This window comes from Roseivivax jejudonensis, assembly GCF_900172265.1.
In the GTDB taxonomy this organism is placed as follows: Bacteria; Pseudomonadota; Alphaproteobacteria; order Rhodobacterales; family Rhodobacteraceae; genus Roseivivax; species Roseivivax jejudonensis.
On record NZ_FWFK01000004.1, the window covers coordinates 329,104 to 384,716 of the forward strand.

A 55,613-nucleotide genomic window follows, 5' to 3' on the forward strand; every position below is an offset into this window, starting at 1 on the left:
GAGCACCGCCGCGATCTCGACCGGATGGTGGCCGTAGTCGTCGATGACCGTGACGCCGTCGATCTCGCCCACGCGGGTGAACCGGCGATTGACGCCGCCGAAGTTGGCCAGCGCCTCGCGGATCTCCGCGCGCTTCATGCCCAGATGACGCGCGACCGCCACGGCCGACAGCGCGTTCGACACGTTGTGATCGCCCGGCATCGGCAAGGTGCAGCCCTCGATCATCGTGCCCTCGGATTGCAGGGCGACGTCGAAATGCGCGATCCCGCGCTCGTAACGCAGGTTGACCGCGCGCACGTCGGCCTGCGTGTTGAAGCCGTAGGTCAGGACCCGGCGGTCGGTGATCCGCCCGACCAGCCGCTGCACCTCTTCGTGGTCGGTGCAGCACACGGCGAGACCGTAGAAGGGGATGTTCGACACGAAGTCGAGAAAGCCCTGCTTCAGCCGCTCGAAATCGCCCCAGTGATCCATATGCTCGGGGTCGATGTTGGTGACGATCGCCACCGTCGCCGGCAGCCGGTTGAAGGTGCCGTCGCTTTCGTCGGCCTCGACCACCATCCATTCGCCCTGCCCCATCCGCGCGTTCGAGCCGTAGGCGTGGATGATGCCGCCGTTCACGACCGTCGGATCGTATTCGCCGGCCACGAGAAGGGTCGCCACCATCGTCGTCGTCGTGGTCTTTCCGTGGGTGCCCGCCACCGCGATGTTCGACTTGAGCCGCATCAGCTCGGCCAGCATCTCGGCCCGCCGCACGACCGGAAGCCCGCGCGCGCGCGCCGCGTCGAGTTCGGCATTGCCCGGCTTGATCGCCGAGGAGATCACGATCACCTCCGCGCCCTCGAGGTTCTCGGCCGACTGCCCGATGAAGATCCGCGCGCCCAGCCCCTCGAGGCGCTCGGTGATCTTCGACGCCTTCAGATCCGAGCCCTGCACGGTGTAGCCGAGGTTCAGCAGCACCTCCGCGATGCCCGACATGCCGATCCCGCCGATGCCGACGAAATGGATGGGGCCCACGTCGGTGGGCAGCTTGGTGGCGGCATTCATGTGCTCTTGTCCTTCTCTGCCAGGTGTTCGACCAGCGCGGCGAGGTCGTCGGCGGCGTCGGGCCGGCCGACCGACAGGGCCGCCTGGTGCATCCGGAGCGCGCCGTCGGGATCCTCGAGGATCGCACGGATCGCGTCGGTCATCGACTCGACGGTCAGGCGGCTCTCGGGCATTCGGATCGCCGCCCCCGCCTCCGTCAGCTGTTTGGCGTTCGCGGTCTGGTGGTCGCCGGCGGCGGCGGCGAACGGCACGAGGATCGCCGGGCGCCCGATGACGCTGAGGTCAGCCACGCTCGACGCGCCCGAGCGCGAGATCACCAGCTGCGCCTCGCTCATCCGGGCCGGGATGTCGTGAAAGAACGGCTGCACGTCCGCGTCGACGCCGTTTTCCGCGTAATAGGTGGCGACGCGCTCTGCATCCTCGTCGCGGGCCTGGTGACTGACCCTCAGATGGTGAAGCGTCTCCATCGGCAGGGCGGCGATGGCCGGCGGCACGACGTCCGACAGGATGCGCGCGCCCTGGCTGCCGCCGATCACGAGGATCGACATCGGGTAGTCGCCGGGAACGATGTAGCCCGCGCCGGCCCGCTCGCGCACCGCGGCGCGCACCGGGTTGCCGACGAAGGTGCCCTCCACCCCGTCCGGCAGCGCCGTCGGCCACGTGCCGCAAGCCACCGCGTCGACCCGTTTGGCGAAGATCTCGTTCACCCGGCCGAGGATGCCGTTCTGTTCGTGGATCATCCGTGGCAGACCCAGAATCGTCGCGGCACCGAGCGCCGGGATCGACGGGTAGCCGCCGAAGCCGACGACCACATCGGGCCGGTCGCTGCGCATCCGCGACGCCATCGACATCACACCGCCGGCGACCTTGAAGGGCACGCCGGCCTTTGCCAGCAGTCCGCCGCGCGCGAACGTGGCGGAGGCGACCTCCTCGATCTCGACCGCGTGGGAAAAGCCGCCGGTATAGCGCGCGCCGCGCGCGTCGGTCGACAGCTTCACCCGCCAGCCGCGCGCCAGGAGCGCCTCTGCGAGCGCCTGCGCCGGGAACATGTGGCCGCCGGTGCCCCCGGCAGCCATCACGATCAGCTTCTGTCGTCCGGTCTCGGCCATCTCGTCCGGGCGGGGCCCTGCCCCGCCGCTCTCCTCGCTCGGCTAGCGGATCCTGCCCCGCAGGATGTCGCCAATCTCGCCCTGCGGGCGCGTGCGTGTAAAGGCCAGCAGCATGCCGACGGCGAGCCCCCCCGCGATCAGCGAGGAGCCGCCGTAGCTCACGAAGGGCAGCGTCATGCCCTTGGCCGGCAGCAGCCGCACCGCCACGCCCATGTTGATCATCGCCTGCACCCCGAACATGCAGGCCAGCCCGGTCCCGGCCAGGCGGATAAAGGGGTCGCGCTCGCGCATCAGGCGCATCAGCGACCGGATCACGATCGCCGCGTACAGACCGAGGATGACGAGCACGAGGATCAGGCCGTATTCCTCGGCCGCGACGGCGATGATGAAATCGGTGTGCGCGTCAGGCAGCGACCACTTCACCTGACCCTCGCCGACCCCGACGCCGAAGAAGCCGCCTTCCTGGATCGCGTTCGTCGCGAAGCCCAGCTGCGTGTTCGGATCGACCTCGGGGCTGAGGAAGCCGTCGATCCGGCGCGCGAAGTGTTCCGAATTGTCGTAGGCCACCGTCCCGGCGAGCACCACCGCCCCGGCCATGCCGATCAGCAGCAAGAGCGGCGCGCCGGCCACGAAGTACATGACGCCCCAGCCGAACAGCACGAGGCAGGCCTGGCCGAAATCGGGCTGCAGCGCCAGCATCAGCACGATCGCGATGGCCAGCGCGAAGGACCAAAGGCGCCCCGGCGGTCCGCCGATTTCGAGGCTCGCCGCCATCAGCCACGCGCAGACGATGACGAAGGCGGGCTTCAGGAACTCTGACGGCTGCACCGACGCGAAACCGAGCGAGTACCAGCGCACCGCGCCCTTGCCGAAATCGGTCCCGAAGACCGGAAGGAACGCGAGCGCCACGAACGCGCCCAGAAATCCGATCACCGCGACGCGCCGCACGAGAACGGGCGACGCGAGCGACGTGAGGAACATCGCAACGAGAGCGAGCCCGCCGAAGGCGATCTGGCGCTGGACATAGTGGAAGGGGTCGAGACCGTTGCGTTCCGCCAGCGGCGGAGAGGCGGCCAGCCCGAGCAGCAGCCCGATGCCGAAAAGCACGAGAATGCAACTGAGCGACCACTTGTCGACCGTGCGCCACCATTTGGGAAGCACCGGCTCACCCGTCGCCACGGGCGCCGTGCCGTACACCATCTCGGTCATCGGAAAACTGCCTCGGTTCCGCTCGAATTTTCGTTAGTGCTGCCTGCGTCGCCCGGTTGTCCGGGTCTGATTGCAGGAGTCTAGCGAAATATTCGCACTGCCGCCAGCACAAACGAAGGCCTTTCGCGCATACCGTGCAATGGACCGGCCCGGAACCGCATCGGGAGTCCGCAGGCCCGGTCCCGACCGCGTCGGCCAGGCGACCTCATTGCGCAGCGCGCCCCAGCCGCCGTGCTTTCCGGTCAGCGACCAGCGCAGCGCGACGCGCGGGCACATGCCCGGCGCCTCCAGCCCCGCGCGGTGATGGACCTCGAACCGCCCGTCGGGGATCGCCGCGCGCAGCCCCAGCCAGAAGGCACGCGCGGCGTTCGGGCCGTACTCCCGGCGGCCGCCGGGTAGAGCGAGCTCCGCGCCGGGCGCGTACCGCCCCTCGAAGAGCGCGAAGGCGCCCTCCATCGCACGCTCGACGAGATCGGCAAATTCCGCGCCCGGCCCGTCGCGCGCGCCCTGGCCGGCATAGGCGGACGGCACGTCGAGCGCCGGCGTGAACGGCGCGGCATCCGCATCCTCGGCGAGCGCGGCAGCGGCCCATCGCTCCGGCGACAGGTCGAGGGCGTCGAGGATGGCCGCCCTGTCGGTGACCCGCCAGATGTCGGTGATCCGCCCGTCCCGCTCGGCCACTTCGGACAGCACCCGGTACCGGAGGCGTCGCCCGGTCGCCGCCCCGAAGGCGCCGTCGCCGTCATGGGCGGCCTCGACCGTGCGGCGCAACGCGGTCACGCGCACTGTGCCGCGGACAGGCAAGGCGACCGTGTCTTCCGCGAACCACTCCTGCCTCGGCAAGGCGGACAACCACCCGAGGGCATCGGTCGCGATCCCGATCCGCCCCTGCACGATGGCTTCGGGCGCGCGCAGGACGATCGTCCGCGACAGATTGGCGTCGACCGGCGCCGCGAAATCCGCGCGCCGCCAGATCGCCTCGGTCGCGCGCGCGGCGACAGAGGCCGCTCCGTCGATGATGCCGTCCTTCACGAGTGACCTCCGACCAACGCACGGGGTCGCGACCCGCCGAAGCCGGCTTAGCCCGTGCAGATTAATCGGTGATTAACGTTAATCGCCGTCAGGCGCGTCCAGCGCTTGCGCCCAGGCCACGATCCGCGCGGTCAGCGGCTCGGTCAGGTTCGGCGACAGGATGTCGCCAGCGAGCACGTGCGCGTAGGGGTCGGCGTCCGGCCCCGGCGTCACCTCGTGCATGGCCGAGGGCCCGCCCCAGGCCGCGGCCACCGTCCGTGTCGCGTCTGCGTCGACGACCTGGTCCTCGTCGGCGAACAGGAACAGCGCGGGCACCTCGATCGTCGCGTGGTCGAGGCCCCGCGCCGCCGCGACGCTCCGCGCCATCGGAAGGACGGCGACGGTCGGGTAGCGTTCGGTCCAGTAGCGGGCCTGCCGATCGTTCACTGGGGTGAAGCCACGCTTCTCTCCGGCCACCAGCGGCCCCCACCAGCGCACGCCGGGCCATGTCAGGATCCGGGCCGCGGGGTTGTTGACGCGGTAGTTGGGCGAAATCAGCGCGAGCCCGGCCATGTCGCGCGACAGGTCCGGATCCGCCGCCGCCAACGTGGCGAGCGTGCCGCCGGTGGACGTCCCGATGACCAGCACACGGTCGCCGATGCGCCGGCCGATGGCCATCGCTTCGGCCACGTCAGCCATCCAGTCCGACACCCGCGGCCCGGCCATCGCCGCGCCATCGCGGCCGTGTCCGGCCAGCCGGGTGAAGAACAGATTGGCACCCAGCGCCTCCGCCACCCGGTCCGGCAGCGGCCGGACCTCCTCGGACGTGGCGGAGAACCCGTGCAGATAGATTACCGCCCACTCGGTCCGCGCTTCAGGCTCGCCGGCCCACAGGATCCGCTTTTCGGTGCCCGGCACGATGTCGTCGAACGCCGCTTCGCGCTCCGCGAGGTAGGCGTCGAGATCCGCGCCCAGCGTCTCGGCGTCGAATTCCACGGGGTCCACGCGCGGGGTCCGGGTGCCGAGGACCGCCATCAGCGACACGATGAGCACGAGCGCCAGCGCGATGCGGGCGATCCATCTCAGCACCAGCAGCATGGCGTCCTCGCCCGCGCGCCGGCGGCCGCATCTGCAGCGCGCCGGAGGATCATCCGCCGACCTCCTCCACGGCCCGTTCGACGAGCGCGAGGCATTCGGGCGTGGAGAAGCGGTGATCGGCGCCTTTCACCAGGGTCAGCCGCACGTCGTCGCCCGCGATATGATCGAGCAGCCGCAGCGGCACGTCGCCGGCCACGGCCTCGTCTTCCGTGCCCTGCAGCAGCCGCACCGGGAACGGCATCGGCAGCGGCGTGCGCATCACGAGGTGCGTGCGACCGTCCTCGATCAGCCGGCGGGTGACGATATAGGGCTCGCCGTAATCCGATGGCAGGGCGACATGCCCGTCCTCCATCACCTGCCGGCGCTGCACCTCCGAGAACCCGGCCCAAAAGCTGTCTTCGGTGAAGTCCGGCGCCGCGGCGATGCCCACGAACCCCGCCACCCGAGAGAGGCGTCGGGTCAGCAGGCAGCCGACCCAGCCGCCCATCGACGAACCGACCAGCACCACCGGACCCTCGGTGGCGGCGGTGATGACGGCCTCGGCATCGGCGACCCAGTCGCCGATCGCGCCGTCCTCGAACCGTCCGCCCGACCGGCCGTGCCCGGAATAGTCGAGCCGCAGGAACGCGCGACCGCGATCGCGCGCCCAGGCTTCGAGGTGCACCGCCTTTGTGCCGTCCATGTCGGACTTGTAGCCCGGCAGGAACACCGTGCAGGGGCCCGTTCCGTCGGTCTTCGCGTAGGCCAGCCGGCGCCCGTCCGGGCCGTCGATGTGCTGGATGTCGGTCATCTGTCCTCCGTTTGCCGGGCAGCCTGCCCCGGCCTGCGCGCGGTTTCCAGCCCCGAGGCACGCGAATTGCCCTGCGCGCCCCGCCCGCTACCGTCGTGGGGTCCGAACCGCGCCGGGCCCCCGGCGCACACCTCAAGACACCAACGGACACGACCGCTCATGCACCGCAGAACACTCCTTCTTTCGCTCGGCGCCGCCGGCCTTGCCGCCTGCGCGCCGATCCCTTCCGACACGGCCTTGTCCCCGGCCGAGCGACGGGCCTTGCGGCTGTCGACGATCCAGGTGGTCCCGTCCGGCGCGACGTTCCTCAATTCCGGGGCGCAGGAGGTCCGCAACGTGATCGCGCCGGATCTGCAGGGCGTGCTGCGGCGCGAGTTTTCGGATCGCATCGTGGCGCAGGGCGGATGGACGATGCAGGTGGAACTGGCGCGCGTCGCCGTGGCCTCGGCCACGAGCACGGCGCTCGGACGCGACCAGTCGCAGCTCGACGGCACCGTCCGGCTGGTCGATCCCTCCGGCGCGTTGCGGGCCTCGGTGCCGATCACGGTCACCGCCGGCGAGGCCGCCGACAGCGTGCTCGGCGGCGCGGCGGCGGCGATCACCGGGAGCCGGTCGCGCTTCTACCGCCAGCTGCTCGGCACGTTCGCGCGCGATGCGCGCACGACCATCCTCGGGCGCGACCTTCCGGGAGAGCGGATCATCCGCCGCACGCAATCATCGCTGTGATGCACCGCACGGCGGCCGGTCAGTCGTCCTGCCCGGCCGTCGTTTCGACCTCGTCGAGGCCGAACGCGATCAGCGCGCCGATCGCCGACAACGCCGCGAAACCGCACAGAGCCCAGATCGCGCCACCGGTGCTCAGCGCGCCCCCGAACGCGCCCGCCGCCAGAAGCAAGAGCCCGATCGAGGTGTTCGCGATCGCCGTGTAGTTCGACCGGCTCTCTTTCGGCGCCATGTCGACAAGGTAGGTGGAGCGGCTTTCGCGGACGCCCCGATAGGCGATCTGCATCACGAAAAGCACCAGCGGCGCCACGATCATGCCCTCGGTCCAGCCCGCGGCGCCAGCCAGAGCCGCGGCGGCCATCGACACCGCGCCGGCCAGCCCCGACAGGATGAGCACGGTGCGCGACGACCGGTCGGACAGCCGTCCCCAGACATAGGACGACACGAACGCCGCCGCCGCGGAGGCCAGAATAAGCGCGCCCAGGCGCTGCAGCGCGCCGTCGCCCCCCGACAGGATGACGAGGTATGGCGGCGCCAGCGCCGTCGCCGTGAGCGCGCCGCGCGCGGCGATGAAGCGGCGGAACTGCGGATCCTCGCGGAGCGGGCTCAGGTCGACGGCCGCGCGCGCCTGCGGCTCCGACCGCCCCTCCTCCAGCGTCGCGAACACAGCCGCCGCCGCGAGCCAGAGTCCCGCGGCGAGGCAGATCGCGGCGATGAGCGGCTCGCGATCCTGCAGGAGCCCGGAGATCAGCAAGAGCGCGAAGACGAGCACCGCCGCGGAGGCGGCGGATCCCGCGACTCCCTTGACCGCGCCGCGCCGCGTCTTGGCGACGGTCTTGCCGAGAATGTCCTTGTAGCTGACCGAACAGGCGGCGCGCGCGAGCGCCAGCACCGTCAGGGACACGCAGATCGCGAGGCCCGCCGCCCAGCCCTCGAGCAGGGCCGCGGCGGCGGCAATCCCGAGGGCGGCAAAGCCCTGCACCGCGCAGCCGGCCACCCAGACCCACTTGCGGTGCTCGCGCGCCTGGACGACCCCGGCCAGCAGGATCTGCGGCAGCAGCGCGCCGGCCTCGCGGATCGGCACAAGGAGCGACACCAGAACGGCCGGGGCGCCGACCGCGTTCATCAGCCATGCGAGCACGAGCTTTGGATCGATGAGCCCGTCGGCTACCTTCTGAACCGACAACGACACCATGTGGCGGATCCCGTTGCGCGCCTCGCGGGCGTTCGCCGCACCGTCATCGTCGGTCAGGGTGCCGTAGACCTCGCGCACCTCCTCGTCGCTCACATCGACCATTCACGTCTCCTGGGCTGTCGGCCTGGGTCGCCGCGCGGCTTGACACCTCCGCGACCCGTCGGCAGATAGCCCGCGACACATAACCCGCAACCGGGCGTTCCGTGGGCGCCGAACCGACGAGGAGCATGGCCGATGAGCCAGATTTCCCTGACCTTTCCCGATGGCAACGCGCGCGAGTTTCCCGCCGGCATCACGCCGGCCGAGGTCGCGCAGGCCATTTCCACGTCGCTCGGCAAGAAGGCGATCTCGGCCTCCGTCGACGGCGCGCACTGGGATCTCGCCTGGCCCATCGACACCGACGCCGCCATCGCGATCCACACGATGCAGGACGATGCGCCGGCGCTCGAGCTCATCCGCCACGACTTCGCCCACGTCATGGCCCGCGCGGTGCAGGAGATCTGGCCCGACACCAAGGTCACCATCGGCCCCGTGACCGAAAAGGGCTGGTTCTACGACTTCGACCGCGCGGAGCCGTTCACGCCCGAGGATCTCGGCGCGATCGAGGCCAAGATGAAGGAGATCGTCGCGGCCCGGGATCCGGTCACCACCGAGGTCTGGGATCGCGACCGCGCCATCGCGCACTACCGGGACACGAACGAGCCCTACAAGGTCGAGCTGATCGACCGGATCCCCGAGGGCGCGCCGATCCGCATGTACTGGCACGGCGACTGGCAGGACCTGTGCCGCGGCCCGCACCTCCAGCACACCGGCCAGCTCCCGGCGGACGCGTTCAAGCTGATGGGCGTCTCGGGCGCCTACTGGTTCGGCGACACGTCGCGGCCGATGCTGCAACGGATCCAGGGTGTCGCGTTCAAGAACCGCAACGACCTGAAGGCGCATCTGACCTTTCTCGAGGAGGCGGCGAAGCGCGACCACCGCCGCCTCGGACGCGAGATGGATCTCTTTCACATGCAGGAAGAGGCCCCGGGCCAGGTATTCTGGCATCCGAACGGCTGGACCATCTACACCACGCTGCAGGACTACATGCGCCGCAAGCAGCGCGCCGGCGGCTACCAGGAAATCAACACGCCCCAGGTCGTCGATCGCAAGCTGTGGGAGGCCTCGGGCCACTGGGAGAAGTACCAGCACCACATGTTCATCGTCGAGGTGGACGAGTCCCGCGATGGCGAAACCGACGATGCCGCGGTGAAGGACAAGGCGCAGACGCGGATCAACGCGCTCAAGCCGATGAACTGTCCGTGTCACGTACAGGTGTTCAACCAGGGCCTGAAGTCCTACCGCGACCTGCCGCTCCGTCTGGCCGAGTTCGGCTCGTGCGCGCGCTTCGAACCCTCGGGCGCGCTGCACGGGATCATGCGCGTGCGCGGCTTTACCCAGGACGACGCGCACATCTTCTGCACCGAGGACCAGATCCAGGAGGAATGCGCGCGCTTCATCGAATTCCTCGCCGGCGTCTACCGCGAGCTCGGCTTCCCGGACTTCGAGATCCGCTTTGCCACCCGTCCCGAAAAGCGGGTGGGCAGCGACGAGAGCTGGGACCACGTGGAGGGCGCGCTCGAGAACGCGATCAAGGCCGTGGGCCGCGACTACGTGCTGGAGCCGGGCGATGGCGCGTTCTACGGTCCCAAGCTCGATTTCTACCTGACCGACGCGATCGGCCGGGTCTGGCAATGCGGCACCTTCCAGGTCGATCCCAACCTGCCGGAACGGCTCGGCGCGAGCTACGTCGCCCCAGACGGCGACAAGAAGCGTCCGTTCATGCTCCACCGCGCGGCGCTCGGGTCTTTCGAGCGGTTCATCGGCATCCTGATCGAGGAGCATTCGGGCAAGCTGCCGTTCTGGCTGGCCCCGCGCCAGGTCGTGGTCGCGTCCATCGTGTCCGAGGCCGACGACTACATCCACGAGATCGTGGCCGCGCTCCGCGCCGCCGGCGTGCGCGCCGAGGCGGACCTGCGCAACGAGAAGATCAACTACAAGGTTCGCGAACACTCGGTCGGCAAGGTGCCCGCCATCCTCGCCATCGGCCATCGCGAGGTCGAGGAGCGGACCGTCACGCTGCGCCGGCTCGGCGAGAAGGCGACCTCGGTTCTGAGCCTCGACGAGGCGGTGGCGACCCTCGCCCGCGAGGCAACGCCGCCCGATCTTCTGTAACATTCGGCGCGCGGCAGGTTTCAGCTGCCGCGCGCCCCGGGCCCGCTCCGCCCCGTAACCCACTGAAAATTTGGATATCTCCTGGCTGCCGCATGTCCTCGATGGCGGTGGCGTTCTGAACCGTGCGTGAGGCACGTCGCTGTGTGTGGCGCGGATTTGTCGCAGGCGGCATCATTCTCGTGCCGCCCCCCCCCGGCGGCACGAGACCTGAACAGGGAGAGATCGATGTCCACCACAGTGAAGACCGCAGCCCTCGTGGGCGCCGTCGCCGCTGCCTTCGCCACGGCCGAGAAGGCCGAGGCGCAGGCCAAGGAGAAGTGCTTCGGCGTGTCGCTCGCCGGCGAAAACGACTGCGCCGCCGGCCCCGGCACGACGTGCGCGGGAACTTCGACCGTCGACTACCAGGGCAATGCCTGGACTCTGGTCGATGCGGGCACCTGCAGCGAGATCGACCTGCCCGACGGGCGCGAGGGCGCGACGGCCGCGGCGCTTGAGGAAGAAGGCTTCGAGGGCCTCGCGCGCGACCTGCCCGATGGCACCGACACATCCGTGTTGAAGCCGGTCTGACGCCGGAGACCAGGCGTCCGGGGCCGCGCGCGCCGGACGCCCTGCAGGTAGAGCGAGAGACCGCGGGACCGACGGACAGAGAGGGTCGCGATGTTCGATCACAGGCAAGCGGATCTGCCCCCCGCGGTCGGCGTGGGCTTCAAGGCCAAGCACTTCGCGGCGCTGATGGACGACCCGGGTGCCGTGCGCTGGATCGAGATTCACGCAGAGAACTACATGGGCGACGGCGGCCGCCCGCTCGCGCAGCTTGGCGCGCTAGCCGAACGCTTTCCCGTCTCGGTGCATGGCGTCGGCCTGTCCATCGGCGGCGCGGGGCCGCTCGACCCCGACCACCTGTCGCGGCTCCGCACGCTCTGCGACCGGATCGGCCCGGCCAGCTTTTCCGAGCATCTCGCATGGTCGACGCATGACACCGAATACCTGAACGACCTGCTGCCCCTGCCCTACACGACCGACACGCTCGCCCGTGTCGCCGCGCATATCGATGCGGTGCAGGACACGCTCGGCCGCCGCATGTTGCTGGAGAATCCGTCGAGCTACCTCGCATTCGCCGAAAGCACGTGGTCCGAACCCGATTTCCTGGCCGAACTCGTGCGCCGCACCGGCTGCGGGCTCCTGCTCGACGTCAACAACGTCTTCGTCTCGGCCACCAATCTCGGCTACGCGCCGGAGGCCTATCTCGACGCTTTCCCCACCGATGCGGTCGGAGAGATCCACCTGGGCGGGCACGAGACCGATGCCGACGACCACGGCGGGCCGCTCCTGATCGACAGTCACGGCCGCGAAGTGGCCGATCCGGTCTGGACACTCCTGGACCGCCTGCTGGCCGCGACCGGACCGCGCCCCGTGCTCGTCGAATGGGATACCGACGTGCCGGACTGGCCGGTCCTCGCCGCGGAAGCTGCGCGCGCGGCGCAGGCGCTGGAGGCGGTTCGATGACCCGCGAGGCCGCCTTTCGCGGCGCGCTGCTCGATCCGCGCGCGCCCGTTCCGGCGGGCCTCGTCGACGGAGCCGGCCGGCCGGCCGGGCGCCGGTATGCCGTCTATCGCAACAACGTCGCCGTATCGCTACGCGACGCGCTCGCGGCCGGGTTCCCGGCTGTCGCGGCGCGGCTCGGCCCGGCGCTCTTTTCCGATGTCGCGCTGGACTACCTGCGCGCGTCGCCGCCCGACACGCCGGTGCTGCAGCACTGGGGGACGGGCTTTCCCGACTACCTCGCCGCGCACCCGCACCTGGCCGACCGACCGGACCTTCCGGATCTCGCGCGGCTCGACCTTCTGATCCGTCAATCCTACCACGCCGCCGATCACGAGGCGGCCGATCCGGCACCCCTCGCCACGATGGACGAGGCGACGTTGATGACCGTTCGACTGCGGCTGGCGCCGTCGCTGCGGCTCTTGTCATCGCCGTGGCCGGTCCTGTCGCTGCGCCGCGTCGTCCTCGACGGCGGGCCGGAGCCGTCCATGGCCCCGGAAGAGATCGTCGTGCTGCGCCCCGACTTCGACCCGGAGCCGCGCGCCCTGCCGGCCGGCGGCGTCGCCATCCTGTCGGCGCTGCGGGCCGGCGCCCCGCTCGGCGCCGCCTGGCAAACCGCCCCCGACACCGACCTCGGGCAGGTTCTCGCGCCCCTTCTCGAAACCCGCGCCATCGTCGCGATCGACGCTTGAAAGGCCCCCCGATGCTGCACCGCCTGCTGTTCCAGCCCGCCGACCGGCACGACGCCCTCCTGCCGCTCCTCGCACGTCTCGTCTTTGCCGCGACGCTTCTGAGCTATTTCTGGGCGGCGGGCCTGACCAAGCTCGGCGATGGCGCGCTCGGCCTCTTCTCACCGTCGACCGGGGCCTATGCGCAGATCTTTCCCCGCCAGTTCGAGGCAGTCGGCTACGATGCGAGCCAGTTCGGCCTGTGGCACTGGGCGGTGACAGTGGCCGGCACCTGGGCGGAATTCCTGCTGCCCCTGGCGATCGTCATCGGATTGCTGACCCGCCTCGCCGCGCTCGGCATGATCGGGTTCATCGTCGTGCAGTCGCTGACGGACCTCTACGGCCACGGCGGCATCGAACACGCCGAGACGCTCGGCGCGTGGTTCGACCGGATCCCGGATGCCGCGATCCTCGACCAGCGCGCGCTCTGGGTCTTCCTGCTGCTGGTGCTCGTGGTGAAAGGCGGCGGGCTTCTCTCGGCGGACGCGCTGATCGCGCGCGGACGCCCCGGCGCCACCGCGCCACGCCCGGCCTAGAGTCCGAGGCGCGATCTCACCTCCGCGTCCCAGCCGAGCAGAAGGGTGCTCTCGTCCAGAGCAATGAGCGGCCGCTTCATCAGCGTCGGATGGTCCGACAGCAGCGCCTCCGGCGCGGCGTCACGTTCGGCCGCGGACAGGCCCCGCCATGTGGTCGAGCGGGTATTGACCAGCGCATCGCCGAACGTCGCGAGCGCGGCGGCGCGAGTCTCGGCCGGCAGGCCCTCGTCGCGCACGTCGACGAACGTCGCCTCCGGCAGCGCCTTGCGCGCCTTTCGGCAGGTATCGCAGGTTTTCAGGCCATAAATGATCATTTTCGCCCCGTTGCCACATGCACAATCACATATCCTTGCGGCGTTGCGCACGCGAGGCTGTTTCTCTTGCTTTTTACAAACTGCATGTAATCGTGTCGGGGTGACTTTCGAAGATACCGGGCCGGACAGGGTCCGTGGCGCTGCCCCGATCTCCTTCCGCCAATCGATTGTGACGCAACGTCCCGCGTATGGAACGCGCGGGCAGGAATGACGACGACAAAGGAGACACGGGACATGCCGAACGGCACCGTGAAATGGTTCAATACCACCAAGGGCTATGGCTTCATCGCGCCCGAGGACGGCGGCAAGGACGTCTTCGTGCACATCTCCGCGGTGGAGCGGTCGGGCCTTACCGGCCTCGCCGACAATCAGAAGATCAGCTACGAGCTTAAGGAGGGCCGGGACGGCCGTATGATGGCCTCGGACCTCAAAACCCTCTGATCGACGCGTCCTGACGATCCGGCGCAGGTTCCTGGCCGGCGCGCGGCTCCCGTGTCGCGGGCGCGTCAGGCGGCTTGCAGCCGCTCGGCCTCGGCCTGCGCGAGCGCGATCAGGTCGCCGACATAGCGCTTGCCGGCGTCGGCCGTGCGCGTCGCCGCGTAGAGCCGGCGGGTGATCCCCGTCTGCGTCAGCGGGCGTGTCACGTAGTCGGAGTTGTATTTCACCTCGCGGACCACCCAGTCCGGCAGGACCGCGACCCCGCGGTTCGATGCGACGAGCAGCAGGATCACCGCGGTCAACTCCGCCTGCCGCACGGCGCCGGGTTCGACCTTGGCCGGCGTCAGAAGCTGGCTGAACACGTCGAGGCGCGTGCGCTCCACCGGGTAGGTGATGAGCGTCTGTCCGCGGAAATCTTCCGCGTCGATCCATTGCCGCTGCGCCAGCGGATGCTGGGAGGCCGCGACGAAGACCGGCGCGTAGTCGAAGAGCGGCGTGAAGGTCACGCCCGGCAGATCCTCGGGATCCGACGACACCACGAGATCGACCTCTTCCTTGAGAAGCGCCGGCAGCGCGTCGAAGGCGAGGCCCGGGCGGATGTCCACGTCCACGTCCGGCCACGACTTTCGGAAGCCCTCGAGCACCGGGAACAGCCATTCGAAACAGGCGTGGCACTCGATCGCGATATGCATGCGCCCCGAAACGCCGGAGCGCAGTCCCTCGAACTCGGCCGCGAGCGCCTCGACCTGCGGCAGCACCTGGTCGGCCAGCCGCAACAGCCGCAGGCCCGCCGGGGACAGCCGCATCGGCTTCGACCGGCGCACGAAGAGCTCGACCCCGGCCTGGTCCTCCAGTCCCTTGATCTGGTGGCTCAGCGCGCTCTGGGTGATGTTCAGGCTTTCGGCCGCGCGGGCCACGCCGCCCATCTCGTGGATGGCCTTGATGGTGCGCAGATGGCGGAACTCGATATGCATGCCAGCGTCCGGCTCATGATCGTCTTGAGATTTATGAGTTTGTCTCACGACAGCCCGCATGGCACAAGCGACGAAAGCCAAAGGAAGGACCCTGTCCGATGCAGCGCCCGGAAATCTCGCTGGAATTCTTTCCGCCGAAATCGCTCGAGGCCTCGTTCCGCCTGTGGGACACCGTGCAGACGCTGGCCCCGCTGGGACCGCGCTTCGTCTCCGTGACGTATGGCGCCGGCGGAACGACGCGCGAATTGACGCGCGACGCCGTCAAGACGATCCACAAGCACTCGGGCCTGCGCACCGCGGCGCACCTGACCTGCGTGAACGCCACGCGGGAAGAGACACTCGATATCGCACGCGACTTCTGGGACGTGGGCGTGCACGACATCGTGGCGCTTCGCGGCGATCCGCCGAAAGGCGAGGATCGCTTCACGCCGACCGACGGGGGCTTTCGCAATTCGTGCGAGCTCATCGAGGCGCTGAAGGCGGAGCGCGACTTCACGATCCGGGTCGGCGCCTATCCGGACGTGCACCCGAACGCCGGGTCGATGCAGGACGACGTCGATTATCTCAAGCGAAAGTTCGACGCGGGCGCGGACGAGGCGATCACCCAGTTCTTCTTCGAGGCGGACACGTTCTTCCGCTTCCGCGACGCCTGCGCGAAGGCCGGCATCGACAAGCCGATCGTGCCCGGCATCTTCCCGGTCGAGAACTGGAAGGGCGCGCGGCGTTTTGCCGAGGGCTGTGGCACCCGGATCCCCGACTGGGTGATCGACGCCTTCGAGGCCGCCGAGCGCGACGGCCGCACCGAGCTTCTGGCGACTGCGCTCTGCACCGAGATGTGCGAGGCGCTGATCGAGGGCGGTGTGGACAAACTGCACTTCTACACGCTGAACAAGCCCGAGCTGACGCGCGACGTCTGCCACGCGGTCGGCGTGACCCCGGAGACTCGCCTGGAAAACGTCGCCTGAGGCGACCCTCCGGCATACCGCCGCAAACGGCGGCTTGCACCTCCCCGCGAAACGCAGGACCGTCCGCGCGATCGAAATCGGCGGAGGGTCCTCATGCGTATCGCGATCAACGGCTTCGGGCGGATCGGGCGGACGGTGTTGCGGCAGGTTCTGACCGGCCGCGGCACGGACGACATCGAGATCGCCTTCGTCAACGACATCGCCCCGCGCGACACCTGTGCCTACCTCTTCCGCTACGATTCCGTCTTCGGCCCCTTCCCCGGCACGGTCGAGACCACGCAGGACGGTCTTCGCATCGACGGCCGCGACATCCCCCTTCTGTCGGAGCGGGACCTCGGGCGCCTGCCGCTCGCGGGCGTGGATGTGGTCATGGATTGCACCGGCACCATAAAGACCCGCGATCAGGCCCGCCGCGGGCTCGAGGCCGGCGCCACCAACGTCCTGATCTCGGGCCCCTGCGACGAGGCCGAGGAAACGCTGGTGATCGGTGCGAACGAGGACCGGCTGGGCGAGGCGCGCATCGTGTCGAACGCCTCCTGCACGACGAACGCGCTGGCGCCGCTCCTGAAATCACTACACGCCGCCGCACCGATCGCCCGCGGTCACATGACGACGATCCACTGCTACACCGGCTCTCAGCCCACGGTCGACGCGCCGCGCGGCGACCTCGCCCGCAGCCGCGCCGCCGCGGTGTCGATGGTGCCCACCACGTCGAGCGCCACCCGCCTCGTCGGGCGCATCGTGCCGGAACTGGCCGGCCGCATCACCGGCGCCGCGGTCCGTGTCCCGACGCTGAGCGTGTCGGCGATCGACGCGGTGCTGACTTTCGAATCTCCCCTCGGCGAAGACCCACGCGCGCTCCTGGCTCGGATCGCCGGCGAGAGCCCGGTTCTCGGGGTGACCGATGATCCCTGCGTCTCGACCGATCTGCGCGCGCGGCCCGAAAGCCTGGTCATCGCACTGCCGGAAACGCTCGCGCCCGATGCGGCTCAGATCCGCGTGTTCGGCTGGTACGACAACGAATGGGGCTTTTCGGCGCGGATGATCGACATGGCGCGGCGGATGGCGGTGCGTCAGGTGGCGACCGCGGCGAGCTGACCCGCCGCCCGCCGCGCCGACGCGACCTCTCCGGCATCGAGAAGCGCCGACACCGCGCGCAGGCCATCGCCAAGGCTCGCCCGGTCCAACGGGCCGCCCGCCGTCGCCTCCTCACGCCGGATGTGCAGCGCCGGCGCGGTGCGCGACCGTGCGCCGAACGCAGTCTTGTAGGGCGCGGCGCCGGGCCCGAAATCGTAGCTGGTGAAGCCGTGCGCAATGGCCCAGCGGATCGCTTCGGCATGCAACAGAACGCCGACCGATGCCGTCGCGCCATCGGGCGCGGCGCCGCCCTCGGTCACGTGTACGCGGTCCATGTCGTGGTCGAGGATGTGGGCAAGCGCACCGAGCGCGGTGTCGCCCTCCCACAGCACCATCATCATCAGCGCATCGGTCCCGAGCGCGTTGGCCAGGACCGCGCGGCCGTTTGCGGCCGCGCGCTCCGCCGCCGCCGGGCCCAGCGCCGCGGCGAGGGCGGCGCGGCGCGGCGCGAGCGCGATGGCGGCGTCACGCTCGAAGCTGTCGGCGGTGGTGATCGTGACGCAGCGCCGGCCCGTGCCGAGATAGCGCCGTTCGAACCGGCGGATGCGCTGCGCGAACGGGCGGCGCGGCGCGGTCTGAAGCCAGGTCTCGTAGCTCTCGGGGAGCGCGAGCACCGGGCGGACCGAGGCCGCACGGGCGGCCGCGTCCGCGTCTTCGACGACCGTGACGGCGCTGGCGTCGAAGCAGGCCGCGAACCGCCGCGCGCGCTCCGGCGCGATCTCGGCCGCGAGCGACAGCGTGGTCCAGGGCCGCGCGGACAGCGCCGCGGCCAGCGCCGCGAGCGCGCCGTCCTCGTGCTCCGGCGCGACGAGCATCCCGGTATAGTCGCTCAGGATCAGCCGCCCGGCGGAGACGAGCACGGTCTCCAGCCGCCCGTCCCCGGCGTTCCAGCGGGCGCGCAGCATCAGCGGCAGGATCGCGACCGCCGCCCCGCCCTCGGCGCGGGCGCGCACGACGTAGACCCGCCAGCGGCCGGGATTGTCCCGGAAAGCACGGTCGAGCCACGCCCACGACAGGAACACGCTCATCTGCGGATCCCGCGCCGCGAGCGCCTGCCAGTCGGGCTTCAGACGGCGGAACGCGTCGTGGGTGTCCACGGTCTCGACGACGAAACTGCCGGAGTGGATCCGGTGAGAGACGTCACCGTCGGAAGATGCGGCGAGGGGCGCGGCGTCAAGCATGGGCGAAGTGTCCGGAACAATCACGAGTTGCGCTGTCTTTCGGTCGGTTCACCCTGCGCTATTGTCCGATTCGGGCAATTTTAGGGATCGCGCTCAGGCGGCGAGACCCCGGTCCATGGCTGTGTCGAGTTTGTCGACAAGCTCGTCGATCTGGGCATCATCGATGATGAACGGCGGCGCCAGCAGCACGTGATCGCCAAGCCGGCCGTCGATCGTGCCGGACATCGGGTAGCAGATCAGCCCCGCCTCGAAGGCCGCGCTCTTGATCCGTGCGGCGAGCTTGCGCGCCGGATCGAACGGCGCCTTCGTCGCGCGATCCGACACCAGTTCGAGCCCCAGGAACAGCCCCCGCCCGCGGATGTCGCCCACATGCGCATGCTGGCCGAACCGCGCCTCCAGCGCGTCGCGCAGCCGGTCGCCCTGCGCGGCGGACCGGGCGACCAGATCCCGCTCCAGGAGCGCCGAGACCACGGCATGCCCCGCCGCCGCCGCGGCCGGATGGCCGATATAGGTATGGCCGTGCTGGAAGAAGCCGGAACCGTCGCGGATCGCGTCGTAGATCTGACCCGAGCACATCATCGCGCCGATCGGCTGGTAGCCGGCCCCGAGCCCCTTGGCGATGCACAGGATGTCCGGGCTTACGCCGTCCTGTTCGCAGGCGAAGAGCGTGCCGGTCCGCCCCATCCCGCACATCACCTCGTCGAGGATCAGCAGAATCCCGTAACGGTCGCAGATCTCGCGGATCCGGCGGAAATATCCCGGCGCCGGCGGCACCGCGCCCGCGGTCGCGCCGACGACCGGCTCGGCCATGAAGGCCATCACGGTCTCGGGCCCGACGCGCAGCAGTTCCTCTTCCAGAGCGTCGGCGGCGCGGCGGCCGTAGGCCTCAGGGCTCTCGCCGTCCTCGCGGTGCCGGTACGCGTAGCAGGGCGCGATGTGACTGACATCGAGCAGGAGCGGCCCGAACTGTTCTCGCCGCCACGCGTTGCCGCCCGCCGACAACGCGCCCAGGGTGTTGCCGTGATAGCTCTGGCGCCGCGCGATCAGCCGGCTGCGCCCGGGCTGGCCGCTCTCCACCATGTATTGCCGCGCGAGCTTGATTGCGGCCTCGGCCGCCTCCGATCCGCCGGAGACGAGATAGACGCGGTCGAGCCCCTCGGGCGCCTGCGCGACCAACAGGTCGGCCAGCGCCTCGGCGGGCTCGGAGGTGAAGAAACCGGTATGGGCGAAGGCGACGCGGTCGAGCTGCGCCTTGATCGCGTCGATCACCGCACGGTCGCCATGGCCGAGACACGAGACCGCCGCCCCGCCGGAGGCATCGAGATAGCGCTTGCCGGCTGCATCGATCAGATAGCAGCCCTCGCCCCCGACGGCGACGGGCGGCGCGAGCGCGGTGTGGCGGGGAAAGACGTGAGACATCGAAGGGCATCCGGTGCGGTTGACGACGCACAGTCTAGGCGAAGCGCCGCGCGGGGTGAATGGGGCGCTGAGAGCGACACGTGCGGCACGCGGGTGCGGCAGGAGCGAGGGGCGTGGGTGGCAGGAGCGAGGGGCGCTGCCCCTCGCGCTCCCCGGAGTACTTGGACCAAGAAGAAGGAGGGAGGGCGGGCCGCGCCGGCCGGGTTGGGCGTCGGGTGTCGGCCGGGTTGGGCGTCGGGTGTCGGCCGGGACCGGGACGGCGGTGGGGCGGATTGGGGACGGGCGGTCGCCGGACGCGAGGGCCTACGGCCGGCGGGCTAGACGGCGACGCCGGGCACCTCGACATGGCGCACGCCCTCCTCGAAGCCGCCCAGCGACTGGCGCCACGTCGTGCCGGGCCAGCGCACCTCCATCTGGCCCCGCCGCGGGCGGTAGACGGCGGTGTAGAGCGTGCCGAAGCCGTGCGCGAAGGCCGTCGAGTAGAGCGGCGGCTTGAGGAAGGCGGAGACGAACTTCTCTTCGGGATCGCGGTGCAACGTCAGGCGCTGCAGCAGGTAGCGCTCGCGCTCCACCGTGGCGGTGAACCGCGCGTGGCTGACCCATTCGACGTTTTCCTGATGGTTCGTCGCCACCGCGGCATGGGTCAGGATCGCCGGGCGGTCGGGCGAGAGCATCGCAGTCACGAATTTCCGTCTCCGGTCAAGCGCGGTCACGTTGTAACTCATGTGCGTGGGGATCCGCGCGAGCGCCGCGCCGGCCTCTTCGGCGGTGGAGCAGGTCTGCAGAACGTAGCGCAGGATGATCGGCACGCCGAACCCCTCGCCGACGATGCGCCGTCCGCCGAAGGTCAGCGACACCGCGAGGCCGGCATCGTTCACGCCGTCGACGAGCCCCCAGAGCCCGTCCGACACGCCCATCACCGTGCGGCCCTGCCACCGCGTGCGCAGGATAAGGCTGTCGAAGGCGTTGGGCGCGTAGTCGTAATTGCGCACCATCACCGGCTCGCGCCCTGGCCAGATCGCCTGGCTGCAGCCCGACAGGTAGGGCGGCGGCGTGTGGAACGACAGGAACCGCGCCGCCTGGTCGCCGCCTCCGGCGAGCTCGCAGAGCCGGTCGTAGAGCGGCACGATCTCGGGCATGTGGGCCTCGAGCGCGCGGCGGCTCTCGAGATAGGTGGGGCGCGCGGCGTCGCCCTCGCGCAGCCACCAGCGGCGGTAGTCGGGCCAGTATTCGTGAAAGAGCGCGGCCCATTTCGGGCCGGGCTCATCCTCGGATATGGCGCGCCAGAGGGGCATGGGAGCCGTGTCTACAGCGGGACGCGGGACCGCGGCAAGAGCGGCCGGTCGCGGCCCGGCCGCGCTAAAGGATCTTGAAGGCCGGATCGGCGAGCGCGGGTCCGGCCTGCGCCACCGGCAGGGGCTTGCCCGCCACCTGGCTCTTGATGCCGTGGATCCACTTCTTGGCCCGGTCGTTCAGCCGGAACGACTTGGTCATCGAGCGGCCGCGGGTGACGAGGATGCCGAGATCGGCGCCTTCGTAGCGGTAGTCGCCGGGGCGGATGATGCGCAGGAAGAACGCCTCGTTCTCGCTCTCCACCGCGCGGCGGTGATAGTCGAAGCGGTCGAAGACCACGCGGCCGTCCTCGAGCATCCGGTAGATCCCGGTTTCCGGCGCCGCGGTGCAGATGTCGACCGTGTCGTCGGTGTGCTTGATGACCATCTGGCTCCAGCTGTCGATATTGTCGGGATCGGCCCAGCGGGCGTTGAGCTCGTCCACGTCCAGCTTGAACTTCTTCTTGGAGAACTCCAGCAGGTGGAACAGGAACAGCGGCGCGTCGGCATGGGCGAAGGCGGCGTGGTTGGTCATCGACGAGGCGCCGGTGATCCGTGGGTTGAGCTCGCCCAGCCAGAGATCGCCGGATTTCTTGTCGATCAGGAAATCGAGTTCGAAATAGCCGCGGTAGCCTTCCTTGCGCAGCTGCTCGCCGAACTTGAAGGTCAGGTCGCGCGCCTCTTCGCGCACCTTGGGCGGGAAAGCCGAGGCGAGGATCTCGTTTCCGCACCAGCCGCCGCGATAGGGCGTGAGTTCCTTGAAGCCAACGAGCTCGGTCATCAGGGGGCCGACGATCGTGCCCTGGTCGGTCGCGCAGGCCTCGATCGCGGAGCCGCGGCAATCGATGCGCCGCATCACCTTGATCTCGCCCTGCCCCACGATTTCGTGCTCGTGGCGACGGAAGTCCGCTTCGGACTTGATGAAGAACGTCGTGTGGCCGCTGTCGCCGAAGGCCGATTGCAGGACGAGGTCGTCGCCGATCCCGGCCTTCTCGGTCACCTTCTTGAGATGCGCGTAGTCCTTGATCTCGCTCAGCGTGTTGGGCACCGACGGCACGCCCGCCTTGTTGCCGACGCGCACCGTTTCGATCTTGTTGTCCATCTTGGTGCGAAGCTTGGCCTTCGGGAACCAGACCTCGCCGCCGAGTTCCTTGACCAGTTCCTCGGTCTTGTCGTCGAACATCAGAAAGACGAAGCGCGGCTTGCCGCCGCGGCGCTTCACGAGATCGATGACCTCCTTGTGGGACAACAGGTAGTTGTTGATGTCCTCGATCGACTGGAATTCCGCGTGCGGCTGTTCGGACGGGCAGAAGACGTTCGGATGGCGGCCGTCATAGCAGTCTATGTAATTGATGTACTTGAAATTCTTCGCCCACTCGTCGATCCCGAGAAGATTGAAGTTGGTCGCCGAGACAAAGTAGATCGGATCCTCGTTGCGGTGAAAGAACCGCCGGATCTCGGAGATGTTTCTAAGTTCCTTGGCCATGGCCGGTCCCTCTTCCTGCTGGCTTATTCGGCCGCGTGGGACAGGTTCGCCCCCGCATGCGTGTCGAGCGCGGCCTTGGTAAAGACGCGCAGGCCCAGATCGGGCCGGTATCCGTGGATCTCGTTGACGTCGAGCGCGCGCATGAAGTCGAGGATCTCGTTCGAGATCACCTGACCGGGCACGAGGATCGGGAAGCCGGGCGGATAGGGAATGATGAAGGACGCGGAGACAAGCTCCTCGCCGCGCTCCATCGCCGCCTTCAGGCTGCCGTCGAGTTCCAGATAATCGCAGTTGTCCTCGTCGTAGGCGAGGAAGAACGCGGCGCGGATGTCGCCCTCGGGCGTTTCGCCGTCCGCGCGGAACGCGTCGTGGAAGCGCGAGAAGTCCGGCAGCGGCGGAAGCTCTTCCATCAGGTGCTTGACCCGGCGCTCGAAGCCCATCTTCTCCATGCGGCTCGCGTCATCGATCAGGTCGTCGAGCTCCTTGGCGATCTCCACCAGAACCTCGATCAGGTAGGCGACCGAGGACCGCGTCGTGCCGATATTCGTCATGAACAGGACGGTGTTGCGCGAGGTCTTGTTGATCTGGATCCCGTACTTGTCCATCAGGATCTGCGTCTTGAACGTGTCGCCGTCCCACCCCGTGCCGCCGACCGACAGCGTCACCCGCGTGGCGTCGAGCACGAATTCGTCGCGATCCCATGCATCCCAGATCTCGGCCCAGCCCTGATCGGTCGAGTAGTAGGCGGTGACGCCGCTTTCGCGGTGCGCCTCGGGGATCATGTCGGCGACGGTCAGCACCTTGAAGTACTTCTGCAGAAGCGGGTGCGTGCCGATCGCGCGGCGCATGGCCATGGCGGCCTCGATCTGGCGCTGGACGAACTCGAACCCCTCCAGCTCGACCTGCCGGCGCCCGACATCGAGCGAGGCGATGATCTGGTAGTTCGGCGAGGTCGAGGTGTGGGTCATGTAGGCTTCGTGGAAGCTCTGCTCGACCTCGCCTTTGAAGTCCTGGTCGTTGACGTGGATCATCGAGCCCTGGCGCAGCGACGTCAGCGTCTTGTGGGTCGACTGCGTGGCGTAGACCCGGACCCGGGCCTTCGGCGGCGGGATCAGGCGCGTGGCCAGCAGGGTCTCTTCGTCGGCCTCCCCGAGCGCGGCCTGCTGTGCCTCGTAGGCGCGGGCGTGCTCTTCGGTGCGCAGGCGGGCGCGCATGTCGTTCGCGGTGTTCATCGCGGTGCGGTGGCGATAGGTCGGGTTGAAGCGGGCGAAGGCGAACCATGCCTCGTCCCAGAGAAAGATGAGGTCCGGCTTGATCGCCAGGCACTCTTCCATGATGCGCTCGACGTTGTAGACGATGCCGTCGAAGGTGCAGTTCGTCAGCAAGAGCATCCGCACGCGGTCGAGCTTGCCCGCCGCCTTGAGCTTCAGGAGCTGGTGCTTGATCTCGCGCAGGGGGACAGCGCCGTACATCGAGTATTCGTTGAGCGGGTAGCTGTCGAGGTAGTTCACCTGCGCGCCCGCCAGCACCATGCCGTAATGGTGCGACTTGTGGCAGTCGCGGTCGACCAGAACGATATCGCCCGGCCGGATCAGCGCCTGCACCACGATCTTGTTGCAGGTCGACGTGCCGTTGGTGGCGAAGAACGTCTGCTTCGCGCCGAAGGCGCGCGCCGCGAGTTCCTGCGACTCCTTGATGGGCCCGTGCGGCTCCAGCAGAGAGTCGAGGCCGCCGGACGTCGCGGAGGTTTCGGCCAGGAAGATGTTCGGCCCGTAGAAGGCCGCCATGTCCTGGATCCAGTGCGAGCGCGTCACCGACTTGCCGCGGCTGATCGGCATGGCGTGAAAGACGCCGGTGGGCTGCTTGGAATAGTTGGTGAGCGCGGTAAAGAACGGTGTCTTGTAGCGCGCCTGCACCCCCCGGATGATGTTGAGGTGCAGCTCCATGAAGTCTTCCTGATTGTAGAAGACGCGGCGGCAGATGCCGAGGTCGAGCCCGGCGATATCCTCGACCGAACGGTCGGTGACGAGATAGGCGTCAAGCTCCGGGCGCACGTCGGCCACGAGGCGGCAGAGTTCGGCGCCGTAATTGTGCGGGTCGACATCCTGCAGGTCGTCGCGTCCCCCCGCCCCGGCGAGGTAGCGCTTCAGCAGCGGCATGTTGTACTTGGACCGCAGCGTGAGACCGGGCCGCACGACGATGGCCTGGATGTTGTGGTTGAAGAGGATCGCCATGAGCGCGTCCTCGAGGCTCGGCACCACCACGCTTTCGTAAAGGAACGGGTCCTCGGGCCTGCGCATCCGCGCCACGTTCGACTTGAGCCAGCGCTCCTGATGCTCGTTGACCTGATCGACGATCAGGACCTCGAAATAGGGCTTCGTCAGCGCGCGCGCCTCGGGCGACAGCATCGCCTCGTCGTCGTTCTCGTCGGGCTCCATCGAGTCCCGGTCGAGCGGGATGTGCCGGCGCCGGTAGGCGCCGGTGGTGAGCGCACGCAGCACCCGGTGGACCGAGTAGGACAGGTCGTCGTAGGCCTTGTGCTCGAACTGCCGGCGCATGTGATCGAAGGCCGCCATGCCCGGGAACGCCCAGTAGGGTTCGATCACCGCGAGCGAGTCGAACAGCGCCTGCACGCGGTCGCGCAGCCTCAGCATCTGACGGTCGTCGGCCCCGCGCGTCAGCGCCTCGGTCGCCTCGCGCAGCGCCGACCAGCGGTCGCTGCGCAACTGGATCGCCGAGTAGTATTCGTTCACGGACTCCATCGCGGCATCCTCCCTGTCATCGGGCGGCCGGTACCGGATCGGACTCCGTGCCGCCGCCTCATCTCGTTCCGGTCAGTCCCTCCGCGTGCTGCGGCGGATACACATCCTTCGGCTGCGGCGCCTCGGCTTCGCTTTCGACATCGACCCGGATCCCCGTCCGCGATCCCTTCTGCGGCATCTCGAGCGGGCCGAGCGTGTGCAGGTAGGCGTCGGCCCCCGCCGCGCGGTCGTAGACCGGGAAATCGTTGGATCGGTCGCGGAAGGACTTGAGCACCTGGCCCAGCCCCTTGAGGCCGGTTTCGCGCTGGCGGCGCACCATGTCGAAATCGACCTCGATCGGGAACATGTCCTCCTGCCCGCCGGACTGGTGCAGCACCATCGACGACGGATCGACGACGCAGGACTTGCCGACACCGCCGGCCCCGAGGCCGTTGACGTCGATCACGTAGCATTGGAACTGCGCCGCGGTGGCCCGCGCGATGGCCAGCTCCGCGTCGCGGTCGGTCGTGCCGGTGAGGACCGGGTGCAGCAGCACCTCGGCGCCCATCGAGGTCAGCTGCCGCGTCGTTTCCGGAAACCAGATGTCGTAGCAGATCGACAGGCCGAAGCGGCCGACCTCCGGCACGTCGAAAACGCAGAAATCGGTGCCCGCGGTGATGCCCTGCTCGTAGGGCCGGAACGGGAACATCTTGGAATAGCGCGCGACGATCTCGCCGTCGGGGTCGATGACGAACGAGGTGTTGCGGATTTCGCCTGCCTCGTTCTTGATGAACATCGATCCCGGAACGAGCCAGATACCGTTGCGGCGCGCCGCCTCGCGGAACTTGTCGAGCGCCTCGTTCTCGTCGGGGAGCGCGAACTTGTTGAGCGGACCGAACGGCGCGAGCTCCGAGAACAGGACCATCTGGGTCCAGGGGAACCTGGCGAGGCAGACGTCCAGACGGTGGATCATCCCGTCGACGTTGGATTGAAGCGGGTTCACGTATTGCTGGATCCCAGCGATGGCGAACGGGGTCATATAAGAAAATCTCCGATGGCGTCGTCCGTCAGGCCAGTGAGCCTGGATGGGACGTGTGCGTCCGGCATTCCTTACGCCCTTACGACCAGGACCGAAACCGGAGACCTGCGGACAACCTTGCCCGCATGACTGCCAACGAGGAAATTCTGGGCAAAGTCGGGATCATGGCTCGCCATCACGACAAGGTCCGCCCCGGTCTCTTCGACCGCCTCGATCACGCGCTGGGTGATGTTGCCCAGCGCGATATGCTGTTCGTGGGGCGTATCCGCGGGCAGACGCTCGCGCGCGAGCGAATCGAGCTTCTTCTTGGCCGCGTCGAGCGCCTGCTCCTCGTAGCCCGCGGGAAAGAACCCCTCGACCAGCGGCATCCCCATGTCGGGCACGACCGTCAGCAGGTGCAGTTCGCCAGCCGAGGCCTTGGCAAGCTCGATCGCCTGCGGGAGGGCCAGCTCGTAGGACGCGGGGTCGTTCAGATCGACCGTCACGAGGATCTTGTGATACATCGCCCCCCCTCCTCACTCGGCCGCTTGCGGACGACGTCCCGCCGATGCCTGCGCGGCGCGCCCGCGCTGCATCCAGACGATCAGGCCCAGGACAAGGAAGGCCGGGATGAACATCAGGTACTTCGACGGCTGCCATTGCGGCTGCAGCACGCGCAGCACCTCCTGATCCCAGTCGAGGCCGGCATCCTGCGCCGCGCTGTCGAACATGACGTCGTCGATGATGAGGCTGTCGCCCTCCTCGCGGAAGATCAGGCCGGCGTTCTCGAGCCGTTCGGCCCCCGTCTCGCCCTCGGGCATGTCGAGAAGCGCGGTGAACTCGAGCGGTTCGCCGATCTCGTTCACGCCCGCGATCCGCAGCCGGAGGGGTTCGCCCACGGGCGTGCCCTCGGCCGCGGCCTCGATGTTCGTCGGCGGCACCGGTTCGTAGGGCGGATAGACCATGTCCATCCAGAAGCCCGGCCGGAACAGCGTGAACGCAATCAGCAGCAGCGCGATGGTCTCGTAGATCCGGTTCTTGGCGAGGAACCAGCCCTGCGTCGCCGCCGCGAAGAGCAGCATGGCTATGGTGGCGATCACGAAGACGAAGATCCCCTGTATCCACGTCACGTCGATCAGCAGAAGCTGCGTGTTGAAGATGAACAGGAACGGCAGCGCCGCGGTCCGGAGCGAGTAGAAGAACGCCACCGCCCCGGTCCGGATCGGATCGCCGCCGGACACCGCCGCGGCGGCAAACGACGCGAGGCCCACGGGCGGCGTCACGTCCGCCATGATCCCGAAGTAGAACACGAAGAGGTGCACCGCGATCAGCGGCACGATCAGCCCGTTCTGCTGGCCGAGCGTGACGATCACCGGCGCCAGCAGCGCCGATACGACGATGTAGTTGGCCGTCGTCGGCAGGCCCATGCCGAGGATCAGCGACAGGATCGCCGTCAGGAACAGGATCGCGAGGATGTTGCCGCCCGACAGCACCTCGACCACGTCGGCCAGCGCCGAGCCGACGCCGGTCTGGCTGACCGCGCCGACGATGATGCCCGCCGTCGCCGTCGCGATGCCGATGCCGATCATGTTCCGCGCGCCGGTCACGAGGCCGTCGATCAGGTCGACCACGCCGTTGCGCGCCGCGGTGGCGTACTGCCCCTGCCCGCGGAACAGCGCCATGAGCGGCCGCTGCGTGAGCAGGATGAAGATCATGTAGGCCGCCGCGTAGAACGCCGAGAGGCCGGGCGACAGGCGGTCCACCATCAGCGCCCAGACCAGCACCACGACCGGCAGGATGAAGTGCAGGCCAGAGCGCACCGTCGGCCCCGGCAGCGGCAGCGTCTTGGCGTCGTCCGACATTTCGGGGATCGTCTCTTTCGAGGCGATGTAGACGAGCCCGACATAGATTGCCGTCAGCAGCACGAAGAGGATCCAGCCCGCGGTGTCGGGAAAGACCGTTCGGATCCAGCCCATGCCGTAGTAGACGATGAACGACAGCGCGCAGATCGCGGCGATGATGAAGGCCATGCCGATCAGCCGCTGGACGATGGGCTTTGGCGTGTACGCGCGCGGCAGCCCCTCCATGCCGGCCTTCAGCGCCTCGAGGTGCACGATGTAGACGAGCGCGATGTAGGAGATCACGGCCGGCAGGAAGGCGTGCTTGACCACGTCGAAATAGGGGATGCCCACGTACTCGACCATCAGGAAGGCCGCGGCGCCCATCACCGGCGGCATGATCTGGCCGTTGACGGAGGAGGCGACCTCGACCGCACCGGCCTTGGACGAGTTGAAGCCGACCTTCTTCATCAGCGGGATCGTGAAGGTGCCGGTGGTCACCACGTTGGCGATCGACGAGCCGGAGATCAGGCCCGTCATGGCCGACGACACCACGGCCGCCTTGGCCGGGCCGCCCTTCATGTGGCCCATCAGCGAAAAGGCGACCTGAATGAAGTAGTTGCCAGCCCCCGCCTTATCCAGAAGCGAGCCGAACAGCACGAAGAGGAACACGAAGGACGTAGAGACCCCGAGCGCAATGCCGAAGACGCCCTGCGTCGTGATCCACTGATGGTTCATCACCACGCCCAACGACTTCGCCGAGTGCGCGATGAGCTGCGGCATGTAGGGCCCGAGGAACGTGTAGCCGAGGAAGACCGTCGCCACGATCATCAGCGCCGGCCCGAGCGACCGGCGCGTCGCCTCGAGCAGCAGCAGAAGCCCGATGACGCCGACGACGAGATCCTGCGTGATCGGCGCCCCGACCCGGTTCGAGATTCCTTCGTAGGCCAGGTAGATATAAAGGGCGGACCCCGCGCCGAAGAGCGCCAGCGCCCATTCCCATGGCGGCACCCGGTCCTTGGGCGAGCCGAGCAGAACGCAGACGATCACCGCCGCGCCGATCAGAAGCGTCCACCATGCCGTTCCGCCCGAACCGATGAAGAAGAGGATCGACAGGATCAGCGGCACTGCCACGCCGAGACCGAGCTGGAACGGCGTACGCGCCGCCGGGAAGGCCATGAAGCCGAGGAACAGCGCGAAGGCGAGGTGGAACGAGCGCGCCTCGGTGGCACCGAAAACGCCGACGCCGATCATGTAGGGCAAGGGCGAGGCGATCCAGAGCTGGAACAGCGACCACGCGAGCGCCACGACCACGATCAGCTTGCCGACCGGTCCGGAGGGAGAGCGGCCTCCCGCGTCGGTCGAGGCGACAAGCTGGTCCAGTTCGTCCTGGCTCATCCCGGCGCGTCCGGAGGCTTCGTTCTCCACGGCCGAGGCCTGGAACTGATCCTTGTCCTTGTCGCTCATCGTCGTGTTCCCTGTCCGTGTCGGCCCGTTGTTCTTGGCGTTGCACAGGCCCGATCGGTACGAGACTGCCCGGGTCCGGAATCATTCACCAGAAAAACATTTTAGTGGACGACCCCGCCGCGAGAAGCGGGGCCGCCAATGCTCAGACAGAGATCAGGAGCCGCCGTCCATCCAGCCCTGCTCCTGGTAGTATCTCTCGGCGCCCGGGTGCAGCGGCGCGGAGAGACCGGCCTGGATCATCTGCTCCTGCTCGAGGTTGCCGAAGGCCGGATGCAGGCGCTTGAAGCGGTCGAAGTTGTCGAAGACGGCCTTCACCACCTCGTAGACGGTGTCCTCGGCCACGTCGGCGGAGCTGACGAAGGTCGCGCGCACACCGAAGGTCGTCGTGTCGTCTTCGACGCCCTCGTAGAGCGACGCGGGAATCGTCGCTTCGGCATAGAACGCGTTGTCCGCGATCAGCTGGTCGATGTAGTCGCCGGTCACGTCCACGAAGACCGCGTCGCAGCTCGAGAACGCTTCCTGGATCGACCCGTTCGGGTGACCGACCTGGTAGACGAAGGCGTCGATGTTGTTGTCGCAGAGCGCCTGCGCCTGCTCCGTCGCCTGAAGCTCGGATGCGAGCGAGAACTGGTCGGTGGTCCAGCCGGCGGCTTCCATCACCACGTCCATCGTCGCCCGCTGGCCGGAGCCCGGGTTGCCGATGTTCACGCGCTTGCCCTCGAGGTCATCGAAGGTCTCGATGCCGGCATCGGCCCGCGCGACCACGGTGAACGGCTCGGGGTGGACGGAGAACACCGCGCGGAGCGCCTCGTAGGGCTCTTCGAACGATGCCTCGCCGTTGTAGCCGTAGTACTGCTGGTCGGACTGCGCGACGCCCATCGTCTGGTCGCCCGACTTGATCGCGTTGATGTTCGCGACCGAACCACCGGTCGACGGCGCGGTGCACTGAAGGCCATGCTCTTCGGTTCCGCGGTTCACGAGACGGCAGATCGACTGCCCCACCACGTAGTAGACGCCGGTCTGGCCGCCGGTTCCGATGGTGATGAACTCGTTCTGCGCGATGGCGCCGGTGCCGGCAAAGAGCGCGGCGACGGCAACGAGTGTTCCGGTGTGCTTCATCTCATTCTCCCTGGATGTCGTCATGGCTGGGGGCGTTCATACCGAGGGGCTGCGCCAAGCGGCCCGAAGGGTCCGGCCGGTCGGCGACGCGACGCCCGCGGCGACCCGGCATGATGATGATACGCTCCCCCATCGCTTTCGACGTTAACAGGGAGCCAAAGGTAATCAAGCGCCGGAAATCAGGCACTTAGAGACGGAAAATCAAGGCGCGGGGCAAGATCCCGCTGTCGCGGAACCGCGACGGCGCCGCAAAAGTGCGAAAGTTATCAAATCATTAATCGGTCATTCTGAAACAATTGACCGTGGCGGGACGATCAGCGGTGTCGGCCTGCCGGATTCCCGCAAGCCCGCCTTTGCGCACACTCAGATCCGCGCCAGCGCCCACTCGGCGAACGCAACGAACAGCCTGTCGGACGCCGCGTCGAAGGCCGCGACGAGGCTCGGCGTCGCGGTGTCGGCGGCCCGCGCCGACGACTCGAACGTGCGGCTGGCGATGATGCGCACGCCCTCCTCGCGCACGAGCTGCACCCGCATCCGAAGACGCACCTCCGCGCCCTCGCCGCTCTCGTCCGCTTCGGCCTGGAAATCGATGATGTCGGTGACGATGGCGATGTCGCCCGACAGCCCCAGCGGCGTGCGCCCGGCATAGCGGAACGCCTCGGTCTCCTGCAGCGTGCGCAGCATCAGCGACTGCACCATCACCGGCACCTCCTCGCCCCAGCGGGCGTCGGGAAGGTACTGCGCCTGCAGCGCCGAAGGCCGGATCATGATCCGGTCGGTGGCGAGCGCGCCGGTCGTCGTCGGCTCTTCCACGATCACGTCGAGCGCGCGGGCGCCGCCCTGCGGCACCGCCTCGGGCGCGCGCAGCTCGTAGACGTCGAGAACGCTCGTCGCCTCGCCCAGCGCCGACAGGGCGGAGCAGCCGGGCAGCAGGACAAGACACAGAAGGGCGGCGGATAGGCGCATCGGGATCACCGTCGGAACGTGGGCGTGTCGCGGTCGAGCAGGAACCGCGCGGGGTCGCGGCTGATCTGCTCGGTCAACCGGTCGAGATTGCGGATCAGCGCGCGTGTCTCGCTGGCGAGCTGGGTGTATTGCGGCAAGCCGTCGCCGGCAAAGCTCGACAGCGGCGCGCCGGTCTCGGCCACCAGCGTGCGGATGTCGCGGAACAGCTGCTCGGCCTCCGCGGCGGCGTCCCGCACATCGCCGGTGACGGCGGGAATGTCCTCGGACACCTGCGCCACGGCGCCCTCCAGAGAGGTGATGGCCCGTCTGAGGTCAGCGGTGATGGTGCCGATGTCCTCGTTCAGGATCCGCTCCGCCCCGTCGATCACCGGCAGCGCCCGGCTGAAGGCATCCTCGACAACCGCGAGCGTCTGCTCGCCCGAGGCCAGCGCCGAATTCACCGCGTCGAGGGTGGTGTTCGCCCGCGCGAAGGTCGTAGTCGCCGCCGACATCGCCGCCTCGGCCTCTTCGGAGAGCCCGTCGATCCGTCCGGTCGCCGCCGACAGGTCGGCGCCCACGGTCTCGATCATCTCACGGGCCCGGCGGGTCGCGCCGCGCACGTCCTCGACGATCACCGGAAGATCCTGCTCGGCCGCCTGCGACACCGTGCGGATCGCCGCCGCCGCATCGGCGGTCACCGCGCGTGCCTCCGCGACCAGCGCCGCGCCGTCGCCGGTCACGAGCGCATCCACGGAGGCCACCGCCCGGTCGACGCTTTCCGCCGTGGTTTCGAGCTGGCCGACGAGCGCGCGCGCCTCGGCGATCACCGGCGCCGCCTCGTCGAGCCGCGCCGTGGCCGACTCGCCCGCGCCCTCGATCGCGCCCAGCGCGCCCTCGGCCCGCGCGCTCAGCGTGTCGAGATCGCCGCGCAGGTCGTCGACCGCCGCGCGCAGCGTATCCGCCAGCGCCGGCAGGTCATCGGACAGCAGCGCATCGGCGCTCTCGAGCGTGCCGGTCGCCGCGGCGACCGTGCTCTCCGACGTGGCAAGGAATCCGCGGCCCTGCTCGGCCAGCGCCGACACCTCGTCGACTGCCGCGACCACGTCCTCGAGCGCCGCCCGGCTCTCGACCAGGACCGCGGTGAACTCACCTTCCATCAGGTCGTCGAAATAGGTCGCTGCCTCGTCGATGTTGGCCGTCGCGATCTCCAGGTCCGCGACGAGGTCGAGGGTGTCGTCGATCAGCGGTTCGGCCTCGGCGAACCGCGCCAGCGCCTCGCCCGCCGCCCGATCGAGATTGGCCAGCATCCCGTCCGCGCGCCGCGCCACGTCCAGCGTCTCGCGGCGCAGGTCCGCCACCCCCGCCTGCAGCTCGATCGTCAGCGCCGGAAGGTCGTTCGAGAGATAGCCGTTCGCGCTTTCGATGGTGCGCGTGGCCGCGTCCAGCGTCACCTCGCCGCGGCCCAGCAGGCTCTGACCCTCGACGGCCAGGTCGCCGATATCCGCGAGCGTGCGGTCCGCCGTCTCCAGCACCACGGACACGTCCCCCGACAGGTTCTCGAGCGTGGTGTTGAAGCGGTCGACCTCTCGCGCGAAGTCCGAGATCTCGTCGGTGACGTTCGAGAAATCCTCCAGCACGGCCGAGAAATCGTCCGACGCGGCCTCGACGTTGATGAGGATGTTGTCGATCCGGTTCTGGTTGTCCGGCGACAGGATCGTGTTGATGTTGCGTACCGTCGCCAGTGCCTCCTCGAGCAGTTCCGGCGCGTCGCGGGTGAGCGACTGGAACACCGAGCTGCCCGCCGGAATTGTCGGAATGTCCTCCTCGGCGGCCTGGTCCAGGAGCGGCGTATCGCGCGCGCCGGCGCTGATGCCGACATAGGACACGCCGGTCACGCCCTGGCTTTCGACCGTCGCCTCCGACGTCGTGCGCACTGGCGTCGCGGCATCGACCTCCAGCCGGACGAGCACCGTCCCGTCGCGGTCGGGCGAGAGGCGGATGTCTGCCACCTGGCCCACCGGCAGACCGGCGAAGCGCACGTCGGCGGCCTCCGACAGGCCCGCGACGCTCTCGAAGCGGACGTCGTAATAGGCGAACTGGCGGTCGAGCTCGATGCGCGCGAACCACAGGAAGCCCAGCACGATCGCCGCCGCGCCAAGGAGCGTGAACGCCCCGATGAGGATGTAGTTGGCCCGCGTTTCCATCGCCTAGCCCTGTCCGCCCGCCGGACGCGCTGCGCGCGCGCGCGGCCCCTGGAAGTAATCGCGCACCCAGGGATGATCGACGTCCAGCATCTCGCGCATCGTCCCGGTCACCAGTACCCGCCGCTCGGCGAGCACCGCCACCCGGTCGCACACCGCGTGCAGCGTGTCGAGATCGTGCGTCACCAGAAAGACCGTTAGACCGAGGCTGTCGCCGAGTCCACGGATCAGCCGGTCGAACTCCGCCGCCCCGATCGGGTCGAGCCCGGCGGTCGGCTCGTCGAGGAACACGATCTCGGGATCGTGCGCCAGCGCCCGCGCGAGCCCCGCCCGCTTGCGCATGCCCCCCGAGAGCTCCGACGGGTACTTGCCGCCTGCGTCCCACGGCAGGCCGGCCATCGAGATCTTCAGGTCGGCAAGCTCGCGCCGCAGCCGCGGCGCCAACCCCGTCACCCGGCGCAGCGGCACCTCGACGTTCTCGCGCACCGTCAGCGACGAAAACAGCGCCCCGTCCTGGAACATCACCCCGATCCGGCCCTCGAGCGCCGCCCGCTCGGCTTCGGTCCGCGGCGGCACCCGCCGGCCCAGAACCTCGATCTCGCCCGCCTGCGGCCGGTTGAGCCCGACGATGGTGCGCAGGAGCACCGACTTGCCCGTGCCCGAGCCGCCCACCACGCCGAGGATCTCGCCGCGCGTCACCTCGAGGTCGAGCCCGTCGTGCACCACCTGTCGGCCGAACGCCGTCACCAGCCCCCGGACCGAGATCACCGTCTCCGCCATCAGATCCCGATCTCCGCGAACAGCACCGAGAACACGGCGTCGGCGACGATCACCGCGAAGATCGCGGTGACGACCGCCGCCGAGGTCTGCCGCCCGAGGCTTTCGGCATTGCCACGCACGCGCATGCCGGCGTGGCAGCCGACCACGCCGATGATCAGCGCGAAGACCGGCGCCTTGATCAGCCCGATGACGTAATTGGCCACGTCCGTGCCCTCGACGAGCCGTGTCAGGAACATCGGCGGCGAGATGTCGAGCACCAGCCACGCCATGATTCCCCCGCCGACAAGGCCCGCGGCATTGGCGATCAGCGCGAGGATCGGCAGCATCAGCAGAAGCGCCAGCACCCGCGGCACGAACAGCATCGTGCCGGGATCGAGCCCCAGCGTGCGCATCGCGTCGATCTCCTCGCGCATCTTCATCGACCCGATCGCGGCCGTGAAGGCCGAGGCGGTGCGCCCGGCGACGATGATCGAGGTCAGAAGCACGCCCAGTTCGCGCAGGATCGAGATCGCGATCAGGTCGACGACGAAGACCTCGGCACCGAACTGGCGCAGCTGCGTCGCACCCTGAAAGGCCAGCACGATCCCGATCAGAAACGCCATCAGCGCCACGATCGGCACCGCCTGGACGCCGACCGCCTCGCAATGGTGGACGAGCGCGGTCAGCCGGAACTCGCGCGGCCGCACGATCCCGCGCGCCAGGCGCGCGAGGATCAGGCCCAGCATGTCGAGAAGCTCGGCGCCGAACCGGCCCGCACCGGCGACGCGCCGCCCGACACCGGCCAGCCGCTCGGCCGCGCCCCGCCGCGCCGCGGGGGCCGGCGCCGCCGCCGGCTCCGCCGCCGCGACGGTTTCCAGAAGCGCCGCGTGCGCCGGCGACGCGCCCGCGATCCGGGCGCCCTTTCCCTCGGCGGCCAGCCGCGCCTCGAGCCGGGTCACCACGTGCGCGCCGGCGGTGTCCATCCGCTCGACCCGCGACAGGTCGATCGTCACTGGCCGCTCGGCCCCGACCCGGCTCAATGCCCGGTCGAGCGCCGGCACTTCGGCGAGCGTCAGCCGCCCCGACAGGCAAAGCCGGGTCGCGGCGTCCTCTGCGACGGTCTCGATCTGGGCGGCGGTCTCGGTCATGCTGCGGCAGCAAACGTCCCGTCGCCCGGAAAGGCAAGCACCCGCAACGCCGCGCGTGCAGGTTCCGCCCGCGGCGCACCGGCGGATGCCTCTGAAGCCACCCCGCCGGTCCCGTCCCGCGCCCGGATCCGCCCGGTCCGACGCGCCGCCCCCGTCGTCGTATCCGTCCAACTGCGCCGGGGCCCGCGCCCCGCGGCGCGTCTCGCACCCACCTCCCGCTCGCCGCAACCGGCCCGGACGACACCGGACCGATGCCCCTGTCTTCTTCTTGGCCGAAATACTCCGGGGAGCGCGAGGGGCAGCGCCCCTCGCTCCGCCACGCCCTCGGGGCCGGACGCCGGTCGCGCGGCGTGCCGCTCAGCCCCGCCAGAACCGCAGGGTGAACAGCACCAGCACCGCCATCAGTTCGAGCCGTCCCATCAGCATCGCGCCGATCAGGATCCATTTCGCGGTATCGTTGAGCCCCTGGAAGTTTCCCGCCGGGCCGATCTCAGGGCCGAGCCCGGGGCCGATATTGCCCAGCGCCGTCGCCGCGCCCGACACCGAGGTGACGAAATCGAGCCCGGTGAGGCTGAGCGCGACGGAGACGAGCCCGAGGATCACCACGAAGAACATGAAGAACGACATCACCGAGGACAGCACGTCGTCGCTGACCGGCCGGCCGTCGTAGCGCGGCGTGAAGACGCCGTGCGGCGCGCGGATCTTGCGCAGCTGCGTGCGAATCGACGCGAAAAGAAGCTGGTAGCGGAAGACCTTCACCGAGCAGGCGGTAGAGCCCGCGCAGCCCCCGATCAGCCCGATGAAGAAGAACATCGCAGCGAGGAACGGCCCCCAGCCCATGTAGTCGACGCTCGCGTAGCCGGTGCCGGTGATGATCGAGCTGATGTTGAACAGGGCCTCGCGCAGCGCCTGTTCGGGGTGGTGCGGAAACACCGTGACCAGCACCGAGGCGGCGATGACCACCAGCACCGCGATGATCGACAGGAAGGTCCGCACCTGGCTGTCGCCGAAAATCGCGACGCGGTTGCCGTTCACGATCTGCACGTAGCGCACGAAGGGCAGCGCCGCGAGGATCATGAACACCGTCGCGATGTATTCCGGCGCGCCCTGGAACACGCCGAAGGAGGCGTCGTAGTTGGCGAAGCCGCCGGTCGACACCGTCGTCAGCGCGTGCACGGAGGCGTCGAAGGCACCCATGCCGGCGACGAGGTAGGCGACCGCACAGGCCAGCGTCAGCGAGATGTAGATTGTGGAGATCTGGGCCGAGATCTGTGTCGCGCGGGGCAGGATCTTGCCCATCGTGTCGAAGGCCTCGGTGCGAAAGATCTGCATCCCGCCGACGCGCAGTTCCGGCAGGAAAACCATCGCCACCACGATGATGCCGATGCCGCCCAGCCATTGCAGCAGTCCGCGCCACAAGAGGATCCCCTTGGGCAGCGCATCGAGCCCCGTGATGACGGTCGAGCCGGTGGTCGTCAGGCCGGACATGGCCTCGAAATAGGCGTCGACGAAACGCGCCTCGGTGGCGCCGAGGACGAAGGGGATCGCGCCGAAGAGCGGCAGCACCGCCCAGACCGAGGTGGTCAGCAGAAAGGTCTGCTGAAGCGACAACCGGCCCTTCGCCGAGTTCGACGAGGCGATTGCCATCAGTCCGCCCGCGAGCGTGGTCACCAGCGCGCTTTCGAGGAAGACCGGCCATTCACCACGCCCCTCGGCGATGTCCACGAGCATCGGCAGCACCATCGTCGCCCCCAGACAGGCGACGAGCAGGCCGATGACGTGGGCGACGGGGCGCAGATCGAACATGCGCGCGAGCGTTGGCGGCGCCCGCACAGGCTGTCAACCGCGCCCACGCGTCGCCCTGTCCCCGGCGGCGCGGGTTGATGCAAGAGGGCCGCCGGCCGCCCTGGACAGCCGGCCGGGGCCGCTTGCGGGCCGGCTCAGCCGGCGTGGATGAGGGTCGCGAAGAGCTTGGGGTCGAGGCTCTCGGCCGCGAAGAGGTCGCCCTCGGTCAGGACCGACACCGCGTCGTGGCTGTGCAGGCTCTCCTGGTGGCTCGCGACGACGCGGAAGTCGCCGATGCGCGCGTCGTCCTGCAGTTCGGCCGCGAACAGCCGTGCAGCGTCCTCCACGAAGATGGGGTTGGCGGCGTTCAGCTCCGCGAAGGCCTGCTCGTCCTCGCGCTTGACCATCACCTGCGTCTCGGTCGGCACGGCGCGGCGGCAGAGCTCGACAAGGTCCTCGAACCACAGGCAGTCGTCGCCGGTCACCTCGACCGAGATCCGGGCGACCGACCGCTGCGAGTGGGGCGTCGCGAGCACGCCGCGTTCGCGCCGCGCATGCTCGGACAGCTCCAGCGAGCACGGGCACGTCGAGGAGTAGACGTAGTCGAGATGCATGATCTTGCGCCGGGCGCCGTCGCGATCGACGAGTTCGAGCGTGATGTCGTAGTACTGGTAGCCCGTCAGTCCCGAGCGCAGGCTCTCGACCGCCATCGGGAAGCGCAGCGCCATCGCGATGCGCGCGTCGAAGCTTTCGAGGTCGCTCTTGTAGTCGTCGAGCGCCGCCTCGATCGTCTCGAAGCTGAAGGTCTTTTCCGCGTGCACGTAGAAGGACCGCATGATGCGGCTCATGTTGATGCCCTTCTTGTCGGCGTCGAGGCTCACCGAGCCGGTCACGCTCGTCTCGAGCACCAAGTTACCGTTGTCGCGGGTGCGGAACTGAACCGGCAGACGGAAGTTGGAAATTCCGACATGCTGGATGGCGCGACGCGCGCCCCGGATGAGGGAGGCCGGGCCGTTCTGCAGGTCGGGAAGCGTGAGCTTGTAGTCGGCATCGGCCTCGAAGCCGGTGTCGTAGTGCCGGGCCAGCGCCGGATAGGGCGCACCGCCGTCGACGCCGGGAACGAGCCGCGCCAGCGCCGGATCGAGATCGGCGATCTCGCTGTCATGGGCGCGGCCGGCCCAGTGCCGCAACGTCTCGAGGGCTGCCTCTGCTTCTTCTCGCGAGGGCCCGCGATCGATATCGGGCGTGTGAACGTTCATGGCATCCGCCTCCTGCCAATTGCGCTCAACAGGTAAGACGTTGCGCGCGCTTGTCCATTTGTCGAAAGGGATACGCGCGCAACCGTGATGCGGATGTCGCGCCCGCGCCGGCTGCGGCGCGGGGTCGCAGGCCGGCCTCCGCGTCGCGCGGCTCGGCGCGCGTTCCGAGCGGTCAGAGCCCCGACAATGCGCCGAGCAGATCCTCGGCCAGGTCCTCGACGTCCTCGAGCCCGACGGAGATCCGGATCAGCCCCTCGCCGATGCCCAGCACCGCGCGGGTCTCGGGCGGGATGCGCTGGTGCGTCGTGGTGGCCGGATGGGTCGCGATCGACTTCGCGTCGCCGAGGTTGTTCGAGATCAGTATCACCTCGAGCGCGTCGAGAACGCGGAAGGCCGCGTCCTTGCCGCCGGCAAGGTCGATCGACAGCATCGTGCCCCCGGCGCCGAGCTGTCGCATCGCCACCTCGTGCTGCGCGTGGTCGGTCAGACCGGGATAGATCACCTGTGCAAGCGCCGGGTGGCCTGCAAGCCGTCGCGCCAGAGCCGCCGCCGTCTCGGTCTGCGCGCGCACCCGCAGGTCGATCGTCTCCAGCCCCTTCAGAAGCACCCAGGCCGTGAACGGGCTCATCGAGCCGCCGGTGTGCTTCATGTAGGGCTCGACAGTCTTGCGGATGAATTCCCGCGTGCCGAGGATCACGCCGCCGAGCGTGCGGCCCTGTCCGTCGATATGCTTGGTCGCGGAATAGATCACCACGTCGGCGCCCTGGTCGAGCGCGCGCGAATAGACCGGGGTCGAGAACACGTTGTCGACGATGACTGTCGCGCCGACGGCGTGGGCCCGGGCCGACACCGCCTCGATGTCGATGACCTCGAGCGTCGGGTTCGACATCGATTCGAAGAAGACCGCCTTGGTGTCGGGGCGCAGCGCCGCCTCCCAAGCGTCGAGGTCGGTGCCGTCGACCAGCGTCACCTCCACGCCGTAGCGCGGCAGAATTTCTTCGAGGATGTAGAGGCAGGAGCCGAAGAGCGCACGCGCCGCGACGACGTGATCGCCCGCGCGCAACATCGCCACCAGCGCGCCGTTGACCGCCGCCATGCCGGACGCGGTAGCGAACCCGTCTTCGCTGCCCTCGAGCAGCGCGATGCGTTCCTCGAACATCCGCACCGTCGGGTTGCCGTAGCGCGCGTAGATGTATTCGTCCTCGCCCGCCTGCAGAAAGCGGGCCTCGGCCGCCGCGGCGCTGTCGTAGGCAAAGCCCTGCGTGAGGAACATCGCCTCGGACAGCTCGCCCCATTGGCTGCGCTTGGTGCCGCCATGCACGAGCTTGGTGCGCGTGCGGCGCGTGTCGGTCCGGTTGTCCTTCATGTCCATTCTCCTCGCGCCAGACCCGGTTTCCGGGTGCGGGCCGGCACACGAAAAAGCCCCGATCGCGGTCAAGCGAAAGGGGCGCTTTCGTCTGACCTCTTTAGCGGCATGTTTTACGTGGCCCGCAATCCGGTAACAAATCGCCACACAGCATCGCGTATGACCGAAACGCCGCACCGTCAAGTCTGTCATCGGGCTGTCGCTTGATCTTCACGCAACCATAACAGTGGCACTGTAGCGCCCATACACAAGATGTAGTGGAGCGCCCATCATGCCCGTCATCTGCGTTACCGCGCGCGACGGCGATCCGGCCCCGGCCTTCGGGACGGGCGGGCTCGGTCGACTGCTCGACCGCGCGCTCGCCGATCCCGGCGTGGGCGACGGGCCGATCACGGTGATGGTCCACGGCTTCAAATACGCGCCGGACGTGCCCCGCCACTGCCCGCACGAAACTTCGTTCTCGCTCACCCCGCGCCACCGCGAGGCCGACAGCCGCATCGTCAGCTGGCCGCGCCACCTCGGCTTTGGCCGGCCGGGCCGCGACCGGGGTCTCGCCATTTCGTTCGCGTGGCCGGCGCGCGGCTCGATCTGGCGTGCCTATCGCGACGCCGCCGTAGCGGGCAGCGCGCTGGCCCGGCTCGTCGACGAGATCGCCGCGCGCCAGCCGGGCCACCCGGTCCACGCGATGGGCCATTCGCTCGGCGCGCGGGTGGTGCTGAACGCTCTGGGGAAGTCGGCCCCGGGCGCGATTGGCTGGGCGATGCTGTTGGCACCGGCCGAGTTCGCGGCGACGGCGCGCGCGGCGGTGGACACGCCCGGCGGACGGGCGGCCCGTATCCTTGCCGTGACAAGCCGCGAGAACGACATCTTCGATTTGCTGATGGAGCTCTTCGTGACGCCCGACATGCGCGGCGACCGGATGCTCGGACATCGCGGCCTCGATGCGCCGCACGCGCTGACCATGCAGATCGACCATGCCGAAACGCTCGCGGCACTTCGCGCGGCGGGGCACCGGCTTTCGGCGCCCACCCGGCGTGTCTGCCACTGGTCGCCCTACCTGCGGCCAGGGGCGTTCCCGCTCTATCGCGCGATCCTCGACGGGCGGATGAGCTTCGCGAGGCTGCGCGCGCTTCTGCCGGAGGACAGCGATCCGCGTTGGGCGCGCCTTCTGCCGCTGCGCGGCGTGCCCGCGTGGGGCGACGCGCGCCTGCCGCATTGAGCCTCAGCCGCCGATCCGGGTCCCGAGCGCCACAGTCGGGAAACAGGTCGCGCGCGCGCCCTGCGCCTCCTGCCAGCGGCCGATGGACCGGCGCGTCTTGAAGCCGGCGAGTCCGTCGACGCCGCCGACATCGTGCCCGTCGGCCACCAGCGCACGCTGCATGTCGGCGACAGCCCCGCGCGTCAGACCGTCGATCGCGCCCCAGTCGCCTTGGAAATCGCCGATGCCGAAGGCGATGCGATCGCCCACGTGCCCGACGAAGAGCGCATACAGATCGCTCATGTTGTAGTCCTTCAGCACGTAGAAATTGGGCGTCACGATGAACGCCGGACCGTACCGGCCCGCCGGCAGCATCAGGTAGCCCTCGCCCGCACGTTCGTGGTCGGGAAAGGTCCGGCCGCCGACCCGCGCGATCCCCATGTCCGCCCAGTCCGCAATCGTCCGCCCCTGATCCGGCCCCTCGAGCGTGCAGGACACGTCGTCGGGAAGGACGACCTCGAACCCCCAGTCACGGCCGGGCACCCATCCGTGCGCCGCGAGGTAGCTGGCGATCGAGGCGATGGTGTCGGCCTCCGAGCGCCAGATGTCGGCGCGCCCGTCGCCGTCGCCATCGGCGGCGTGCGCGAGGAAGCTCGACGGCATGAATTGCGGCTGGCCCAACGCCCCGGCCCAGCTCGACCGCATGGCGCCGGGCGGCGCGTGCCCCGCCTCGGCGATCTGCAACAGCGCGACCAGTTCGTCGGTGAAGTAGTCGGCGCGGCGCGACATGAAGGCCTTGGTCCCCAGCACGCGAAACGCGTCGTGCGGGATGTCGACGCGGCCATAGCCGCTTTCGCGTCCCCAGATCGCGAGGATGATCCGACCCGGCACGCCGGTCGCGCGCTCCGCCGCCGCAAGCGCCGTGGCGTGCCGGCCGGCCATCTGCCGGCCGATCGCCGCCGCGCCCTCGACCGCGTTGGGGCGGAAGTAGCGCGCGGGGGCGGAGAACTCGGCCTGCCTCTGCATCTGCGGCACGTCGCCCGCGCTGCCTGGCGGCACGAGGTCCGGCAGATCCCAGTCGAGGCGCACAGCATCGAAGGCCGCGCGCAGGGTCGCGTCGCCGACGCCGGCGGCCTCGGCCCGTGGGCGCAGCGTGTCGTTGATCCAGGATCGGAACTGCCGCTCGACCGCCGCGCGATCCTGCGCCGCGGCAAGCGCGGGCCAGAGCAACAGGCCCGCGAAGACGAGCCGACAAAGGTGGCGAAGCATCGGATGCGCCTCCGGCACGGGGTCAGACCGGGCACAGCATGACGACGCCCGGCCGCAGGCTCAACCGTCGCCGCGCGCCTCGCGGCAGAACGTATCGTAAAGACTGGCCATGATCGCGCGTACGTCGTCGTCGGCGATGCGATAGAACACGCTCTGCCCGTCGCGCCGCGTCGCCACCACGCCCGCCGCCCGCAGCTTGGCGAGGTGCTGGCTCAGCGCGGACTGTCCGAGACCGATCTGCGCCTGAAGCGCGCCGACCGAGGCCTCGCCCTCGGCAAGCCGGCACAGGATCAGCAGCCGACGGGAATTTCCCATCAGCGACAGGAGACCCGCCACGTGATCGGCACGATTTTCCAGCTGTTCCAGCACGTCGACATCCATGTCATCAAAATATTAGACTTTACTAATAAAGCAAGCACTAATATATGCGGCGTGGCCGGGCGCTACCGCACGGCACCGACGCGGGAGACGCAATGGAACTGGACACCGCAACCGCCTTCACGCCACTCGCCTCGCTGGCCGGCGGCGTGCTCATCGGGCTCAGTGCCGTCATGGTCATGGCCCTGTTCGGCCGGATCGCCGGCATCTCCGGAATCACGCGCGGCGTGATGGGCGCGCTGACGCCGGGCGCGGCCGGCATCGGCGATGCCGGCTGGCGGATCGGCTTCGTTCTCGGGCTGATCGCGGCGCCGCTGGCCGTCGCGACCGCCACCGGCGCCCTGCCCCGGCAGACCGTGCCGGACGCCCTGCCGGGCATGGCGATCGCGGGGCTGGTCGTCGGCGTGGGCACCGCGCTCGGCTCGGGCTGCACCTCGGGGCACGGGGTCTGCGGGCTTGCCCGGCTGTCGCCGAGGTCCTTCGCGGCGGTGGGCACCTTCATGGCAGCCGCGTTCGCGACCGTCTTCATCCTGCGTCACCTGGTCTGAGGAGCGTCACATGCGCAGCATAGCGGGATTTCTCGCCGGGCTCGTCTTCGGCCTCGGCCTCGTCGTTTCCGGCATGGCGGACCCGGCCAAGGTGCTCAATTTCCTCGACCTGTTCGGCACGTGGGATCCGAGCCTCGCCTTCGTGATGGGCGGGGCGAGCGTCACGACATACGCGGGCTACCGCCTGACGTGGCGCCGCCCGGCGCCGGCGCTGGCGTCCCGGTTCGACGTGCCGAGCGCCCGACAGATCGACGCGCCGCTGCTCACCGGCGCCGCGCTCTTCGGGATCGGCTGGGGCATCGGCGGCTTCTGCCCCGGCCCCGCCCTCACCGCGCTGCCGATGGCCGCGCCCGGCACGCTGGTCTTCGTGCCGGCGATGCTTCTCGGGCTGTGGCTCGGCGGCCGCGCCAAAACCGCGATGGAACGAACGTCAGGAGCGACCGCATGACCGACAGCACCGACACCCGTATCGTCCGCCACTCCCCCTCGCGCGGGGCCGGAAGCCCGGACGTCTGGGGCATCTACGAGCCCGACACCGGCTCGATCCAGTACGTGTGCGCCGATCCGTCGACGCGCCAGGCCGCGCTGGTCGACGTCGTGCTGAACTACGACCCGCGCAGCGCGGCCACGTCGGAGGAGAGCCTCGAACAGGTCCTCGGCATCGTCGCGGACAACGGGCTGGAGGTCGCCTGGATCCTCGACACGCACCCCCACGCCGATCACCTCATGGCGTCGGCCCGCCTTCACGAGAGGACCGGCGCACCCACCGCGATCGGCGAGAAGGTGCGCGAGATCGCCGATTTGTGGCGCGACCTCTACCATGCACCCGATGCGTTCGATCCCGACAGCGCGTTCTCCCGCCTCTTCGCGCATGGCGAGACCTTCGCGCTCGGCGATCTCGAGGTCGCGGTGACGCTGTCGCCGGGGCATACGCTTGGCTCCATCACCTATCGCTGCGGCGATGCGGCGTTCGTGCACGATACCCTGATGCACGCCGACGTGGGCACCAGCCGCACCGACTTTCCCGGTGGATCGGCCGCAATGCTGTGGGACTCGATCCAGGACATCCTGTCCCTGCCCGGGGACACCCGGCTCTTCGTCGGTCACGATTACGGCGGGCCGGACCGCGATGCGCCAGCGTGGGAAGCAACGGTGGCCGAGCACCGCGCCAACAACCCCCACGTGAAGGACGGCACCAAGCGCGAGGATTGGATCGCCCGGCGCGAGGCGCGCGACGAAACCCTGCCGCTGCCCGACCGGATGCTCGCGGCGCTGCAGATCAACCTCGACGGCGGTCGCAAGCCCGCGCCCGAGGCCGACGGTCACAGCTACCTGAAGATCCCGCTCGACCGGTTCTGATGCACTAGCGTGTGACGTAGCGCGCGGCGATGTCGGCAACGCGGTCGGGCGCGAGGATTGGCGGCACGAGCGTCAGGAAGCCGCCGTCGCCGTCGAGCAGGTAGATGTGGCTGCCATGCGCGTAGACGGGTGCCCCGGCCGGGTCGTGGAACAGCACCTCGATCTCGACGCCGAAGAGATCGCGGGTCGCGGCGAGCGCGGCCGCGTCGCCCGTCAGGCCGACGAACTCCGGGTGATGCAGGCGCAGCTTGGCCCCCATCGTGCCGACGGCGTCCCGCTCCGGATCGATTGTGACCATGACCGGAACCGCCGCGATGCCATCGCGGGCCAGCATGTCCGCCGCAGCCCCCATGAGCGGCAACGCCGCCGAACAGATCTGCTCGCAAATGGCGTAGCCGAAGAACAGCAGCTGCACATCCGCGCCCGGCGCGCGTTCCGTCCGGGTTGCGCCGCTGTCATCGACGAGCGTGAACGGCCCGCCGAGCGTGATCGGAAACGGCGCGGGCGCTGTCTCCGCCGCCGCCGCCCCGGTCGACAGCAGAGCAAGGAGCGCGAGCGCGCGGATCATTCCACGCCCAGCCAGTCACGCACGAAGGCATCCTCGGCCTCCGGGCCGAGCCCGAGCCAGCCCTCTTCCTCGATCTCGGCGGTAACTCTCGGATCGCGGCGGAACCACGGCCCCTCGCCCGCGACCGACGGGTTCTCCCGCGCCCACACCTCTGTGAACCTGTTGGTCTCGGTCCATTCCTCTTCGGACAGACGACGGATGCGCTGCACCTGGTAGACGTTGGTGGCGCCGATCTCCGGGTTCTCGATCAGCAGGCCGTCGACCTCCACGGTCTCGCCGCAATACGGCGCGAGATCCGCGACCGCGCCGCTGAACACGGTTTCGCGGTTCTTCAGCGGCATCACCAGCACCCCGTCTGCCTGCCGTTCCAGCGCCAGTTGCCGGCCCGGCGCGCACTCTTGGTCGCACGCGCCCGCAAGAAGACACAGCGGATCGACGACCGCGGCCTCGAACCGCGCTTTCTGTTCGCCGAAGAGGCCCCACTCGCTTGCCTCGGAACCGTCGGAGAAGTCCTGCGCCGCGGTCGGGACCGCCGGCGCCGCGATCAGGCTGAGGATCGTAAGTAGCTGCCGCATGTCACTGCTCCACCGCGTCGTCGGGGATCGCGAAGCCCGGCACCACGCCGTAATCTTCGTGGTTGAGGTTCGTGATGTCCTGATCGCTCACCACTGTCTCGACCAGGATGTACCGCAGCCCGTCACGCTCGTAGGCCAGTCCCTCTGCGGTGACGGTGTGCGACGCGAGGTTCAGCGCCGTGTCTCCGCCGGCGAGCTGGTCCGTTCCGGGCAGTTTGAGCACCATGTAGACCTCGCCCTCGGGCGTCAGCAGGCCGACCGGGATGCCGCCCGCCGAACACCACAACGCGCAGGTATGATGCGCCGATCCCACGACCGCGTCGGGGCCGCCCATGACACCCGAGTAATAGCACCACGTGTCGATGATCTCGCCCTCGACGGTGATCCGCTCGCCGTCCTGCGCAGAGGCGCCGGCCGCGAAACCGGCTGAAAGCATTGCCGCAAGCGCCGCGCCGATCCGTTTTGTGTCTCCGCATCGCGTCATCCGCGTGCCTCCCGCTTCGATTGCGTTCCGAGAACGGTATCGCGAATGCGCGTTACAGAGGCTGACGAATTCGTGGCCCGCGCAACAGCGTCCGTGAGCCCGGGCGCGAGTCTTGAAAGCGGCGCCGATTTCCAAGATATAGCGGGAAGACCGACTGGAGGGATCTCCCATGCGTGCGCGAATCTATCAGCCAGCGAAAACCGCCATGTCCTCGGGCCGCGCCGGGACGAAGCACTGGGTGCTCGAATTCCTGCCCGAAAGCGCGCGGCGGGTCGATCCACTGATGGGCTGGACGTCGTCGGACGACACCCAGGCGCAGGTCCGGATCCGCTTTGCCACCCGCGAAGAGGCCGAGGAATACGCCCGCGACCACGGCATCGAGGCCGACATCCTCGAGCCCAAGCGCCGCCGCACGAACGTGCGCTCGCGCGGCTATGCCGAGAACTTCGCCTTCGACCGCCGCGGCGCCTGGACCCACTGACCGCCGCCGCGCCGACCTGCGCTTCGTCAATCTGCGACTCTCACGACATGACCGCGCGCGCCTGATCCGGCGCGAGCGTGCCTGCCCGCGCTGTCCTTGACGCAGATCAAGGCCGAGCCGAGGGCCCTCTGTAAACCTGGGTTTACAGAGGAGAGGCATGCCATGCGGATCTTGTTCATCCACCCGAATTACCGCTCCGGCGGCGCGGAGATTGCCGGAACCTGGCCGCCGGCCTGGGTCGCGTACCTCTCCGGTCACCTGCGGCAGGCCGGGTTCGACGACATCCACTTCATCGACGCGATGACCGACGACATTCCGGACGCCGAGCTCGCGCGCCGCATGGCCGAGCTGCGTCCCGACGTGGTCGGCGTCACCGCCATCACGCCGTCGATCTACCGTGCCGAGGACGCGCTGCGGATCGCGCGCGACACCGTTCCTGACGCGGTCCGTGTGCTGGGCGGCGTGCACGCCACCTTCATGTTCCGGCAGGTCCTGTCCGAGGCGCCGTGGATCGACGTGATCGTGCGGGGCGAAGGCGAAGAGGTCTGCGCCGCGCTTTTCACCGCCATCGCGGAGGGCCGCTGGCCGTCCGACCGGACACGGATAAGCGGCCTCGCCTATCGTGACGGCGACGAAATCGTCGCCACACCGGCAGCCGGCACGGTCAAGGACCTGTCGCGCATCCGGCCCGACTGGTCGATCCTCGAATGGGAGAAATACGTCTACATCCCGCTCAACACCCGCGTCGCGATCCCGAACCTCGCGCGCGGCTGTCCATTCACCTGCTCGTTCTGTTCGCAGTGGAAGTTCTGGCGCGACTACCGCGTGCGCGATCCGAAGGACGTGGTGGACGAGATCGAGGATCTGGTGGACCGCCACGGCGTCGGCTTTTTCATCCTCGCCGACGAGGAACCCACGATCAATCGCAAGAAGTTCGTGGCCTTCTGCGAGGAGCTGATCGCCCGCGGACTGCCCGACAAGGTCACCTGGGGGATCAACACCCGGGTCACCGACATCTATCGCGACCGGGAGCTTCTGAGCTTCTACCGCCGCGCCGGACTTGTTCACGTCTCGCTGGGAACCGAGGCCGCCGCACAGATGAAGCTCGACCGGTTCAACAAGGAAACACGGGTCGACGAGAACAAGACCGCTATCCGCCTGTTGCGCGAGGCCGACATCCTCGTCGAGGCGCAGTTCATCGTCGGCCTCGACAACGAGACGCCGGAGACGCTCGAGGAAACCTACCGGATGGCGTGGGACTGGCAGCCGGACCTCGCGAACTGGTCGATGTACACGCCCTGGCCGTTCACGCCGCTGTTCCAGGAATTGCGCGACCAGGTCGAGGTGCACGACTTCAGCAAGTACAACTTCGTCACGCCGATCATGAAGCCGGCGGCGATGGAGCGCGGCGAACTCCTCGACGGGGTGATGAAGAACTATCGCCGCTTCTACATGCGCAAGGCGCTGTTCCACTATCCGTGGCGCGGCACCGGGTTCCGCCGGCGCTACCTGCTCGGCTGCCTCTACGCGTTCATGAAGGCCGGTTTCGCGCGCACGTTCTACGATCTCGGCAAGGCCGGGTACTGGGGGCCGCAGACGAAGAACTCGGTCGATTTCCACTTCGACGACACACGCCAGATCGCCGACGCACAGCTCGCAGACTGGGAGGCCGCAGCGGACCGCGCCGCGCGCGCCACCGAACGCCGCGAGGCGCTGCGCCAGCAAATGAAGGACCGCGCCGAAGCCCGCGCCTGCGGCGGCGGAACCCGGCAGATGGAGGACAGCTGACCATGCCCGACGGTGCGGCGCCCCCGGCCCGCATCGGGCCGAACGCGGTTCTCCAGCTTTTGGCGGTGCTCGACGCGCGTGGCGATGCGACCGCACGCGACCGCGTCCTCGCGCGGGCGGGCCTCGACGCCCTGCCGTCAGGCGACGCGATGATCGCGGAGGACATGGCCGTCCGCCTGCATCATGCCCTGCGCCACGAACTCCCGCAGGAGGCGCCGTCGATCTTGCGCGACGCCGGACGACGCACGGCCGACTACCTCCTCGCCCACCGGATCCCGCGCGCGGCGCACCGGCTGCTTCGCGCGCTGCCGCCGCCGCTGTCCGCGCGTCTCCTGACGGCGGCGATCTCGCGTCATGCGTGGACGTTCGCGGGCTCGGGCCGCTTCCGTGCCATCCGGCGCGACCGCTTTGAGATCGCCGACAACGCCTTCGCGCGCGGCGTCTCGGCGGACCACGCGCTGTGCGTCTGGCACGAAGCGGTCTTTGCGCGGCTCTACGGCGAGCTCGTCGCGTCCGACATCGTCTGTATCGAGACCGCCTGCGCCGCCCGCGACCCGGGGGGTGTCTGCCGCTTCGAGTTGACGCTCGGACACGCTCTGCATCGAGATGACCAGATCGGCGCGCCGTTCGAACCGCTCAAGACAGGCTGTCCGACACGACCGGGCGCACGGTCGCGCCGTCGCCGACACGAGGGAGGACAAGGATGCAACGGACCCTGAGGATCGGACTACTCGCGTCGCCGTTGCCGGCGAACCGCGGCGACGCCCCAAAGGCCGGGCCCGCCACCGCCCGTTCGCATGCCCGCGCCGTCGAGCGGATCCTGCAGACCTACCCCGCGCCTGTCTGCCCGGACCTCGAGCCCGCCGCCATCGGCCACCTCGCCCGCACAGCCCTGCACGCCGTCGCCGCCGAACACGCGGCGCGCGCGCGGCTCACGACCCGGTGACGGGTCCGTTCCATCGCCGGCCTTTTGCCTTGGTTGAGAGCTGGCGATCCCTTGAGGACTCGAACCCCAAACCTGCTGATTAGAAGTCAGCTGCTCTATCCAGTTGAGCTAAGGGACCGCTGAGGTCCTCTTGCCGCGAAACCGGGGCGTTTGGCAAGCGGCCCGCCCGAGGCGCGGGGGGCATCACAAACGCGGGTTCGGACTGGCCGGCGCTGTCGCGCGCTCCATGTCGCGCGCCGTGAGGGGTGCGCCCGGGGGGCGGCATCTTCGACCGGCGACGCGGCGCCGTGCCGCCGGTTTCGGCACCAGCGACGGAAAGGATTCCTCCGATGAAAGACGAACATGCAGCCACGCAGGGCGCCTGCCCGTTCCGCGGGACCCGGATCGGCGGCGCGGTCGGCTCCGAACCCCAGCTCGACCATTGGTGGCCGAACCGGCTGAAGGTGGAACTGCTGCACCAGGATCCGGCCGAGGCGAACGCGCTCGGGCATCACTTCGACTACGAAGAGGCGTTCTCCAAGATCGATTACGAGGCGCTGAAGCAGGATCTGTTCGACCTGATGAACTCGTCGGTCGAGTGGTGGCCATCCGACTACGGCAATTACGGCCCGCAGATGATCCGTATGGCGTGGCACTCGGCCGGGACATATCGCATCGCGGACGGCCGCGGCGGCGCCGGTCAGGGGATGCAGCGTTTCGCACCGATCAACTCGTGGTGGGACAACGGCAACACCGACAAGTCGCGGCGCCTGCTGTGGCCCATCAAGCAGAAATACGGCGCCGGCATCTCGTGGTCCGACCTCATGGTGCTCGCCGGGAACGTCGCGCTCGAGAACATGGGCTTCAAGACGTTCGGCTTTGGCGCCGGACGCGTCGATGCGTGGGAGGCGGACCGCGCCACCTACTGGGGCCCGGAGGGCTGGAACGGCAAGCGGCCGAACGAGGCGCCGTCGGGCCCCCTCGAGGGCCATCCCAACCAGATGGTCACCCGCGACCTGCGGTGGGAGGGTGAGCCGGACGCCGATCACTACGATCTCGAGAACCCGCTCGCGGCGTCGCACCAGTCGCTGATCTACGTCGACCCCGAGGGCCCGCGCGGCAACGGCGACCCGATCGAGAGCGCCCGCGACATCCGCGAGACCTTTGCGCGCATGGCGATGAACGACGAGGAGACCGTGGCCCTGATCGCCGGCGGCCATGCCTTCGGCAAGTCGCACGGCGCCGTGCCCGCCGACAAGATCGGCCCCGCCCCCGAGGGCGCGCCGATCAAGGCGATGGGCCTCGGCTGGCAGAACCCCGAGGGCACCGGCTTTGCCCAGTACACGATGACCAACGGCATCGAGGGCTCCTGGACGCCCGAGCCGACCAAGTGGGACAACGCCTATCTCGAGAACCTCTTCAAGTTCGAGTGGGAGCAGACCGAGTCGCCCGCGGGGGCAATTCAGTGGAAGCCCAAGGATCCGAACGCGCCCCGGACGCCCGACGCGCATGTCGACGGGCAGATGAACGAGCTCATGATGATGACCTCGGACATCGCGCTGAAGGAAGATCCGGCATACCGCGAGATCTGCGAGAAGTTCCTTGCCGATTTCGACTACTTCTCGGATGCCTTCGCGCGGGCGTGGTACAAGCTGACCCACCGCGACATGGGGCCCAAGGTCCGCTATATGGGCCCCGAGGTGGCCGATGAGGACCTGCCGTGGCAGGATCCGATCCCGGCGCTCGACCACGAGGTGGTGGACGCCTCCGACATCGCGGCGCTGAAGGCAAGGTGCCTCGACACCGGGCTGGGCGCGCCGGCGCTGATTTCGGCGGCGTGGGCCTCGGCCTCGAACTATCGCGACAGCGACAAGCGCGGCGGTGCCAACGGCGCGCGCATCCGCCTCTGGCCGCAGAATGGCTGGGACGTGAACCGCCCGGCCGAGCTGTCGAAGGTGCTCGACGCGCTCGAGGGCATCCAGGCCGAGTTCAACGCGGCGCAGTCGGGCGGCAAGAAGATCTCGATGGCCGACCTGATCGTTCTGGCGGGCTGCGCCGGCGTCGAACATGCGGCCCGCGAGGCCGGCATCGACGTCACCGTGCCCTTCGTTCCGGGCCGGATGGACACCACGCAGGACTGGACCGACGAAACCTTCGAATGGCTCCGGCCGGTTGCCGACGGATTCCGCAACTACGTCCATCCGCAGGTGCGCTTTCACACGTCGCCCGAGGCGATCTTCCTCGACCGCGCGGCGCTTCTGAAGCTCAGCGCGCCGGAATGGACCGCGCTGGCCGGCGGACTGAAGGTGCTCGACCAGAACTGGGACGGCGGCAAGCACGGGCTGTTCACGGACCGGCCCGGCGTGCTGACCAACGATTTCTTCCGCGTCCTGACGTCGATGGACTACGTGTGGCAGCCGCAGGATGACAGCGAGATGCTGTACGACCTGAACGACCGCGGCACCGGCGAGACGAAGTACACCGCCACGCGCTGCGACCTCGTCTTCGGCGCCAACGCGCAGCTGCGTCAGGTGGCCGAGGTCTACGCGGCCGATGACGGGCACGCGCGGCTCGTGCATGATTTCGTGGCCGTCTGGCACAAGGTGATGATGCTCGACCGCTTCGACGTGAAGGCGGAGCGCGACAAGGTGATGTCGATCTGCTGATCGCACGCCCACGCGGCAAGGAATGGGCCCGCCAGCGCGCGGGCCCGTTTTCGTTCCCTGCAGGGGAATCGCGCGCCCCAACAGGCCGCATCGCGGTGTCGCGCCGCCGGGCCCCTTGAACCACGGGCGTCCGACCGCAACTCTAGCGCAGACCCGAAGGAGCCCGCCCCATGCACAACAACCGCCCCGACGCCATGCCCGAGCTTCTGCATGCGGCGGCCCCCGAGGTCGCGGTGCGCGAGAAGCTCGAGGGCGGCAAGCGCTTCGCGATGCATACGGAATATGCGCCGGCGGGCGACCAGCCGACCGCGATCAGGGAATTGTCCGAACAGGTGATCGCGGGCGAGCGCAACCAGGTCCTCCTGGGTGCGACGGGCACCGGCAAGACCTTCACCATGGCCAAGGTGATCGAGGAGACGCAGCGCCCGGCGATCATCCTCGCCCCGAACAAGACGCTCGCGGCGCAGCTCTATGGCGAGTTCAAGCAGTTCTTCCCGGAGAACGCGGTCGAGTATTTCGTCAGCTACTACGACTACTACCAGCCCGAGGCCTACGTCCCGCGGTCGGACACGTATATCGAGAAGGAATCCCAGATCAACGAGCAGATCGACCGGATGCGCCACTCGGCCACCCGGGCTCTGCTGGAGCGCGACGACGTGGTGATCGTCGCGTCGGTGTCGTGCATCTACGGCATCGGCTCGGTCGAGACCTACGGCGCGATGACGCAGGATCTCTTCGTCGGCAAGGAATACGACCAGCGCAAGGTGATGGCCGACCTGGTGGCGCAGCAATACAAGCGCAACGACCAGGGCTTTCAGCGCGGGTCCTTCCGGGTACGCGGCGACGTGCTCGAGGTCTGGCCCGCCCACCTCGAGGACCGCGCCTGGCGCCTCAGCTTCTTCGGCGAAGAGCTCGAGGCGATCACCGAATTCGATCCGCTGACCGGGGAGAAATCCCAAAGCTTCGAGCGGATCCGGATCTACGCCAACTCGCACTACGTCACGCCGCGCCCGACGCTCAAGCAGGCGGTTGAGAAGATCAAGAAGGAGCTGCGGCAGCGGCTCGACCAGCTTGTCGGCGAGGGCAAGCTGCTCGAGGCGCAGCGGCTCGAGCAGCGCACCAACTTCGACATCGAGATGCTGGAGGCAACCGGCTCCTGCAACGGGATCGAGAACTACTCGCGCTATCTCACCGGCCGCGCGCCCGGCGAGCCGCCACCCACCCTTTTCGAGTTCATCCCCGACGAGGCCATCGTCTTCGCCGACGAGAGCCACGTGTCGGTCCCGCAGATCGGCGGTATGTACAAGGGCGACTACCGGCGCAAGTTCACGCTCGCCGAACATGGCTTCCGCCTCCCGTCGTGCATGGACAACCGGCCGCTCAAGTTCGAGGAGTGGGATGCGATGCGCCCGCAGTCGATCTTCGTGTCGGCCACCCCGGCCGATTGGGAGCTCGACCAGTCCGGCGGCGTGTTCACCGAACAGGTCATCCGCCCGACCGGCCTGCTCGACCCGCAGGTCGAGATCCGGCCGGTGGAGATGCAGGTCGACGACCTGCTAGACGAGATCCGCAAGGTGTCCCAGCAGGGCTACCGGACGCTCTGCACCGTGCTGACCAAGCGGATGGCCGAGGACCTGACGGAATACCTGCACGAGCAGGGCATCCGCGTGCGCTACATGCATTCGGACATCGACACGATCGAACGGATCGAGATCCTGCGCGATCTGCGCCTCGGCGCGTTCGACTGTCTCGTCGGGATCAACCTGCTGCGCGAGGGGCTCGACATCCCCGAATGCGGCCTCGTCGCGATCCTCGACGCCGACAAGGAAGGCTTCCTGCGCTCCGAGACCTCGCTGATCCAGACGATCGGTCGCGCCGCGCGGAACGCCGACGGGCGCGTCATCATGTACGCCGACCGCGTCACCGGCTCCATGGAGCGCGCCATCGGCGAAACCAATCGCCGCCGGGAAAAGCAGATCGCCTACAACACCGAGCACAACATCACGCCCGAGACGATCCGAAAGAACGTCGAAGACGTGTTGGCCGGTCTCTACAAGGGCGACACCGACATGAACCGCGTCACCGCCAAGATCGAACCCGAACGCCAGGGGTCGAACATGCAGGCGGTGCTCGACGGGCTGCGCGAGGACATGCGCAAGGCCGCCGAGAACCTCGAGTTCGAGGAGGCGGCCCGTCTGCGCGACGAGGTCAAGCGGCTGGAGGCCGTGGACCTCGCCGTGGCCGACGACCCCCTCGCCCGTCAGCAAGCCGTCGAGAAGGCGTCCGAAGAGGCGACGAAGCGCTCCGGGCGCTCCACTGCGGGCCGCCCCGGCCAACGCGGCGGTAACGTGCAGCGGCGCAAGAAGCGGTAGGCGGCGGACCGCCAGATCAGGACCTCGGGCGCCGCGCGGCGTGCGGCGGAACGCCGCACGCGGCTCGCGAGTTGATGAGGCAAACGCAACACCTCATCGGAGACCTGAAATGGAATATGGCCTGTTCGGACTGATCGTCCTGATCCTCGACATCTACGCGATCTACCAGACGCTGACGTCGCCTGCCTCGACGCTGTCGAAGGTTCTTTGGACGCTGCTCATCCTGATCCTGCCGGTGATCGGCTTCATCGCCTGGCTCATCGCCGGACCGCGCGGCAAGTCCGTGCGCGCCTGATCCGAACCAAAAATCGCCGGCGCCGTCTCCTCGCGGCGCCGGCGCCCCCGGTTCAGCGCACCACGTGAACCGAGCACGGCGCGTGGCGCACCACGCGGCCCGCCGTGGACCCCAGGAACCAGTCCTGCAGCCCAGGCTTGTGCGAACGGATGACGATCAGGTCGAAGCCTTCGTCGCGCACCACGTCGACGATCTTGGACGCGGGCGAGCCCGTCTCTGCCCGGATCTCGACATCCGCCTGATCGCGGAACGCCTCCTTCAGCGTCTCATAGACCTCCTTGCAGGAACGCTCGTAGACCTCCGACGGCACCTCTGCGGCGACGTAGAGGGGGATCACCTCCAGGACCGCCAGGGCCGTGATCGTGGTATCCGGGCCGGCAAGAGCCCGCGCGACCCCGATCGACTCGTCGAGTGCTTCGGCATGGTCGGGCGCGATCGGGATAAGAATCTTTTTGAACATGGATCACCTCCTGCCCGGACACTCGCCCGGTCACGGGCTAAGCGCTTTGATCCATGTCAGTTTTTTCCCGAATTCTGTGAAAATCGCAGCGGGACCGATCAGCCGTCGCGGTGCTTGCCCACGTGCCAGCCCGTCGTCTCGGCCAGCCGCCGCGTGC

Annotated in this window: 52 protein-coding genes, 1 tRNA gene and 1 riboswitch (2 of these 54 only partly in view); of the genes, 20 read left to right on the plus strand and 33 right to left on the minus strand. The window is 68.8% G+C overall.

Annotated elements, in window-relative coordinates; genetic code table 11:
- From murC to ROJ8625_RS12485, 6 genes are all read right to left on the minus strand, one after another.
- Window positions 1-1,044 carry the 5' portion of a UDP-N-acetylmuramate--L-alanine ligase gene (gene murC / locus ROJ8625_RS12460; RefSeq protein ID WP_085792209.1) on the minus strand. It extends 360 nt beyond the left edge of the window, so the window shows 1,044 of its 1,404 coding nt (coding positions 1-1,044); the start codon lies at window positions 1,042-1,044; its stop codon lies off the left edge, out of view.
- On the minus strand, window positions 1,041-2,153 hold the full coding sequence (gene murG / locus ROJ8625_RS12465; RefSeq protein WP_085792210.1) for an undecaprenyldiphospho-muramoylpentapeptide beta-N-acetylglucosaminyltransferase: 1,113 nt from the start codon (window positions 2,151-2,153) through the stop codon (window positions 1,041-1,043). The genes murC and murG overlap by 4 nt, the downstream gene beginning before the upstream one ends.
- A gap of 42 nt (window positions 2,154-2,195) precedes the next feature.
- Entirely contained in the window at window positions 2,196-3,362 is a 1,167-nt protein-coding gene (ftsW, locus tag ROJ8625_RS12470; RefSeq protein ID WP_085792211.1) for a putative lipid II flippase FtsW, read from the minus strand.
- Between the two features lie 33 nt (window positions 3,363-3,395).
- Window positions 3,396-4,394, minus strand: a complete 999-nt coding sequence (locus tag ROJ8625_RS12475) for a nuclear transport factor 2 family protein (protein ID WP_085792212.1) — start codon at window positions 4,392-4,394, stop codon at window positions 3,396-3,398.
- A 78-nt stretch (window positions 4,395-4,472) separates the two neighbouring features.
- Window positions 4,473-5,471 (minus strand): alpha/beta hydrolase, encoded by a 999-nt coding sequence (locus tag ROJ8625_RS12480; RefSeq protein ID WP_085792213.1) that lies wholly within the window; start codon window positions 5,469-5,471, stop codon window positions 4,473-4,475.
- Window positions 5,472-5,520: 49 nt separating this feature from the next.
- Window positions 5,521-6,261, minus strand: coding sequence for an alpha/beta hydrolase (locus tag ROJ8625_RS12485; protein WP_085792214.1), 741 nt, complete (start codon window positions 6,259-6,261; stop codon window positions 5,521-5,523).
- 159 nt (window positions 6,262-6,420) lie between these two features.
- On the opposite strand from ROJ8625_RS12485, the gene ROJ8625_RS12490 reads away from it, so the two are divergent.
- A complete protein-coding gene (locus ROJ8625_RS12490) occupies window positions 6,421-6,987 on the plus strand; it encodes a hypothetical protein (protein ID WP_085792215.1) in 567 nt (188 codons plus the stop codon).
- Between the two features lie 19 nt (window positions 6,988-7,006).
- Here ROJ8625_RS12490 and ROJ8625_RS12495 read toward each other — a convergent pair whose 3' ends face one another.
- Window positions 7,007-8,281: an MFS transporter gene (locus ROJ8625_RS12495; protein ID WP_085792216.1), complete on the minus strand. Its 1,275-nt coding sequence runs from the start codon at window positions 8,279-8,281 to the stop codon at window positions 7,007-7,009.
- A gap of 132 nt (window positions 8,282-8,413) precedes the next feature.
- Here ROJ8625_RS12495 and thrS point away from each other — a divergent pair, with 132 nt between their 5' ends.
- From thrS to ROJ8625_RS12520, 5 genes are all read left to right on the plus strand, one after another.
- The gene (gene thrS, locus ROJ8625_RS12500) at window positions 8,414-10,393 is read left to right on the plus strand and encodes a threonine--tRNA ligase (RefSeq protein ID WP_085792217.1); all 1,980 of its coding nucleotides are present in this window, start codon (window positions 8,414-8,416) and stop codon (window positions 10,391-10,393) included.
- Window positions 10,394-10,618: 225 nt separating this feature from the next.
- Window positions 10,619-10,960 (plus strand): BufA1 family periplasmic bufferin-type metallophore, encoded by a 342-nt coding sequence (locus ROJ8625_RS12505; protein ID WP_085792218.1) that lies wholly within the window; start codon window positions 10,619-10,621, stop codon window positions 10,958-10,960.
- Between the two features lie 90 nt (window positions 10,961-11,050).
- On the plus strand, window positions 11,051-11,899 hold the full coding sequence (bufB, locus tag ROJ8625_RS12510; RefSeq protein WP_085792219.1) for an MNIO family bufferin maturase: 849 nt from the start codon (window positions 11,051-11,053) through the stop codon (window positions 11,897-11,899).
- A complete protein-coding gene (locus ROJ8625_RS12515) occupies window positions 11,896-12,627 on the plus strand; it encodes an HvfC/BufC N-terminal domain-containing protein (protein ID WP_085792220.1) in 732 nt (243 codons plus the stop codon). The genes bufB and ROJ8625_RS12515 overlap by 4 nt, the downstream gene beginning before the upstream one ends.
- Window positions 12,628-12,638: 11 nt before the next feature.
- Entirely contained in the window at window positions 12,639-13,199 is a 561-nt protein-coding gene (locus ROJ8625_RS12520; RefSeq protein WP_085792221.1) for a DoxX family protein, read from the plus strand.
- On the opposite strand, the gene ROJ8625_RS12525 is transcribed toward ROJ8625_RS12520, so the two are convergent.
- A complete protein-coding gene (locus ROJ8625_RS12525) occupies window positions 13,196-13,513 on the minus strand; it encodes an ArsC/Spx/MgsR family protein (protein WP_085792222.1) in 318 nt (105 codons plus the stop codon). The two genes, ROJ8625_RS12520 and ROJ8625_RS12525, sit on opposite strands and share 4 nt — an antisense overlap.
- 234 nt (window positions 13,514-13,747) lie before the next feature.
- On the opposite strand from ROJ8625_RS12525, the gene ROJ8625_RS12530 reads away from it, so the two are divergent.
- The gene (locus ROJ8625_RS12530) at window positions 13,748-13,954 is read left to right on the plus strand and encodes a cold-shock protein (protein ID WP_085792223.1); all 207 of its coding nucleotides are present in this window, start codon (window positions 13,748-13,750) and stop codon (window positions 13,952-13,954) included.
- 65 nt (window positions 13,955-14,019) lie between these two features.
- On the opposite strand, the gene ROJ8625_RS12535 is transcribed toward ROJ8625_RS12530, so the two are convergent.
- The gene (locus ROJ8625_RS12535) at window positions 14,020-14,925 is read right to left on the minus strand and encodes a LysR family transcriptional regulator (RefSeq protein WP_085792224.1); all 906 of its coding nucleotides are present in this window, start codon (window positions 14,923-14,925) and stop codon (window positions 14,020-14,022) included.
- Window positions 14,926-15,023: 98 nt separating this feature from the next.
- On the opposite strand from ROJ8625_RS12535, the gene metF reads away from it, so the two are divergent.
- Together metF and ROJ8625_RS12545 are read left to right on the plus strand one after the other, a co-directional pair.
- Window positions 15,024-15,890: a methylenetetrahydrofolate reductase [NAD(P)H] gene (gene metF / locus ROJ8625_RS12540; protein WP_085792225.1), complete on the plus strand. Its 867-nt coding sequence runs from the start codon at window positions 15,024-15,026 to the stop codon at window positions 15,888-15,890.
- A 93-nt stretch (window positions 15,891-15,983) separates the two neighbouring features.
- A complete protein-coding gene (locus ROJ8625_RS12545) occupies window positions 15,984-16,988 on the plus strand; it encodes a type I glyceraldehyde-3-phosphate dehydrogenase (RefSeq protein ID WP_085792226.1) in 1,005 nt (334 codons plus the stop codon).
- Here ROJ8625_RS12545 and ROJ8625_RS12550 read toward each other — a convergent pair.
- The 16 genes from ROJ8625_RS12550 to metZ form a co-directional block, all read right to left on the minus strand.
- Window positions 16,964-18,208, minus strand: coding sequence for a GNAT family N-acetyltransferase (locus tag ROJ8625_RS12550; RefSeq protein WP_085792227.1), 1,245 nt, complete (start codon window positions 18,206-18,208; stop codon window positions 16,964-16,966). The two genes, ROJ8625_RS12545 and ROJ8625_RS12550, sit on opposite strands and share 25 nt — an antisense overlap.
- Window positions 18,209-18,301: 93 nt before the next feature.
- Window positions 18,302-19,627, minus strand: coding sequence for an aspartate aminotransferase family protein (locus ROJ8625_RS12555; protein ID WP_085792228.1), 1,326 nt, complete (start codon window positions 19,625-19,627; stop codon window positions 18,302-18,304).
- A 317-nt stretch (window positions 19,628-19,944) separates the two neighbouring features.
- A complete protein-coding gene (locus tag ROJ8625_RS12560) occupies window positions 19,945-20,922 on the minus strand; it encodes a C45 family autoproteolytic acyltransferase/hydrolase (RefSeq protein WP_085792229.1) in 978 nt (325 codons plus the stop codon).
- A 64-nt stretch (window positions 20,923-20,986) separates the two neighbouring features.
- Window positions 20,987-22,471: a biotin carboxylase gene (locus ROJ8625_RS12565; RefSeq protein WP_268794698.1), complete on the minus strand. Its 1,485-nt coding sequence runs from the start codon at window positions 22,469-22,471 to the stop codon at window positions 20,987-20,989.
- Window positions 22,468-25,206: an aminotransferase class I/II-fold pyridoxal phosphate-dependent enzyme gene (locus ROJ8625_RS12570; protein ID WP_085792231.1), complete on the minus strand. Its 2,739-nt coding sequence runs from the start codon at window positions 25,204-25,206 to the stop codon at window positions 22,468-22,470. The genes ROJ8625_RS12565 and ROJ8625_RS12570 overlap by 4 nt, the downstream gene beginning before the upstream one ends.
- 58 nt (window positions 25,207-25,264) lie before the next feature.
- The gene (locus tag ROJ8625_RS12575; protein WP_085792232.1) at window positions 25,265-26,224 is read right to left on the minus strand and encodes a carbon-nitrogen hydrolase family protein; all 960 of its coding nucleotides are present in this window, start codon (window positions 26,222-26,224) and stop codon (window positions 25,265-25,267) included.
- Window positions 26,225-26,295: 71 nt separating this feature from the next.
- Window positions 26,296-26,727 carry a universal stress protein gene (locus ROJ8625_RS12580; protein WP_085792233.1) on the minus strand — a complete coding sequence of 144 codons (432 nt, stop codon included), beginning with the start codon at window positions 26,725-26,727 and terminating at the stop codon, window positions 26,296-26,298.
- A gap of 12 nt (window positions 26,728-26,739) precedes the next feature.
- Window positions 26,740-29,508: a TRAP transporter permease gene (locus ROJ8625_RS12585; protein ID WP_085792234.1), complete on the minus strand. Its 2,769-nt coding sequence runs from the start codon at window positions 29,506-29,508 to the stop codon at window positions 26,740-26,742.
- Between the two features lie 153 nt (window positions 29,509-29,661).
- On the minus strand, window positions 29,662-30,627 hold the full coding sequence (locus tag ROJ8625_RS12590) for a TAXI family TRAP transporter solute-binding subunit (protein WP_085792235.1): 966 nt from the start codon (window positions 30,625-30,627) through the stop codon (window positions 29,662-29,664).
- 363 nt (window positions 30,628-30,990) lie between these two features.
- Window positions 30,991-31,593 (minus strand): ABC-type transport auxiliary lipoprotein family protein, encoded by a 603-nt coding sequence (locus ROJ8625_RS12600; RefSeq protein WP_085792444.1) that lies wholly within the window; start codon window positions 31,591-31,593, stop codon window positions 30,991-30,993.
- 5 nt (window positions 31,594-31,598) lie between these two features.
- Entirely contained in the window at window positions 31,599-33,776 is a 2,178-nt protein-coding gene (locus tag ROJ8625_RS12605; RefSeq protein WP_085792237.1) for an MlaD family protein, read from the minus strand.
- Between the two features lie 3 nt (window positions 33,777-33,779).
- Window positions 33,780-34,553: an ABC transporter ATP-binding protein gene (locus ROJ8625_RS12610; protein ID WP_085792238.1), complete on the minus strand. Its 774-nt coding sequence runs from the start codon at window positions 34,551-34,553 to the stop codon at window positions 33,780-33,782.
- Entirely contained in the window at window positions 34,553-35,680 is a 1,128-nt protein-coding gene (locus ROJ8625_RS12615) for an ABC transporter permease (RefSeq protein ID WP_085792239.1), read from the minus strand. The genes ROJ8625_RS12610 and ROJ8625_RS12615 overlap by 1 nt, the downstream gene beginning before the upstream one ends.
- Before the next feature lie 357 nt (window positions 35,681-36,037).
- The gene (locus ROJ8625_RS12620; protein ID WP_085792240.1) at window positions 36,038-37,486 is read right to left on the minus strand and encodes a TrkH family potassium uptake protein; all 1,449 of its coding nucleotides are present in this window, start codon (window positions 37,484-37,486) and stop codon (window positions 36,038-36,040) included.
- A 134-nt stretch (window positions 37,487-37,620) separates the two neighbouring features.
- Entirely contained in the window at window positions 37,621-38,724 is a 1,104-nt protein-coding gene (gene folE2 / locus ROJ8625_RS12625; protein WP_085792241.1) for a GTP cyclohydrolase FolE2, read from the minus strand.
- 172 nt (window positions 38,725-38,896) lie between these two features.
- Entirely contained in the window at window positions 38,897-40,090 is a 1,194-nt protein-coding gene (gene metZ / locus ROJ8625_RS12630; protein WP_085792445.1) for an O-succinylhomoserine sulfhydrylase, read from the minus strand.
- 79 nt (window positions 40,091-40,169) lie between these two features.
- Window positions 40,170-40,247, minus strand: a riboswitch (SAM riboswitch).
- 114 nt (window positions 40,248-40,361) lie between these two features.
- Between metZ and ROJ8625_RS12635 the strand changes: the two genes are divergently transcribed.
- Window positions 40,362-41,309: an alpha/beta hydrolase gene (locus tag ROJ8625_RS12635; RefSeq protein ID WP_143535114.1), complete on the plus strand. Its 948-nt coding sequence runs from the start codon at window positions 40,362-40,364 to the stop codon at window positions 41,307-41,309.
- A gap of 3 nt (window positions 41,310-41,312) precedes the next feature.
- Here the strand turns inward: ROJ8625_RS12635 and ROJ8625_RS12640 are convergent, their stop codons facing one another.
- Both ROJ8625_RS12640 and ROJ8625_RS12645 read right to left on the minus strand, forming a co-directional pair.
- Window positions 41,313-42,557 carry a lytic murein transglycosylase gene (locus tag ROJ8625_RS12640; RefSeq protein WP_085792242.1) on the minus strand — a complete coding sequence of 415 codons (1,245 nt, stop codon included), beginning with the start codon at window positions 42,555-42,557 and terminating at the stop codon, window positions 41,313-41,315.
- Window positions 42,558-42,617: 60 nt separating this feature from the next.
- Window positions 42,618-42,926, minus strand: coding sequence for an ArsR/SmtB family transcription factor (locus tag ROJ8625_RS12645; RefSeq protein WP_234984256.1), 309 nt, complete (start codon window positions 42,924-42,926; stop codon window positions 42,618-42,620).
- Between the two features lie 104 nt (window positions 42,927-43,030).
- Here ROJ8625_RS12645 and ROJ8625_RS12650 point away from each other — a divergent pair, with 104 nt between their 5' ends.
- Genes ROJ8625_RS12650 through ROJ8625_RS12660 form a run of 3 tightly spaced genes read left to right on the plus strand, consistent with a single transcriptional unit; the run spans window position 43,031 to window position 44,842 of the window.
- Complete coding sequence (locus tag ROJ8625_RS12650; protein ID WP_085792244.1) at window positions 43,031-43,483, plus strand: YeeE/YedE family protein; 453 nt, start codon at window positions 43,031-43,033, stop codon at window positions 43,481-43,483.
- 10 nt (window positions 43,484-43,493) lie between these two features.
- On the plus strand, window positions 43,494-43,931 hold the full coding sequence (locus ROJ8625_RS12655; protein ID WP_085792245.1) for a DUF6691 family protein: 438 nt from the start codon (window positions 43,494-43,496) through the stop codon (window positions 43,929-43,931).
- On the plus strand, window positions 43,928-44,842 hold the full coding sequence (locus tag ROJ8625_RS12660) for an MBL fold metallo-hydrolase (protein ID WP_085792246.1): 915 nt from the start codon (window positions 43,928-43,930) through the stop codon (window positions 44,840-44,842). The genes ROJ8625_RS12655 and ROJ8625_RS12660 overlap by 4 nt, the downstream gene beginning before the upstream one ends.
- Window positions 44,843-44,846: 4 nt before the next feature.
- Here ROJ8625_RS12660 and ROJ8625_RS12665 read toward each other — a convergent pair whose 3' ends face one another.
- Genes ROJ8625_RS12665 through ROJ8625_RS12675 form a run of 3 tightly spaced genes read right to left on the minus strand, consistent with a single transcriptional unit; the run spans window position 44,847 to window position 46,421 of the window.
- Entirely contained in the window at window positions 44,847-45,410 is a 564-nt protein-coding gene (locus tag ROJ8625_RS12665; protein WP_085792247.1) for an SCO family protein, read from the minus strand.
- Window positions 45,407-45,985 (minus strand): hypothetical protein, encoded by a 579-nt coding sequence (locus tag ROJ8625_RS12670; protein WP_085792248.1) that lies wholly within the window; start codon window positions 45,983-45,985, stop codon window positions 45,407-45,409. Before ROJ8625_RS12670 ends, ROJ8625_RS12665 begins: the two co-directional genes overlap by 4 nt.
- A 1-nt stretch (window position 45,986) precedes the next feature.
- Window positions 45,987-46,421 carry a hypothetical protein gene (locus ROJ8625_RS12675; RefSeq protein ID WP_143535123.1) on the minus strand — a complete coding sequence of 145 codons (435 nt, stop codon included), beginning with the start codon at window positions 46,419-46,421 and terminating at the stop codon, window positions 45,987-45,989.
- 217 nt (window positions 46,422-46,638) lie between these two features.
- Between ROJ8625_RS12675 and ROJ8625_RS12680 the strand changes: the two genes are divergently transcribed.
- The 4 genes from ROJ8625_RS12680 (at window position 46,639) to ROJ8625_RS20675 (ending at window position 49,684) form a co-directional block, all read left to right on the plus strand.
- The gene (locus ROJ8625_RS12680; RefSeq protein WP_085792250.1) at window positions 46,639-46,950 is read left to right on the plus strand and encodes an ETC complex I subunit; all 312 of its coding nucleotides are present in this window, start codon (window positions 46,639-46,641) and stop codon (window positions 46,948-46,950) included.
- Between the two features lie 162 nt (window positions 46,951-47,112).
- Window positions 47,113-48,738 (plus strand): magnesium-protoporphyrin IX monomethyl ester anaerobic oxidative cyclase, encoded by a 1,626-nt coding sequence (gene bchE, locus ROJ8625_RS12685; RefSeq protein ID WP_085792251.1) that lies wholly within the window; start codon window positions 47,113-47,115, stop codon window positions 48,736-48,738.
- 2 nt (window positions 48,739-48,740) lie between these two features.
- A complete protein-coding gene (gene bchJ, locus ROJ8625_RS12690; protein WP_085792252.1) occupies window positions 48,741-49,457 on the plus strand; it encodes a bacteriochlorophyll 4-vinyl reductase in 717 nt (238 codons plus the stop codon).
- Complete coding sequence (locus ROJ8625_RS20675) at window positions 49,442-49,684, plus strand: hypothetical protein (protein ID WP_143535115.1); 243 nt, start codon at window positions 49,442-49,444, stop codon at window positions 49,682-49,684. The genes bchJ and ROJ8625_RS20675 overlap by 16 nt, the downstream gene beginning before the upstream one ends.
- 41 nt (window positions 49,685-49,725) lie before the next feature.
- Here the strand turns inward: ROJ8625_RS20675 and ROJ8625_RS12700 are convergent.
- Window positions 49,726-49,802: transfer RNA gene (locus ROJ8625_RS12700), tRNA-Arg, on the minus strand.
- 211 nt (window positions 49,803-50,013) lie between these two features.
- On the opposite strand from ROJ8625_RS12700, the gene katG reads away from it, so the two are divergent.
- The 3 genes from katG (at window position 50,014) to ROJ8625_RS12715 (ending at window position 54,996) form a co-directional block, all read left to right on the plus strand.
- A complete protein-coding gene (gene katG / locus ROJ8625_RS12705; RefSeq protein ID WP_085792254.1) occupies window positions 50,014-52,329 on the plus strand; it encodes a catalase/peroxidase HPI in 2,316 nt (771 codons plus the stop codon).
- Window positions 52,330-52,499: 170 nt separating this feature from the next.
- Complete coding sequence (gene uvrB / locus ROJ8625_RS12710) at window positions 52,500-54,701, plus strand: excinuclease ABC subunit UvrB (RefSeq protein WP_085792255.1); 2,202 nt, start codon at window positions 52,500-52,502, stop codon at window positions 54,699-54,701.
- Between the two features lie 109 nt (window positions 54,702-54,810).
- A complete protein-coding gene (locus ROJ8625_RS12715; protein ID WP_085792256.1) occupies window positions 54,811-54,996 on the plus strand; it encodes a PLD nuclease N-terminal domain-containing protein in 186 nt (61 codons plus the stop codon).
- Window positions 54,997-55,048: 52 nt separating this feature from the next.
- Here the strand turns inward: ROJ8625_RS12715 and ROJ8625_RS21215 are convergent, their stop codons facing one another.
- Window positions 55,049-55,456, minus strand: a complete 408-nt coding sequence (locus tag ROJ8625_RS21215) for a universal stress protein (protein WP_085792257.1) — start codon at window positions 55,454-55,456, stop codon at window positions 55,049-55,051.
- A gap of 98 nt (window positions 55,457-55,554) precedes the next feature.
- On the minus strand, window positions 55,555-55,613 hold the 3' portion of the coding sequence (locus tag ROJ8625_RS12725) for a carboxymuconolactone decarboxylase family protein (protein WP_085792258.1). The gene runs 544 nt beyond the window's last position; 59 of the gene's 603 nt are visible here — the last part of the coding sequence; the start codon falls outside the window, past its right edge; its stop codon occupies window positions 55,555-55,557.

Coding starts and splice junctions, on each gene's coding strand:
- ROJ8625_RS12670 (WP_085792248.1), bottom strand. CDS start 45,985: ATGCGGCAGCTACTTACGATCCTCAGCCTGATCGCGGCGCCGGCGGTC.
- ROJ8625_RS12480 (WP_085792213.1), bottom strand. CDS start 5,471: ATGCTGCTGGTGCTGAGATGGATCGCCCGCATCGCGCTGGCGCTCGTG.
- ROJ8625_RS12620 (WP_085792240.1), bottom strand. CDS start 37,486: ATGTTCGATCTGCGCCCCGTCGCCCACGTCATCGGCCTGCTCGTCGCC.
- bufB (WP_085792219.1), top strand. CDS start 11,051: ATGTTCGATCACAGGCAAGCGGATCTGCCCCCCGCGGTCGGCGTGGGC.
- ROJ8625_RS12585 (WP_085792234.1), bottom strand. CDS start 29,508: ATGAGCGACAAGGACAAGGATCAGTTCCAGGCCTCGGCCGTGGAGAAC.
- ROJ8625_RS12600 (WP_085792444.1), bottom strand. CDS start 31,593: ATGCGCCTATCCGCCGCCCTTCTGTGTCTTGTCCTGCTGCCCGGCTGC.
- bchJ (WP_085792252.1), top strand. CDS start 48,741: ATGCCCGACGGTGCGGCGCCCCCGGCCCGCATCGGGCCGAACGCGGTT.
- ROJ8625_RS12545 (WP_085792226.1), top strand. CDS start 15,984: ATGCGTATCGCGATCAACGGCTTCGGGCGGATCGGGCGGACGGTGTTG.
- ROJ8625_RS21215 (WP_085792257.1), bottom strand. CDS start 55,456: ATGTTCAAAAAGATTCTTATCCCGATCGCGCCCGACCATGCCGAAGCA.
- ROJ8625_RS12605 (WP_085792237.1), bottom strand. CDS start 33,776: ATGGAAACGCGGGCCAACTACATCCTCATCGGGGCGTTCACGCTCCTT.
- ROJ8625_RS12575 (WP_085792232.1), bottom strand. CDS start 26,224: ATGACCCCGTTCGCCATCGCTGGGATCCAGCAATACGTGAACCCGCTT.
- ROJ8625_RS12530 (WP_085792223.1), top strand. CDS start 13,748: ATGCCGAACGGCACCGTGAAATGGTTCAATACCACCAAGGGCTATGGC.
- ROJ8625_RS12655 (WP_085792245.1), top strand. CDS start 43,494: ATGCGCAGCATAGCGGGATTTCTCGCCGGGCTCGTCTTCGGCCTCGGC.
- ROJ8625_RS12590 (WP_085792235.1), bottom strand. CDS start 30,627: ATGAAGCACACCGGAACACTCGTTGCCGTCGCCGCGCTCTTTGCCGGC.
- murG (WP_085792210.1), bottom strand. CDS start 2,153: ATGGCCGAGACCGGACGACAGAAGCTGATCGTGATGGCTGCCGGGGGC.
- ROJ8625_RS12715 (WP_085792256.1), top strand. CDS start 54,811: ATGGAATATGGCCTGTTCGGACTGATCGTCCTGATCCTCGACATCTAC.
- folE2 (WP_085792241.1), bottom strand. CDS start 38,724: ATGAACGTTCACACGCCCGATATCGATCGCGGGCCCTCGCGAGAAGAA.
- ROJ8625_RS12635 (WP_143535114.1), top strand. CDS start 40,362: ATGCCCGTCATCTGCGTTACCGCGCGCGACGGCGATCCGGCCCCGGCC.
- ROJ8625_RS12520 (WP_085792221.1), top strand. CDS start 12,639: ATGCTGCACCGCCTGCTGTTCCAGCCCGCCGACCGGCACGACGCCCTC.
- katG (WP_085792254.1), top strand. CDS start 50,014: ATGAAAGACGAACATGCAGCCACGCAGGGCGCCTGCCCGTTCCGCGGG.
- uvrB (WP_085792255.1), top strand. CDS start 52,500: ATGCACAACAACCGCCCCGACGCCATGCCCGAGCTTCTGCATGCGGCG.
- ROJ8625_RS12610 (WP_085792238.1), bottom strand. CDS start 34,553: ATGGCGGAGACGGTGATCTCGGTCCGGGGGCTGGTGACGGCGTTCGGC.
- ROJ8625_RS12665 (WP_085792247.1), bottom strand. CDS start 45,410: ATGATCCGCGCGCTCGCGCTCCTTGCTCTGCTGTCGACCGGGGCGGCG.
- ROJ8625_RS12515 (WP_085792220.1), top strand. CDS start 11,896: ATGACCCGCGAGGCCGCCTTTCGCGGCGCGCTGCTCGATCCGCGCGCG.
- ROJ8625_RS12580 (WP_085792233.1), bottom strand. CDS start 26,727: ATGTATCACAAGATCCTCGTGACGGTCGATCTGAACGACCCCGCGTCC.
- ROJ8625_RS12550 (WP_085792227.1), bottom strand. CDS start 18,208: ATGCTTGACGCCGCGCCCCTCGCCGCATCTTCCGACGGTGACGTCTCT.
- ROJ8625_RS12640 (WP_085792242.1), bottom strand. CDS start 42,557: ATGCTTCGCCACCTTTGTCGGCTCGTCTTCGCGGGCCTGTTGCTCTGG.
- ROJ8625_RS12490 (WP_085792215.1), top strand. CDS start 6,421: ATGCACCGCAGAACACTCCTTCTTTCGCTCGGCGCCGCCGGCCTTGCC.
- ROJ8625_RS12650 (WP_085792244.1), top strand. CDS start 43,031: ATGGAACTGGACACCGCAACCGCCTTCACGCCACTCGCCTCGCTGGCC.
- ROJ8625_RS12680 (WP_085792250.1), top strand. CDS start 46,639: ATGCGTGCGCGAATCTATCAGCCAGCGAAAACCGCCATGTCCTCGGGC.
- ROJ8625_RS12570 (WP_085792231.1), bottom strand. CDS start 25,206: ATGGAGTCCGTGAACGAATACTACTCGGCGATCCAGTTGCGCAGCGAC.
- ROJ8625_RS12495 (WP_085792216.1), bottom strand. CDS start 8,281: ATGGTCGATGTGAGCGACGAGGAGGTGCGCGAGGTCTACGGCACCCTG.
- ROJ8625_RS12555 (WP_085792228.1), bottom strand. CDS start 19,627: ATGTCTCACGTCTTTCCCCGCCACACCGCGCTCGCGCCGCCCGTCGCC.
- metZ (WP_085792445.1), bottom strand. CDS start 40,090: ATGAAGGACAACCGGACCGACACGCGCCGCACGCGCACCAAGCTCGTG.
- ROJ8625_RS12535 (WP_085792224.1), bottom strand. CDS start 14,925: ATGCATATCGAGTTCCGCCATCTGCGCACCATCAAGGCCATCCACGAG.
- ROJ8625_RS12675 (WP_143535123.1), bottom strand. CDS start 46,421: ATGCTTTCAGCCGGTTTCGCGGCCGGCGCCTCTGCGCAGGACGGCGAG.
- ROJ8625_RS12615 (WP_085792239.1), bottom strand. CDS start 35,680: ATGACCGAGACCGCCGCCCAGATCGAGACCGTCGCAGAGGACGCCGCG.
- ftsW (WP_085792211.1), bottom strand. CDS start 3,362: ATGACCGAGATGGTGTACGGCACGGCGCCCGTGGCGACGGGTGAGCCG.
- bchE (WP_085792251.1), top strand. CDS start 47,113: ATGCGGATCTTGTTCATCCACCCGAATTACCGCTCCGGCGGCGCGGAG.
- ROJ8625_RS12560 (WP_085792229.1), bottom strand. CDS start 20,922: ATGCCCCTCTGGCGCGCCATATCCGAGGATGAGCCCGGCCCGAAATGG.
- ROJ8625_RS20675 (WP_143535115.1), top strand. CDS start 49,442: ATGCAACGGACCCTGAGGATCGGACTACTCGCGTCGCCGTTGCCGGCG.
- thrS (WP_085792217.1), top strand. CDS start 8,414: ATGAGCCAGATTTCCCTGACCTTTCCCGATGGCAACGCGCGCGAGTTT.
- metF (WP_085792225.1), top strand. CDS start 15,024: ATGCAGCGCCCGGAAATCTCGCTGGAATTCTTTCCGCCGAAATCGCTC.
- ROJ8625_RS12525 (WP_085792222.1), bottom strand. CDS start 13,513: ATGATCATTTATGGCCTGAAAACCTGCGATACCTGCCGAAAGGCGCGC.
- ROJ8625_RS12505 (WP_085792218.1), top strand. CDS start 10,619: ATGTCCACCACAGTGAAGACCGCAGCCCTCGTGGGCGCCGTCGCCGCT.
- ROJ8625_RS12660 (WP_085792246.1), top strand. CDS start 43,928: ATGACCGACAGCACCGACACCCGTATCGTCCGCCACTCCCCCTCGCGC.
- ROJ8625_RS12485 (WP_085792214.1), bottom strand. CDS start 6,261: ATGACCGACATCCAGCACATCGACGGCCCGGACGGGCGCCGGCTGGCC.